Below are 57,671 nucleotides of genomic sequence, written 5' to 3'. Positions count from 1 at the left end.
CAGATCCGCTTTGAATTTGCCTTAATGAATAAACTATCAATATTAATATCAGAACAGATGGAGCTGCTGATAGAATTAGAGACACAATAGATCCAGCTGTACTTTGATTTGAATAAGAAACACTTATATGCACTTTGTTCTCCATCAATCTTTTAATAAGCATGTTGTCCTGATAAGGAACCATTGTAGAGAATTTACTTCCATTTTTATAAGATCCATTTACCTCGAATCCTTTTATTAAGACATGAGATACTTCACCTTTAGATGTATCTTGTACGAAATCTGAAAAGGGGATGTTTTTCCTTTCCTGCTCTCCATTAGAAAGATAGAGATTAACTATACCTAGACTTAGAAAAAATATTATAAAAGTTAGTATTAGATTTTTATTCTTAAACACAAGAATATTCTATTACAACACTTTTCTATAATCAATTAACTCATAATTTATTTTAACTTATAACTGTTATTTTTTATCTTTTTTATCTTATCTCAAGTTAATTTATTCCATGACAGACTAATAGTTTTATATTTTTTATATTAAATCATGTTGGTTTTACTTACATTTTCTATGTTTTATGTATACTTGCTTTTCTGGCCATTGATTTTATTACTATTTTATTGGAGAATTGTGACTAGAGAGAAAAATGACATCTAAAGTAATCAATGTTATTCTAACAAAAGATATAAGAAAATTAGGAAATTCAGGTGCACTTAAGCCTGTAAAAAGAGGTTATGCATTAAATCACCTTATTCCTTCAGGATCAGCTGTTAGAGCCACAGAACAAAGTATAAAAGAAATGGAAATTCGCAAGGCTGAGCTTGAAAAAGCAAATGAAGCCATGAGAAAAGAAGCTCTACTTCTAAAGAGTAGAGTAGAAAAAATTAAGTTCAGCTTAATCAGAAAGACTTCTGATGGATATAAGCTTTATGGAGCTATTACAAATAGAGACATAGAAGAAATCTTGAAGAAAAATTCTATAAATGAAATCAGAAAAGAAGATATAGTAGTGAAAAATGCTAAATCTATAGGGGATTTTCCTGTAACAATTTATATATACGGAGAAATACAGGCGACTGTTACATTAAACGTATTCCCTGAAGAAGAAAATTCCTAAACTCTTACATACATAAGTAAGTTTTAAGAACCAGAACTCTTGGAATTTTTTTTAAGAGCATGAATCAGTTTTTAGAACTTAAAATTCAAAATTCCATATTCAGCATATTTAATTATGCGTTAATTATATGTGTTAAATTTATAAACTTTAATAAATGCATATACCCTAACGAATTTTAGATAAATTATAACTAGTGTAAATAATATTTAATTATTATTAGTATGACTTTTTAGAGCCCTAATAACATCCCAAGAATACTTTCCTGTTTATGTTTTTAAAGTTTCGTAATATAATTTTCTAGGAAAGTTTGGAATAAAAGTGAATCAAGAAATAAAAAGGCCTGAATCCATGCCTAATGCAGTAGAGGCAGAAAGATCTTTGTTAGCTGCATTATTACATGATAATCTTCTTTTTGATAATATATCTGATTTTCTTAAGCCTGAACATTTTTTTGAACCTTTACATAGGAAAATCTTCGAAGCTTTTCTTTTTTGTATTAATAAAGGGCAACTAGCAAACAGTATTACTTTATGGCCATTTTTTGTAGATGATGAACTTATAAAAGAGTATGGTGGAAAAGAATACTTAGATACATTATCTTCTTATATCGTTTCATTGGACTATACAAAAGATTATGCTCAGCAAATATATGATAGATACTTAAGAAGAAAAATTATATTAGTTGGAGAATCCATGGTTTCACAGGCCTATAAAATGGATATAAACAACGGAGCTTTGAGTCAAATAGAGAATGCAGAATCTGGACTATTTAAACTTGCTTCAACCAGCATTACAAAAGAAAATAGGTTCAGTGATGCTGTAGGTTTAGCTATGAAAAATGCAGAGCTAGCTTTCAAAAGATCAGATCACTTAGTGGGAGTTCCTAGTGGGTTTAAATCTATAGATAGGTACTTAGGTGGATTACATAAATCTGACTTATTAATACTTGCTGCAAGACCATCTATGGGTAAAACTGCATTTGTTACAAATATCGCATTTCAATCTGCACAGCTTGGAAACAAAGTTTTATTCTTTTCATTAGAAATGTCTTCAGAGCAGCTGGCTCTAAGAATACTTGGGCATGAATCCATGATACCTTCAGACAAGATAAGAAGAGGAGCAGTAAGCGATAAAGATATAAGTAAACTTTCTACTATTTCTAAGAAAATCTCAAACTTATCTCTGTTTATAGATGATACTCCTGCTCTTTCTATAGCTGGATTGAGAACTAGAGCAAGGCGACTAAAAAGACAAGAAAGCATAAATCTTATAATTATAGATTATTTGCAATTAATGAGCTCTGGAGGAAATCATGAAAATAGAGTCCAAGAACTTTCTACAATAACAAGATCATTGAAAGCTTTAGCAAAAGATTTAGATGTCCCTATAATAGCCTTATCACAGCTTTCAAGAGCAGTAGAGCAAAGAGAGGATAAAAGGCCTCAGTTATCAGATTTAAGAGAATCTGGAACAATTGAACAAGATGCTGATGTAGTAATGTTTGTTTACAGAGAAGCATATTATGAATCCAGAAAGAAACCTGCTGAAGGATCTGAGAAACTTGAAGCTTGGCAAGCAAGAATGGATAAAATATATAATTTAGCAGATATAATAGTTGCTAAACAAAGACATGGTCCTATTAGAAATATACAAATGGGATTCGAGGAATCTTTTACAAAATTCTACGATTTGTCTGTTTAAATAGAAAATATTTGTAAAAACTATATACTTGAAAAAAAACTATTTATGAATCTTTGTATGGTTTTATGATTTATATTTACTAGTATTGATTTTATGCTCAAAGAAATTACTCATAATATAAACCTACTTGTTTAATATATAAAACTTTTCAGCTTCGAATTTCCATAAATCCAAATAAGATTAAAGACTCTAAAAGATATATCTATATATTTAAAATAAATTTCATTACTAACTTTTAGTTAGATGTATAAAGGGTAATCACTTAAGGAAGTAATTTAGATTTTTTCAGAAGGTCTGAATAAGTAAAATATTAAACCCAAAGCAGAAATTAAACTTCCATACAAAACAGCTTCTAAGGAGCACCCAAGAAGCAATATTACGCAAGAAAACATATTAATCAAAAACAATGACAGCCCTCTAGAGTGAATATAATGAGCTAGAACACCTGCTATATAAACTTTAATCAACATAAAAGAAGTTAAATTAATCAACACGTGCATAGAAAGCAATCCATAATAATATGAAAGCACTGTAGCAGTAACCAAAGCACCTGTTAATAAAGAGCTTGGAACAGGAAAATTATTTTTATTAACACTGTTTATTCTTGCAGAAACCCATCCAGAAGATGCTGAAGAAAACATAATGTATGAAGATATAAATACAAGTCCATTCACACCACCTAAAAGTCCTAATACAGCTATAAACAATACTATAAAACTACCAAACTTACCCATAAGAATAGACGCTGTGTCATAAACAGGTTTTGCTGAAGAAATTTGTAAATCTTGTGGAAGTGTAACCATTACAGCAATATGCATACCTATAAACAAAGATGCAGCTATAATTACACCAAGAATAGTAGCTAATGGAACTGTTCTTTCTGGATTCTTAACAGATTCATAAGAAGAAGTCGCTGATTCAAGCCCTAGGAAAGCAAATAAAGCCAAAGGCATAGATTTAAAAACGGACTGCAAAGAAGATACATTCACAGTTGAAGGAATCATTATTTTATCTAAAGAAATATTGGGTATGCTGAATAAAAATATGCTAGAAAAAATTATTACCTTTAGAATTGCTATGGCTGTGATCATACCAACAGAAAATACAGAGCTTCTACAGTTTCCAAGTATAAGCAACCAAAGTAAAGAGATAGCAAGAAAAGCTTGTCCTGCTTTAGAAACATGAAAAGGGAATAATTCTACAAAATGTGTAGCAAATGCTATAGAAACAGCAGAACAACCCATGCATAACCCAGACCAATGATCCCAAGATGTTTGGAAACCTAAATAAGATCCACAAGATTTAAATGCTTTGGATACGTAAACAGGTATTCCCTTTTTACCATCCTCTGATCTACTCATTTGAGAAAAACTGTAACCAAGTAAAACTGCGCAAAAAGCTGAAGATATCCAGCCTAATAGACCCCATCCTCCATAAATAGCAATGGACGAAGATATAATAAGTATACCGCTACTAACCATCGTACCAACCGAAATAGATGTAGCACCTATAATGCCCATCCCGGCTTCTTTGTTAGAATTCATGTGCTACATAATATTACAAAAACCAATAAAAGACAAATTAGAGACTTGTCTAAATAAATTATAAACCCAGTTAGATACCAATATTAACTAAGATTAATATATGATTAACTCAACTAAAACTGAATTATAAAACTGAAATTAGTCAGCATTTATTTGAGCAAGAATTACATATTAAGAAAAAAATCTATATCATCACTTGGGTTAGGGAAATCTTATAAATATGGCAAAACTGTCTCACTTAATACAAGAATATTCTAAATATTTGTTAGATCAAAATGAATCTATTGCCTACATATCTGCAATAACAAATCTAAGCAGAACTGAAATATGGCTTAACAAACATAGAGAATTGGATGAAGTTTTAGGCGAAATAAATCTAGAAAAATGTAAAAAAGCAATAAATTACGTAAAATATGGAGTCCCACTTAGCAGAATTACGAAGACAAGAGGATTCTGGAACCATGACTTCCATGTAAGCCCATATACCTTAGATCCAAGACCAGAAACAGAGAAAATAGTAGAATTAGCTATATCTTTATCTAAGAAAAATAAATCCAAAAACATTTTAGATTTGGGAACTGGAACTGGATGTATAATTTTAAGTATATTACTTGCAAACCCTTTAATAAGTGGAGCAGGGGTAGATATAAGCAAATATGCTCTATTGACTGCAAAACAGAATGCGAAATCTCTTAAGGTAAACAACTGCACATTTATGCATACAAGCGAAATTGAAGAAAATAAAGATCAGTTTGATATCATAGTTTGTAATCCTCCTTATATACACAATCCAAATCCTGCAAATTTAGATAATCCAAAAGAACCAGAAAATTATTGCGTAGATTATGCTACTAAATTTGATCCAACCAAAGCTCTTTTTGATCAGGATGGAATACAAATGCTAAACAACTTACCATTATCTGAAAATGGAATACTCCTTTGCGAAGTTCCAACTTATCAAAAACAATTAATGGAAGAAAAATTCAAGAAAAATTATAAATGGCACAATACATCTCATAGAGAAATAGTGATTTTAGAATATTTAAATTACTAAAGAACCTATTTTTATTAAGTTTTGATTGATTACTAAGTTTTGATTGATTACTAAGTTTAGATTGATTACTAAGTTTAGATTGATTGAATGAATTTTGCTGTATCGTAAATAATTCCAAATAATAAAATACTGAATTCTTAATTCCATGTTAAAGTATTTCTTTTATATATCTTCTCTAACTTTCAAGAATTCTCACACAAAACAGCGGATTAAATAAAATTTCTTTAAATTTAAATGAAAATTATAAAAAAGTATTCAAAATATTACATAAAATATATTGCAAGAAATAAAAAACACTGACATTATTTCTAAAGTAAATGTTTAGAAATTACGCTTTTGGTGAGAGACGTCTTATAAGCTCTGAGGAAAAAAAACTGCTTTATGCAACTAATAATAATAACTATATTATCATGCACTTTCCTGAAGAAGAAAAAAATGATGTATGGAGAAATTATTTATCTGGATTTTCTTGGGAAATACTAGATAATTTTGGAATCAAAACTCACTACATACAAAAATTAAATATAAGAGAGCAGTTAGTAAAATCTACTCATCCTTATCCATTTTCTTTGAAAGTGACTAATATATCTTCTCCAGAAATAAATAAACTGATTGGAGTTCCAGAAGGTACAAAGTTCGACAAACCTTTGGTTGAGTGGTATTTAACACAAGACAGTAGCAAAAACTTAATATCACAAGAGCATATTGTACACTTCGAAGTAACAACAAAAGAAGAGGCAGAACAAATCAAGAATATATCTTTGAGAGTAAATGATGTTATTTCTTCTTACTTTCTTTCATGGAAACTTTACATTTCAGAAATAACTTTGAAATTCGGTAAAAATGAAGAAAACTTGGTTTTGATAGATGAAATATCTCCTGAAACATGTAAATTTTGGAACAAAGAACTTGATACAGAAATTCCAAAAGATGAGGCGTACGAAAAGATGAAGGAAATCTACAAAAAAACAAATAACCATAATAAATCAGATTCATAAAATCAATTCTTTGAGGTTTGTTTAGAAAGTTAATATACTCAAATCGGATTATACAGAATTAAATTTAAGCACCTTTAATGGAGCTTAATAATGCCTTTTGTAACGATTTACGTTTTCCACAAATTTGCTTTATAAAGAAATTCATGGTAATTATGTGTTCTGTTAGTAAAACAATTTTAAGTAGAAATCATAATTATTTCATACTTAATTATCTGTTTACTACTATATTAAAAGTTTCGTTGAATAAAATTTAGCTGAAACTTATTTAGGAGGTTAAGTTCTATGAGTGAGCAAAAAGTCGAAAATTTTGAAAAGTTAAAAGAAATCATCTCTGACTTTGTTAAAAGTGACAAAAAGATAGAAATAAAAGAAGATTCTAACTTAGAAAAAGATTTGGGATTGGATAGTCTAGACAGCGTTGAGCTAGTAATGGCTATAGAAGACTCTTTTGGATTAGAAATTCCACAAGAAGTTTCACAGAAAATAACAAATGTAAAACAAATTCTTGATTACATATCTCAAGCTAAAAAAGCAGGTTAATAACAAGCATGAAAAGAGTTGTAATAACAGGGATAGGAATTGTTTCTCCTTTAGGATCTGGATTAGATTTTGTTTGGGATAGGCTTTTACAAGGCAAATCAGGAATATCTAATTTACCAGAGCAATATAATGACTATGATTCTAGAGTAGCTGGATTAGTTCCTAGGGGAACCGAAAAAGGTGAATTTGACATATCAAAGTTTATGGATTCTAAAGAGCAAAGAAGAAATGGACTTTTCATATCTTATGCAATTGGAGCTGCAAGCGAAGCAGTTCAAGATGGAAAATTAGATGAAATTGAAGATAGAACCAAAATAGGTGTAAACATTTCATCAGGAATAGGTGGATTACCTGAGATAGGTGAAGTAAACACAAAGCTCAATGCAAGAGGAATAAGGTCTGTAAATCCTTTTTTTATTCCTTCTGTTTTAAGCAATCTTGCAGCTGGTTATGTTTCAATGAGATTCAAAGCAAACGGCCCTAATTACAGCTTAACTTCAGCGTGTGCATCAGCATCTCATTCAATTTCTAATGCAGCCATGCTGATAAGATCTGGTCATGCAGATATAATGATAAGTGGAGGAGCTGAAGCATCTATTTGCCCTATAGGGGTTGCAGGATTTTCAGCACTTACAGCTTTATCAACAAAATTCAATGACAACCCTTCAAAAGCATCAAGACCTTTCGATAAAGATAGAGATGGATTTGTAATAGCTGAAGGATCTGCAGTATTGATCATGGAATCTTTAGAGCACGCCTTAAAAAGAGGTGCTAAAATATATGGTGAGTATTTGGATTGTGGAATGACTGGAGATGCTAGTCATGTTACAAAGCCAGAGAAAGAGCATTGCAAAAGAGCTATGTCTATAGCGATTGAAAGATCAGGATTAAAGCCTGAAGATATAAATTACGTTAATGTACATGCCACTTCAACTCCTGTAGGGGATGAGTCTGAAATGGAAGCAATAAAAGGAATATTTGGAGATCATGCTAAAAGCAAAAACTTTGCAGTTTCTGCTACAAAATCTGCAACAGGGCATGCTTTGGGAGCTGCTGGAGCATTAGAATCAGCTTTCACTTTGATGGCTCTAAAAAACCAAGTTCTTCCTCCAACTATTAATGTAGAAAATGCTATGGATTCTATAGAAGGAATTAATTTTGTACCTAAATCTGTTGCTGCTCCTCTTAATTACGCGTTATGCAATTCATTTGGATTCGGTGGAACAAACATCTCATTAATATTCAAAAAATATGAATCTTAATTATTAAGTCATTCTCTAATTTTCATATTTTTCATTATTAATAAAGCTTACTAATCAAGAACTTATTTATCAACAATAAACATCTATTCGTGCTTCTTATAAAAAATATACATAAAAATAATTTGCAAAAACATTCAGATCATTCTTTAAATCAGCTTGTTGAGTTATATGCAAAGACTTATCAGGAATAAAAGCTTATCAGAAAGGTAAGGTTTTAGAATAAAAGCTTATCAAATGCATACTTTTACATAATAATGAGTGTAATGAATGTGGGATCTAAAACTACGTCTTTAGACATAAAAAAAACTCTTAATGAAACAAGCAGGAAGAAATTAGAAGATAGAGCAGAAATTAAACAAAACTGCATATTGAAAGTTAACAAACCAAAGGGAGTATCTTCTTCAGATGTAATAAGGATTATAAAAAGCACATTTAAATCAAAGAAAATAGGACATGGAGGAACGCTAGACCCTATGGCAGAAGGGGTCCTTCCAATACTATTCAATGAAGCAACGAAATTATCAGACATAATGCATTTATTACCTAAAACATATTTTTTTTCAGTAGATTTCGGATATACAACTGACACAATGGATTTAGAAGGAAATGTAACAGATAAAAACAACGAAATTCCTAACGAGAGTGATCTGAAAAATGTACTTAAAGATTTGATCGGAATAAACTTCCAAGTTCCTCAAAAATTCTCAGCATGTAAAGTAAATGGAAAAAGAGCTTATGAGCTTTCTAGGGAAGGGAAGGAAGTAATCCTAAAACCTAAAGAAATAAATATTTTTACAATTGATTTGTTGGAATATTCTTGCGCTAATCATGATCACTCTAGATCTTTAGATTACGATCAGAGCTTAGATTCCGACACTAACTCTGACAAAACAATTCAAACCAGCGAGTGCAAGGCTAAAGCTTGCTTTAGAGTTTCTTGTAGCTCAGGAACTTATGTTAGATCCTTGGCTGCAGAAATCGCTTCTAAGCTTGGCTGTCTTTGTTGCGTAACTAAAATTTACAGAGAAAATCACTCTTTCTTCAATTATGAGGATTGTTTGGATCTATCAGAATATATAACTACTAAAGATTTTTCATCAGAAAATACAAAAGAACATTTAAAAGAAAAAACAAACTCTAGAAATATAAAAAATGGAGGTCAAAAATGGATTAAGAGCTCTAAACGAAAAACTAACCCATATAGAATTGAAGATAAAAAGTTATTTTCTGTAGAAATGCTAAAATTTTGCGTAAACATAGATGACATTGATTTTAATCGCTCAAATACCAAAATAAACACATGTACTGAACAAAATCCAGATCTCTCAAGCCTTGATATAGAGCAAAAGCTAGTAACTTTGGAAATATCTACTGAACATGCTAATAGCCTTAAAAATGGAATACCAATCTATCTATCTGAAGTGGTTTCACTTGAGTTAGAAAGCCCTGAAAAGCAATCTCTTGATAACATTCTTAAGAAGATAACTGAAAATAATATTGACAATAATGATACAAATTACACATTAAAAAATATAATAATAAAATCTAACAATAAAATTATTGGAATAGGTTATATCTCTGGATCTACTCTTTTTTCACAACGTATGTTAGCATTCTGACATAGTTGGAGGCTTTGTTTGAAAAAAACAAAAAAAGAAATAATAGAATTATTCGGAGCAAGTGAAAAAGATACAGGCTCTTCTAGTGTACAAATTGCAATTCTCACTAATGATATACTTCATCTTAGTGATCATATGAAATCAAATAAGCAAGATAAACACAGCATGAGAGGACTGATGAGAAAAGTTTCTCAAAGGAAAAAATTACAAAAATTCCTAAAATCTGATAATCCAGAGGAATATAAAAAAGTAATTGCTAAACTAGGATTAAGATCTTAAAGAATGCACTTTCAAACTGAAAATTTAAATCAAAAACCCAAAACAAATAAAATTATAACATTTAGAAACGAAGAGGAAAATCAAAAAATAACTTTAGATTTTTCTACTTTTGATTCAAGGTCTGATTCTTCTGTTTTGGTTAAAAAAGGCAATACTGCTATACTTTGTAAAGTTTGCATTGGATCTTGGGATGAGGCATTTTCCTCTGTTCCATTACAAATAAACTACCAAGAGCGTTCTTATTCAGCAAATAGAATACCTGGCGGATTTATAAAAAAAGAACCTAGAAAAGAATCTGATATGCTTATTTCTAGAAGCATAGATAGATCTATCAGACCTTGCATAGCGCCTTCCTTTAAGTACGAAATACAGATCTTCTGTACAGTTATGAGTCATGACAAGAACAACTCCAATGAAGAGTTAGCTACAATAGGAGCTTCTGCAGCTCTTTATGAATCTGGAGTTCCTTTTGAACCCATTTCAGCATGCAAAATAACTTTTAAAGATGGAGTATGGAAAAAGTCAGCTAATAATGAAAAAAATGGGCTATTGTTCTGTTCAAATGTAAATGGGCTTACTATGGTAGATTACTATGGAGAACCTGCATCTAGGAAACAAATCCTAAAAGGAATCATAGAGTTTTCTGGAAAAAACAATGAAGTTTTGGAAGCTATCTATTCTGTAAAAAGAAAAGCAGCTCAAGTAGCACCTATGTCTGAGTCTAGAGATTCAGTCGTAGATCATAAAAAGATTTTATCTCTTTTACAAAACGACCAAGACTTATCTGGAGAGAAACTAAAATTCCTATCAAACTGGAACAACAAATCAATAGGAAGTGATGAGTGGAACAAATCTGTAAAACAAATCATTAGAAAATATATTATCTGGTCTAAAAAAAGATTAGATGGAAGATCTTTCCTAGAATCTAGAAAAATGAATGTTATGACAAATGTAATTCCAGTGGATAAGAATGCTTTGTACTCAAAAGGTAAAACTAAGGTGTTCTCAAAAATCACATTTGGGAATCCAGAAGACAATCAAATGGTAGAAAGCCTTGAAGGTAATTACAGGGATAGGTTTATGGTTCAATATATTTTTGAACCACATGCCTGCGGAAGCGTAAAGAGGAACTTATCTGTAACTAGACGAGAAATCGGGCATGGAAACTTAGTAAAGAGATCTTTGAAGCCTTTAATAAGTGATAAAAGAGTTATGAGAGTTGTTTGCGACGTTATTTCTTCAGATGGATCCTCTTCTATGGGAAGTTTATGCTCAGCATATCTTGCAATGACTGATGCTGGAGTGAATATTACAAACCCTGTAGCAGGAATTTCCATAGGAATGGTATCAGATGGTTTTGAAAGCTATATATTGTCTGACATTACTGAGCTTGAGGATTTTGCAGGAGATATGGACTTAAAAGTCTCTGGAACAGTTAATGGATTTACTTCTATACAGTTAGATATAAAACCATCCTCTATATCAGTTTCAAATCTAAACTCAGGACTTATAGCTGGACAAGAGGAAATAATTCAAATAATTAAGAATCTTTATCCACAGAATGAATCTAGTAAAAATGTAAAAACAGATCATGAAATTGACAATAGACAAGTTTCTAGCAAAAACTTTAATTCTAAGTCAAATGAACATAAAAACCCAAAAGATGATGAAAGTGAACCTAACACTAAAAGACCTGAAAGTGAAAATCTAAGAAGAAGTAAAAAATCATACTCTAAAGAAGATAGTGAAAAAAGTTCGGCACAACCTCAATCTGACAATAACAACAAATCCGAATATGTTAAAAAAGACAGAAAAAGTGACAATATATCTTTAACAGAATCAGGTAAGCATAAAAATCCAAAAGATGATGCAGAGGATTTTAGAAATAAAAAGAAAGATAATAACAAAAAAAGAAGCTCTGTTGTTGAAGATTTAGACCAGAAAAAGTCAGTCAATCCTAAGGATAGTCAGTCTAATAAAAAAGCTGATGGCAAAAACCCTAACTTTGTAGAATCACACTTAATTAAACTAAGTTCAGAATTAAAATCTAATGTTCTGCAAAAGCTGAACGCTGTAATAACAGATAATTTCTCTGGATCTGTAGGATTTACATTAAACAAAGAACAAAATGAAATCAAAATACATGGAATTAATAAGCAATTATTATCAGATGCTGTAGATAGAATGATAACTATAATACACTCTAAACCTAGATCAAAAACCAAATTAAAATATGTTTTATTTGTTAGCGAAACAGAAACAAGTATATCTGCTAAAGCTATTGATGGAACATTGATAGAAATAGAGAAAAATGAAGATTTTAGAAATTCAAATATTTCTTTATCTGAAAACTACTCATTTATAGTAAAAGTCGGAAGATTTGGTAAGCTATTTTTCTTTGGTGCAATTTAATAAGAATTAAAACTAACCTTAATAGAATGTAACAGCAATTTCAGCTTGAGTTCTATAAAGACTAAATATATTCCTCTCTTTAGCTTTTATTTAATAAAATTTCTAAACTTTGTTTTATATTTAATACTCTTCTTTATCACAGTTGTATTAAATATACACCTCTGTGGAACCGTATTTCATTTAAAATACTACACGAAATCTTAAAAAAAAATTTAAATCTATATGCCAAATAATAAAGCTTCTAAATTCTTTCCTACAAGAAAAGCAAGCAGGGCCTTAAGTAAGCTCAGAGCAACTAAAGTAGTGTTCATTAACCCAATAGGCAAAAATTAAATAAAGAAGAAATAAAGCAATAATGAAATTAAAAACTAATAAGAAAAAATAAATCAAAACAGTCTATTAACAATCCTTATAAAAAACTTAATGTATCACTATGTATCATTAAGGTTTTTCATCAATTCCAAATGCTTCTAAGAGGTTATGACTTGTTTATGCATGACTCCTATTGATAAGCTTTTATTCTAAAACCTTACCGTTTTATTGATTACAATTCTTTGCATGAAGTAAGCTCAATTATTCCTGCCTAATCGTCTGATTTATAAAAATGTCATTTTATAATATGGTTGAATTTTTATGCTTTTTGAACAAAAAATAAATACATTATATTATGTATGTTTACAAAATCATTTTCTATTAAACTTGTATATAATATTTTTTCTAATTAAAGATTGGTTTCAAACGTTTTATAAAAGAAGGAAATTCATAAAGAAATTATAAAACATAAAAAACATTTTTAGTTTCTAATCACTTAACCAAATACATATTTTCGTTTTTATTAAAATTATAAATAGGAGCAATTAATGTTTAGAATAAAATTCCACTATGCGCTTAAAATAGGATTACAGCTCACTTGCAGCTTCTCTGGCCATAACATCTACTTTGTCATGAATTTCATGTCCACTATGCCCTTTCACCCAAGTAAATTTAATATTTAACTTATCCATAAACGAATCTAACTCAAGCCATAAATCTTTATTTTTAACATCCTGTTTCTGGGAATTTTTCCAACCGTTTTTTTTCCAGTTTTTAATCCAATCTGTAATCCCTTTTAGAACATAATTACTATCTAGAATCACCTCTAAATCAGAGCTTGACGACACTTTCATATATTCTTCTAACCCTCTTATAAGGGCAACTAATTCCATTCTATTATTAGTTGTTTGTTTTTCGTTCCCTGATTTGGATATAACTGTATCACCTAACTTTAATATAAAAGCCCAGCCACCTTTTCCTGGATTACCTAAACAAGATCCATCTGTAATTAACATATTCTGTACATTCTAAATGCTTTGTACCAAAAAATATACTCTATTTTTGGGTTAAGCTTATTTATATATGAATTATTAGATAAACTTTTTCTGTTTTTAGACAAATGATAATAACTTAATTTATTTTCTGCTTCTTTGCTATTTAAGAACCATGACAGCGCTTTTTCTATTCTTTTTTGCTGCACCAAATCTGCTACAACCCATGCACAGCTTTCCATTTCTTTCCTATACTTCACTTCAAAAGCAAATACTGTATTTTTCTTAAATGCTATTATATCTATTTCACCCACGGGAGTTTTATATCTCCATGCTAAAATCTTAAAACCTCTAAGCTTTAAATATATTATTGAGAAAACCTCGTAAAGTATCCCTTTTTTGTAACTATCAAAGAATCTTATTTTCACACTTAAAAATAGTCCAAATTGTATATATTATGCAATAGTAAAAACCCAACTTTTTATTATTTATTTAGATAAATATGCATTTTTTTCAATAAATCATTCAAAAAAAACTTTATACAAGAAAAAATGTTCCGTTTTTCATTGTGGTTTCACAATATTTGTTATAGATTAGTCTTACGGGGCGTAGCGCAGTCTGGCAGCGCATCTGCTTTGGGAGCAGGGGGTCAGAGGTTCAAATCCTCTCGCCCCGATTTGTTAATGGAAGGGTGGCCGAGCGGCTGAAGGCGCACGCCTGGAAAGTGTGTATACGGAATCACCGTATCGAGGGTTCGAATCCCTCTCCTTCCGCCATTAACTTAAAACAAAACCCAGCTTATATTTATTTTCTACAAAATAAATAATAAAAACAAATAAAAATTACACTAAAATTTATACTTTTTTTACAATTAAAAACTATCTTTTGTTCAAATGTTTAAAAGGAATAGAAATGATTAATTTAATAGCTAGATCTTTTCTATTAAAGCACTTCCAAAATTATTATATAGAAGTACTAAAGTTCAAAGAGCAGGCTTTAATAGAACCAGAAAAAATAAATCAAGAAGAAATCAAAAATGTACTAATACGACTATTAAAAGATCAGAAGGAACTTTTTGATAATGAGGGAAGTTTAATGAGCAATGCATATGAAGAATATAGCTACATTTGCTGTGCTTTTGCTGATGAAATTTTTATCAATGTAAATTGGAACCAGAAGAAAGAATGGCAAAAATCTCTTATGGAACAAAAATTCTTCTCCACATATTATGCTGGGTCAAAGATATTTGAAAATATAAATAGCTTTCTAAAACGAAACTCACACAACAAATACGAGTTAGGATCAATTTATATAACTCTTCTTGGATCAGGTTTTAGAGGTCAGTACAGAAGCATAAATGATAATGGAACAATACATAAGCTAAAGCAGGATCTATTTGATTTCGTAAATAAAACAAGCTATGACTATCTGTCTGATGAACATTTGTTCCCTCAAGCTGAGAAACACAATATGATTGGAAGACCTAGAAACACTTATAAAAACACAAGAAGAATTATATCTATAATGACTATGGGAATTCTTATATATATAGGGTCGACTTATATTCTCTGGAATTATTTCACACATGATATAAATAGTGCAATTTCAAAAACGTCTGAAATGCATTTAATGAAAAAAAAGATAATGAACGCACGAATAAACAAAGAAGAAAGCAGTGACCAAAATTCATGCTCTGCAAATAACCGAAAACTTAACCTTATAAACAACACATTCAACTGGAGCAAGTCATGATTTTAAACGAAATAAGCAAAATTGATCTACAGTACGTAACATATGCTTTGTACGCATTAATAGCAATTCTTATAATCTTAATATTAAAATTCCTTCCTGGTATTACAAATATAAAAAAGATGGCAGAAAAAGCTAAGAACTACTTATTAGATTCTTTCAATATAACCCTCGAAAGAAGCTGCCTAAAAAGCAACAAGGATGAAGAGGCATTTGAAGAGGCGATGCAAACCTTAAAATCATTTATAGGTGGCAGAAACTTTAAATACAAACTTCCTCTAACAATTTTAATAGGAAAGCAAAGCTCTGGAAAAACCTCATTAATACAGAGCTTGGAGACAGAGAAGCCATTTGAAGATATAATTGGAGAAACTTGTACATGGTCATTCTTCAATCAAGGAATAATATTAGATACTAGCTCAGAAATATTCTCATCCTCATCAGAAAACACAGATTTGAAATGGCATAATACGTTAAACCTACTTAACTACTACAGGCCTGATTCTCCAATAGATTCAGCTGTACTCACTGTCTCTCTGAAAGATATATTAACCTCTGACGAGAATATATATAAAGCAGCCGAAGAATACTACATAAAAATATGGCAAATGCAAAAGAACTTATCAATAAGCTTTCCTATATACATAGTATTTACAAATGCAGATTGCATACCTGGATTTGGTAACTTTTGCAATTCTATCCCTGAAAAAGATAAAAATGAAATATTTGGATGGTCGAATTCTTCCTCCAACAATACAATATTTGTTGATGAAATGTTTGATGAAATTATTTCTAGGATACATTATATTAGTCAGAAACTAACTGTTGGAAGCGTAGATTACCAAAATCACAGTGGACTGTATGTTTTTCCATTTCAGTTCATGAAAATAAAGAGAAAAATAGAAACTTTCTTAAATTACATCATAAAATCCAATTCATATCATGACAATTTAAATATTAGAGGGATTTACTTTACTGGATCTGCCACTTCATTTTCAAAAGCGCAGAGCCAAATAAATGAGTCACTTAGAGAATCTAAGTTTGGGAAACTAAAAAATGTTTGCATGAGACATGCTGTTAACAAAATATTCTTCTCTACCAACCTATTTACAAACAAGATATTCCAAGAGAAATATCTGACAAATAGTATTAAAAAAATTGCTTTCTCTAAGAAACGTAAAATTATGTTTATACAAGCATCTTTAATAGCGTTAAGTATTTTATCAATATTTAACTTTATTCACTTTATTCACAACATAAAAAAAATACAGGTAGATTTCTTGGCAAATATAGATTCAGCAAACGAAATACTAAAGAAATCTAAGTCATTGAGAAGCCTTACTTATGCAGAATCTGAAGATGAGAATTTCTCCAAGCAAGTCGACTCATTAATAGTTACTATGAGCAAGTTAAATGCAAAAAATCTAAAATTTGTATCAATCCCTGCATCATGGAATTCTAAGTTAGGTAAGAATCTAGAAAAATTCCTTGGCCAATTGTTCGAAAAAGTATTGTTTGATCCGCTACAAAGCAAATTTTCTTATAAGCTAAAATCACTTTCTAATGGACCACTAAAGAAAGTAAACAAATCAAACCCAGATTATTACGATCCAACAAATTCAGTCGATCTAATTAGGTTATATAGCTATGTAAAAGAAATTTCTGAAATAGAAAATATTTATTACAGAATTGAAAGACTTCCATATTTGAAAAATATAGATGATCTAACATATGTAATGGAAAAATTATTCAACATAAAATTACAAAAAATATTTTTCGACAACAAGAAAGTTTTCATAAAAGCAATAAATCATATAAATATAAAAATAGAATCTGTGTTTAAATTTGAGAATAAAATAAACTTAATATTCAACAAATTACTTGAAAGATTTTTGAAAAATACATTCGAATATGAAAATGTGAACCCTCACTTAACTAAGTTAGAAAACACACTATGGAGCATTGAACATAATAAAAATAAATTCCATAACATACATGTTCTAAAAGAGATTGTAGAGAACTTTATAAGCCACTTTAATAGGCAAGAGTTAAAATGGATTTTACAAGATAATATAAACTTCGGATCTAAATTCACTTCCATGTTATTTAGATTAAAGAATAGCTCTATACTTGGAGAAAAAGCTCATAGGAAAACTACAGAAAGCCTTAAAGATTCATCTGTAAAACTGAAAAAGATCTTAGAGAATCACAAAGTTCCTGTGGTAGGAAAGATAATCCAGACAAAATCAGGAAAAGTAGAACTTTCCAAAGAATTCGAAGAATTTCAGGGTTATCTAAACATACTTTCTGCAAAACAGTTTATGCAAAAAGAAACCCAAACACTGAATACAAATATTCCTGCTCATAAAACATTAACCTGGGATTCTGTAATTATAAGATCTACAGTAGATGCTATATCTTCGTTCGAAAGCTTCATGTCTTCTGGACTGCTTCAGAAGAAACCTAAACTAAAACCTACATTAGAATCTATGGCGTTAGAACATTTGATAAAATTCATAGAAACAGAGCTAGAAGATGCTAAGATTCTTACAGATACTATTTCTAGCGTTCCGAACCAATCAGAGCAAATAGTTAAGAAAAATCTAGAATCGAATACTCATTCTCTGATCAAGATACTGTCTACACTTAAGGAAAATGATAATAATATGTACCAAATCCTTAAAACAATGCTGATGGATCAATGCTACAAATCACTGTTTAGAATTGATAAAATGTTGGAAAATGCTAATTTGTATATAGATTTTAAAAACAAGAAGTTTTTCTTTATGAACAAAGATAAAATTATTTCTAAATTAGAAAGAGAGCAAGCTGAACTAATTAAAATTTGCAACTTTGCTAAGCCAGTTATAGAAATGATAAAGAAAATACATGAAATAGATTATGAACCTCAAATAGAAATAGTAGAAAAGTGGAGCAAAATACTATTAGAAGTTGATAAGCATAAAAAAGGAGATGACTCGGTTATAAAACAAATAGAAGAGATAATCATAAATGGAATGAATTATTTTGAGAATCCAAACTGTGATTCAGATGCTACAAGCAAAGTAAATCAAAGCAAAATATTCGAACTAATTGGAGGAAAAGTATTTTCAAATATAAAGACACAGTGTAAAGATAAGAACAAACAAAACTTCGAACTAGAGTATAGCAAATTCAAGAAATATATGGAGAAAGAAGCAAGTACTTTTCCTTACATAAATAATAAAGCCAGTGCAGAAAAATTGCACAATAAATGGAATGAATTTAAGAATAATACTAAATATGAGCAAAATGCAGAGAAATTAAATTTAAGCAAAAATACTCTAGATTTTCTAGAAAACATGGAAAGATCTATAAAATTCGTAGCAGCTTATTTTGATCCAAAAGGTAAGGCTACAAATATTAAAATCACCATGAGGAGTAGAAACTGTGAATCAATGATTGAAAATATATCTAACTCTAAATTTATATTCGGCACCCAGGAATATTCATTGCAGAGTGATCCATTTACAATCCCGTTAAGCTCAACAACTTTGAAAACGCTATTATCCTTATCTAAGGAGAACAACTTGCTGTTTAAGAACGGGAATAAGCACAATAAAGAAATACTAAATGGAAGCATTCCTTTGCTAAAATGGATAAATAAATATATTTCACAAACTAAAGGAAATATAAAGGAAATAAAATATGAAGCGCTACTAAAAAATGGTGAGAAAGTTTCCACTTGGATAAAAATGGAGATTGATGGATATTTGAAATCATGGCCTAATTTTAAACTTAAAGCTCCAGCAGTATTTTTTAAAAGAAAAACAATTACTCCTAAATCATGTAAGAATACTAAATCTAAACCTACCAAGAAATCACTTGCTAAAAAATAATTTACATTTAGCATATTTGCACTAAAACTTGTTTCTATAAAACCTGTTTCTGTAAATACTATTTCTAGACTACATAAACTCTTATATTTACTGTAAATATCTTTTTAATAGCCTAATGCAGCCGTATATAATTTAAGTTATAATCCTCGAGAGCAGCATGTTTGAGAAAACAGCTCTTAATGCAGAATTAAAGAGTATCTATTAAATCAATATACTTGTATCATTTCTCAATTTCATTAATACAAAGCCATTCATATTTGCTAGGAATATATCTTTAATAATGATTAATATTTTCTATATTTGAAAGAAATTTAATAAGAACGCATTTAGAATACATATCTAGAATACATACAAAACATGCAATTAGAGAAGCTAGAATACTATTTAAAAAAAACAGCAATTGCCTTAAAAGATGCTTCGAAAGCTTTTTTATCACCAACTAAACCATATCCAGAAAAAGTATAAACTGTAGTAATTTTTCCATCTTTATTAGACAACATTTTTTCATTAACTTTACGAACTGACATATTCACCAGATCTCCTGGAACAACTGCAACTCTGAATTTAGCAGAATCTACTGTCATCAAAGCAACACTCTCAAATTGCATTTGCTTAAAGTACTTCAAAGAATAAGACACACAGCAAACTGCAAGCTGTGCCAAGCTCTCTACTAATAATACTCCAGGAACAACTGGAGATTCTGGAAAATGACCCTGGAAAAAATATTCATTATAACTAAATGCTTTTATTCCTTTTGCAGATTCAAGTTCCGCAATCTCGGAAACTTTGTCAACTAATAAAAATGGAAATCTATGTGGAATAAGCTCAAATATGTCTTTAACCCCTAAACTTACTTTTTTTACTTCAACATTACACATTTCTTAAAATACCTTAAACCTAACACTTAACAAAAAAATTAGAAACGATAAACATCAATTAAAATAAGGAATTCCTTAAAAACTTTCCTAACGTTATTGTGATTCATATTGGATCCGTATGTGATTTGAATTGAATTTATTTTAATAGCACGCTTTATAAACACAAAAATAAAAACTAACGAAATATAAGCATAGATGAAATCTATGCAAATAAACAAAAGCCTCTATAATAATTCACCAAATCAAATTAAAGAATTAACCAATCAACTTAGATGTTTCTTCAGTTAAATCTTTTAGCAAACCTTTTCCAGATAATATAACGCTGCTATCAATTATAACAACTCCATGTTTCTTAGAAATTGCAGCAGATGCATTTTCAATAGATTTAGTGATCTCAGTTAAATCTGCATATTGCTGTTTCTTAAATGTTTCTTGAGCTTTACTGTACTCTTCTGCTAAAGCTTGTCTCTTCTTTTCAATGGATTTAGCAAGAACTTCTGCTTTAGATGGGTCAGACTTCTTGAAAGAATTGTATTTTTCCATTTCGTCTTGTAAGGTTTTTAATTTTCCTTTAAATTCTTTCTCGATGGATTTTTTCATTTCATTTGTTTTTTCGATTTTGTTTTTGATTTTATTACTTTTAGAAGCAATTTGCACGGTATCAATAAAAGCAAACTTAGCTTTATCAGCCTCAGCATTCATTTCAAAACCAAGCATACATAATGCCATTAAAAAAACAGACAATATTCTAGATGTAAACATATATTACCTTCCTATCTAGAAATATTAAATCAAATAACCTCCGAATAAAAGGTCTCTTACAATAATAAAGAAAAATACTTCAAAATAGAAATATCATAAAAAAGAAACTATAGATTCAAACTAAAACTCTCTATTGCATTAAAAGAAGAATCACGTCCTAATACTGGATAATTAATACTGAACCTAACTTTAGATCTACCGAATTTCACAATAAGACCAGTACCAACAGAAGAAACTAAAGATCTCTTATTGTTCACTATATCTGCAACATTTCCCCATCTCCTTTTCTTAGCAAGGTCATTAGGAATTAACTTTTCTTTTATAGAAGATTCACATAAAGAGCCAATACTAAAGAATGAAAACCAGCTTATTTCAAATATCTTTTTAGCTAACAAAGGACCAAACACCTCTCCTTTAAAAGAAAACATTTCAGTTCCACCTAAAGTACTATAAGAGATTAATTCTCTAGGCCCGAATTCCTTAAAACCTGAAACTCCTGACTCAGAGGCTTTAAAATTATCAATCCAGCTATATTTAGATCCATGAAATATTTTTCCACATCTTGCTGACAAAACTACTCCATAATCATTATATTCAGCAAATAATTTTCCAGATAGAATACTCTTCAAGAATATAGAGCTCCCCAAAGAAAGCTCATTAGCCGAATGTATTTTCAATCCAAAATTATCATTAGAGATTCCATAAGTAAAATCTGCATGTCCAGATACAGAATATTTAATTTTATCAAACTTTCTATGATCTTTATCGTAAAATCTAGGAATACCAACTCCTCTTTTAGTGTTTGTTAAATCACCTGTATCTTTTAGTGTAAAATAATCCAATGTACCTCCAACACCTAAGTCAGTAGTCAAATTGTTCAAAGAAACAGAGTAATTCCTCTTAAATTCCGCTCCAGGCTTGTTAAATGTAATTCCTTCCTCTGATTCTGACCAATCTTTATCTAAACCTATGTCTTTAGATTTCTCTAAATCATCATTTTTATCTGAATATCCAGATTCTGAAAGTTCTTTTGATAATGTAGAGAAATTTAAGGACCCTTTATCAGCTTTAGTACCAAAATCAAAAACTATAGGAAAAGAAGATCTACTCCTAGCTAGTAGATAGTTTGAGTGATTTCTATCCATAAGACCAAACATAAGTTGATAAGATTTAGTAAATGGACCTGAGTTATAATAAGATTCTGCAAGATCTAAATTCAACGATGCTTTATTTTTCTTCATAACAAATGATCCATTAAACTTCTTTCCGAGCCCAAACATATTTAAATCCTGGTAACCAAAACCAACATTCCAACTAAAATAAGAACCTAAATCAAGGCCTAAAGATGCCATTATCTTACCAGTATCAGCTTCTTTAAAAGAAACCTTTACATCGCTCAAATTTTCTTCTGATTCCATTACATCAATATCTGCTAATTCAGAAAAACCAGAAGAAGCTATTTTAGCCTTACTAATAGCAAAACTTCTTTCTGAAACCTTATCACCTGGCTCTAATCTCATTCTTCTTAAAATGACTTCTGAATAAGTTCTTTCATTCCCATATATGTTTATCAAACCTACATTTCTACTGGATTCTTCCGTCAAAAAGAACCTTATTTCTACTTCTCCATTACTTTGACTTGTTTTAACATCTATATCCTTACTAAACTCTTGTTTTTCGTACAAATGACATTTAGCCTTTTTCTTTCTGTCGAAAATATCTGATTCTTCATAGTATTGACCTATTTTTATATCAAAATATTTTTTCAAGTTATTTGGCATATTTAACTCGACACTTTTGATTTTGTATCTTTTTCCTTCTTCTAGGTTGATAGTCATTTGTCTAGATTTATTTATATCTACACAAACAATAGACTTAACTCTAAAATCGAAATACCCCTTTGATTTTGCATACCTTTCTAAGGACTCTTTCTGTTTTTCTTCCGATTCCATTACATGAGCTCTAGGAAAGACATACAAAAATAGAGATGAAGATTTCTCTAGATTCGCATATAAATCTCCAGATGGAATATTTTTATTTCCTACAAACAGTATTGAATCTATCGTTTTCTTAGGCCTGGTTTTTATATCAAATATAAGATCAATGCTGTTCTTATCAGTTTTTTGCATTATCTTTATTTCTTCTAATTCTGAATCTGGCAAAGCTTCTAGCTCTCTAATGATTCTAGCTTTTGCAATTAATATATCTTTTAGAGAAACAATTCTTTTTGGCCTTAATCCTGTAATAACTTCCCACATAGAATCTTCAACAGATATGGACCCTTTATACTTTATAGATTTTAAAATAGGATTTTCTACAACTCTTATTTGAATAACATTTTTATTCTTTTTTGTAACAATAACATCAGAAAAATAACCACTTTCCAAAAGCTTATTTTTTATTTTACTTGTTTCTGTAAAATCCATACTCTTTATAAAAGATTTAGCTATTCCTACTATAAAATCTCTCTCAGTCCTACCATTTCCTATTACTTCTATCTTAGGGCTAGATTTAACTGCATTACTTTTCTCAGAACTTAGGTTAGGTTTATCTTGTGCACTTAACTGACTATTCTTATTTTTTGTGTTTTGTACTTTTCCAGGGATCTTCAAAGACTGGTCAACTTTCTTATCAGAATCAGTTTTACTTACATTCTCTGTACTTGATAAATCTTTACTTATCTCCTGTATAGATCGAGTTATTTTAGAATCTATTCCTTGATCTGGGTTGAAATTACTATCAACAGATTTAGCTGCTGAGAATGCATTACATATCAAAAATAAAAATAATATCATTTTAACAATCCGACTTTCTTATGAGATATAATTTTGCTTGAAACAATCTTATTTATGTCTTTTGAAAACACATAAATAATCATTGCATAAAATAATACAAGGCAAGCTCGTTCATATAAAGCAGCAGCTTTCTTCCCTAAATATCTAGACAACAAGTCGTGAACAATTCTACCCCCATCAAGTGGTACAAAAGGCATAAGGTTAAATATAGCTAATCCTATGGAAACCATAGCTATCCATTCTAAAGCTCCAGAAAATGATTTAGCTATCCCTTTAGAAGCATGCAATATGCCTATAGGCCCTGAAACATTAACTTTCTTTCCTGAAAACAAATCAAAAATAGAAGTTAGATTCAACCGTATACTATCAGCAAGATACTTCCAGGAAGCTCGAATTATATTTATAAAACTACCCCTAAAATAATATATGTTTGAAATCAAATTATTTTTCAAATCCCCAATATCTATTACTAAGTTACCTTGACTAGTTTGTAACCCTACTTTTCTATTTTCCAGAGACTCATATTCTGAAGAATTTCTCATTATTTTCATTATAGATACTTTGGGTAATTCATTATTAATACTTATAATTTCTGTGTTTTTGTAAGTGAACCTTATTTTAGGTATTCCTCTTATAACAAACATTAAATTGAAAGCTAGGAAAGCTACAATCAAATTTGCTGCTGGACCTGCTAAGTATACTGTAATTCTCCTAATTAAACTTATGTTATCTATTGTTTTTCCGTTTATATCTGTCTCATAAAAAGAGACATATCCACCAAACGGTATAGATCTAAAAGTCCATATTGTGCCATTTTTATCTCTAGTAGAAAACAGCTTCCATCCCATTCCTACTGAAAATTCTTTAGCCCTAACTCCGTGCTTTAAAGCAACATAAAAATGACCAAATTCGTGTGCAATCACTAGTATGCTTATAAATAAAATTGCGTACAAATAAGAAGATAAGAATATACAAAAAGAGATCATAGATACATAAAAATTGCTTAAGAAAACCGATATATTAGTATAAAAAGCATGAAAAATGGAAATTAACATACACAAATTGTATATTAAACATAAATCTCATTCAATCCTGAAAAAACAACTGATAACAATAAATCATTTAACCAATCAAGTGTATAGATTCCATAGTCATACAGCTAAAATTCAATAAGCATTTTTAAGGAATCTTAGCTGTGAATTGACCAGGGCTAGTTATACTAATCATCCCACCGTAAGCACACATTAACTTACAATCCTTAGAAACAGCAGGCTTTCCACCGACAAGCACTGTTGGTGATCCTGGCATCCATGGGGACATAGTCATTGGAATACATGGTGCTTGTGTAACACTTCCTAAGCTAGCAATTATAACTGCAGCAACTGCAGGGTTAGTAGGAGTTTTACACATACCAAAAGACATAACATTTACCAAAGGCATATGGTCCATAATATTAGATTGAATTTTAGAGTCAGTCATAACCCTATTTATTGGCAAAACGCCCAACATAGAAGGAATAAGTCCCATTGTACAACTCATACACCCTGAACTAGTAACAGATATCATTTTCATCTCCTGCTTAAATACAAACTTAAATACAAACTTAAATGGAAAATAACAAAATCACAACCAATACATACAACTTAGTTATTTAGCTTATTAATTCACATTCATTCAAATTTCTCACATGAAATACGGGAATTATAAGATATTAAAAAAGCAAATACACAGAAAGAATTTCAGTGTAAATATTTGTACCCAAAGAATGATACTAAGCTCATTATCAAGAATTTAATGTAAGGGTTGACTGGAATAAAGTAGAACAATCCATGGCCTACGAACATTGCTATCACAAACACAATAGATGAAGAAAAGAATACGTTACTTGTACTTGAGCAAGTTTTTTCTACAAACATCTTATAATATATTTTTTTCATATTCTTATGAAATAAAGCAATTACAGGAATTGTAACTAGCAAAGAATAGGGATTAGCATATGTTATTTTAAACAAAAAGGTAAATAACGTAGCGCCGACGAAAATAGGCAAAACCTTTGGCTTAAATAAAGAAATTACAAACAACCCAGCAAGAGCAAAGAAAACAAATAAATTAGCATTAGTTAGAAATGGTAAGAACCAAAACACGCAAAATATACACATGCTTATTATTCTAATTCATAATCAATGAAGTTTCCAGGAAAACTTTTCTAAACTCAATTTGTAATTCATTAAATTAAGAAGTCAATTTCGATTGATAAAGAAGAAAATTTTCAATAGAATAAATCTTATGTTATATATTTCATGGTTTTTTAGCCTTTTGGCAGTAATTTTAATGTCTTTAGTTATTTTTCTGCAAAACCCAGAAGAAAGAATAGGGCAAAACATAGGACCAAAAAAAAGATACAAATTAAACCCAGCAGAAAAAGCTACTTATTTCTTTGCTACAATGTTTGTTTTTTTCTGTTTATACACAGGAATTCTTGTAAAAAGAGAAAGCAAGCAGAATATATCTGAGCTTAGAAATCTATCTAATGTACAAAATGCACAAAAGAATACAGATAGCTCATCTAATCCAATCCATAATGATCAGAAATCTATTAATGGAGCTTATGATGGAAATACTCCTAATAATCAAGGCACATTAATTGATGATGGTATTAATAAAAATAGAAACACTATTAACAATGAACAAAAAACTATCAAATTAAATAATCCTACAGAAACAGAAAATTCAAAAAACCTAAGAAACCAAAATAATATAAGCTATAAACTTCCTAACTCTAAGTCAATTAGAACAAACCCTGTAAAAAGGAATAATTTAGCAAAATCTACAAGAAATGTAAGCTTAAAGCCCTTAGGCCCAAACAAGAAATATAATTCTAATATAACCAGGAAATCTAATATAAATAAGAAGGCGTAAACATGACAGAACTAAATAAGAATAATAAAAAGAATCAATCCAAAGTAAGCACAATATTTATAACAGGAGGTGTGATGTCCTCATTAGGAAAAGGAATCACAGCTTCTTCAATAGCACTATTGTTAAAATCCAGAGGATATAATGTTTGTCTTAGAAAATTAGAACCTTACTTAAATGTAGATGCAGGAACTTTAAGTCCTGAACAGCATGGAGAAGTTTTTGTAACAGAAGATGGAACAGAAACTGATATGGATATAGGTAATTATGAAAGATTTGCAAACGTAAAGTGCAACAAGCATGATTACATAACATCTGGAAGAATTTTCTCTGAAGTCATAACCGCTGAAAGAAGAGGGGACTATTTAGGAAAGACAGTACAAATAATTCCTCATATAACTGAAAAAATATCTGAAATAATAAATTCAAACATTCCTGAAGGTACAGATTTTCTGATTTGTGAAATAGGAGGAACAGTAGGGGACATAGAAGGCCTTCCGTTTCTAGAGGCAATAAAAAAACAAGCAGGATTACAAAACCAAAAAGGGCAAAAAAATGATAGAAATTCACTTTTTATACACCTAGCGCTAATGCCTTATATAGAAAGCGCAAATGAACTAAAGACAAAGCCTGTACAACACTCTGTTAGAGAGCTGCAAAGATCAGGAATACAACCTGACATGATTATTTGTAGATCAGAAAGAAATACGAACAGTGATTGGAAAAAGAAGATTTCCATGTTTGCTAACGTAGATGAATCTAATATTTTCGGAGCTTGGACTCAGAAATCTCTGTATGAAGTAGTAAATCAATATCATGAAGATGGTTTAGATGCTCAGATATGTGACTTTTTCCAAAAGAATCAAAATGCATCTTCTATAGGTGAAATTTTAGAAGTAGTTAGGAAAGAACCAATTAGAGAAAAAGAATTAAAAATTGCCATAATTACTAAATATCAAAATATAAAAGATTCTTATTTCTCTGTTACTGAAGCTGTAAAGCATGCTGCGCTATTCCATAGAACAAAATTCACACTAGAGGCAATAGATACATCTGAAGTTTCAAACTACTCTGGATTGAAAGATTTTGATGCTTGTATAGTGCCAGGAGGATTTGGAGCAAGAGGAACTAAAGAAAAAATATCAGCACTTAAATTTGCCAGAGAAAACAATATTCCTTGCTTGGGAATATGTTTAGGAATGCAACTTATGATAGTAGAAGCTTTACAGAATATTTGTAATATAGATACAAATTCTTCTGAGTTCGTAAAATCTAAAAACCCTGCAGTAGGTCTGATTGATGAATGGACTGAATCACAAAAAGGTGGAACCATGAGGTTAGGTTCATATCCATGCACACTTACAGGAGTGCTAAAAGATATTTATGATCAAGGACTAATTTCAGAAAGACATAGGCATAGATACGAAGTGAATCACTCCTTTTATAAAAAGAACTTAGAAGCTATTTTTGAGCTAGGAGCTTGGTCACCTGACAAATCTCTATTAGAAGGTGTTGCTATTAAAGAACATCCATTCTTTGTAGGAGTACAATTCCATCCTGAATTCCAAAGCAGTATGACAAACCCTCATCCTTTATTTAGAAAGCTTGTAGAAGCTGGGCTAAAGAGATCTGACTCTAATAAATAAATATATAAAATAAATTATATATAAAATAAATTCGAAACCCAGAATAACCCGATTCTAAAATCATGATCTAAATTAGGCAAGATGGTTTAATAAAAAATATCATTAACTTTCAAAGATATAACGAAAATATTTCTATATATAAAAAACTTTCAAGGAATTGTAAGGTGGTTTGTACATTTAATATATAAATTTCTGATCGTATATCTCTATGTGAAATTCATTTAGTAGATTTTAGTAGAACCTTTTAGCGTACAGATATGTACAGTAGATTCTCACATTTATATCTTTATATCTAATATCTTAATTTATATAGAATCTGAGTCTTTACCTTTTACACCTATAGTGTGATATCCACTATCCACATAGATTACTTGCCCAGTAACTCCAGAAGACAAATCACTAGCTAGGAATACAACATTATTACCTACTTCTGTAATTGTGGTATTTCTTCGTATAGGGGAGTTATTCTCATGCCAATCAAGTAATTTCTTAAAATCACTTATAGCAGATGCAGCTAAAGTTCTAATAGGTCCAGCTGAAATACAGTTAACTTTGATTGACTTTTCTACACCTAGGTCATTAGCTAAATACCTAACACTTGTTTCTAGAGCACCTTTTGCAACACCCATAACATTGTAATTTGGAATATATTTTTCAGCTCCGTAATAAGACATAGTAACCATAGAACCATTTTCATTCATTATTTTTGAAGCATATTTAGCTGCGCTAGTAAATGAAAAGCAAGATATATTCATGGCTTTCAGAAAACCGTCCTTAGGGACGTCATAATAGTTTCCATTAATATCTTCTGTATTTGCAAAAGCTATTGAATGAACCAAAAAATCTATTTTTCCAAATTGAGCTTCAACTTGCTGGAAAAATCTTTCTATATTTTTAGGATCTTCCACATCACACTCTATAGCAAATGAAGATCCAGATTCACTTTGTATTTTTTCTGCTCTTTTTGCTGCCAAAGGATGATAACTAAAACCAACTTCAGCTCCCTGATCAAGCAAACAATTCAAAGCTCCGTAAGCTATAGACATTTTGTTTGCAACTCCCATAACAACACCTTTTTTACCTTTTAGAATTCCTTCGAAAGTTTTTTGTTGTGTTTCAGATTGTAAATCATCTTTAGTAGAACCATCATATAATTTTTTGTTCACTTCGTTCACCACCTTACGTTCATTTCATTAACAATTTGTTTATACATTTTATTTATCACTAGACTAGAAATTTATCATAAAAGTATTATTTCTTCAATTATTTCTGATCAAAGTCATTCTAAACCAAAAGACAAATCATAATATATGTGTTACATGTAAATTATAGCGAAAGTGAAAAAATCAAATTATGAGAAAATATTTTACAAAAACTTTGGGGTCTAGTTTAGCAAAAGTTTTGGATCCTATGTATGGAAATGATCCTGTAATATCCAGTTTAAGGAAAAATTGGAGCAATATATCTAAAGAGCAAGATTTGCTTCCATATCATTATTGCTTAAAAACCAAAACTTTATTCCTTAGAGTTGAGAAAAACCAAAATCTAATCTCATTCCAGTATAAATCCCAAGAGCTTATAGAGCCAATAAATTTCTATCTAGGATTTGTAGCTGTTAAATATATAAAAATAAACCAAAAAACGTAAATTCAAAACATATTCAAAATAAATAAAATTCTAAATCTTCGTATGATAATTTAGTGTGTACATGCATATAATGAGATTTTATTCATAATTCTGAATTCTGCTTATTTAAGACATACTTTATCAAAAGCCTAGAAGAAATAGCGCTAGTGTATAAAGTAATAAAAAATAGAAAAATATTTAATTTGTAAAAAGCAAAGAACCAAAAAACAAACCAACATAATCCTGATATATGAACCAGAAATGTATATTTTTGATATTTAAAAACGAATATAAAAAATGTAGATAAAATAAAAACTGAAAACAGTAAAAATATGACACTGTGTGCATTCTTAAGAAATACTTGATACATGACACAAAATTATACTATGTTTTTTCATAAAGCGCCCAAACTTACTAAAAGAATGTGGTTAAAGAATGTGAACCTGATATAAAAAGACTTTATCTGAAACAGTATGTAATCAAAAATCATATTAAATAAAGTGTTTTGAAGAATTAAAAACAATACTTTAAATAAAAAATAAGCATTCTTTGTAAATTATTTGTAAATTTATTAAAAAGGGTATAGACAAAATAATTTTTGTAATATACAATTCCTTTGTTGGTGACTATAGCAAAGAAAGAACACCCGATCCCATTCCGAACTCGGCCGTTAAAGTCTTTTGCGCCGATGGTAGTTTACGCGAGAGTAGGACATCGCCAACACTTTGAAAAACTCTTCTAAACATATTATCAAAATCAATTACAATTCAAAATGCTTTATTACTTCTTTTGTAGAAATAAATATTTTCTAAACAAAAACATTCATTTTTGAGAAATCTAAGCACTCAAAAGGACAAAACATAAAGAACAAAGCATATTTATGTGAAGAAATTTACTAAACACAATTACAGCTTAAAAAAGCAAATCATTGGCAAGATAAAAATCACAAATTATCTTTTCAAAATATTTTATAAAAATACTTAAAAACAAAGAAAACTTTAAACACAATTTATAACCCAAAACTAATATTGTGAAATAAATTTCATGTCAGGAAAGGAAATTTTAACAAAATCTTAAACACAGTCATTTCAATAACAATCTCAGCAGATCCCTGTATTTGCAGCTTATCTATATTTTCATTGTACATTTTTTAAATTTGTTATCAGGTTACTTCTATACTTCCAAATCATTTCAAACAAAATAATTAGATTATTTCATGATTAAGAATTAGACAAGATTTAGATACGGTTTAAAATTTCTTTAATATATTTTATTAATGCATTTCAAATAACTTAGGAAATCATTCAAACAAGCGTTTAAATAAATTTGTGAGGCCGAGACCGGAATCGAACCGATATAAAAGGATTTGCAGTCCTCTGCATAAGCCATTCTGCCACTCGGCCACAAGATATATGATATCAGCATGATCCTAAAAGTCAATTTAGAGAACATATGCTAAAAAATAGAAACCATGCAAGATATAAAAAACAAACAGAATAGTCAAATAGGTGAGAGAATCGAATCAAAGAGATGAGAGAATCGAAACCATTTTATCTATATCTTCATGAGTATTATACAAGGCAAGAGATGCTCTCACTGTTCCAGAGAATCCAAGCGAATTCATAGCTGGCTGCGCGCAATGATGTCCAGTTCTTACAGCCACACCTTTTTTGTCTAGCATTTTTCCTACATAGTCATTTTCTAATCCATTCATTACAAATGGTATGATTCCAATCCTGCTGTCAGGATCACCTACAAGTCTGATTTTTTGCACTTGTAATATTTTCTGCATTGCATACTCCATCAACCCATGCTCGTAATCATAGACATTTTCCATACCAATTCCCTCTAAATAATTTATTGCTGCTTTTAGACCTTCTATATCTGCTAAATTAGGAGTGCCAGCTTCGTATCTAAACGGAGAATTAGCATATTCCACTTCATTGTATGTAACATTTCTTATCATACCTCCTCCAACTTGGTATGGATTTCCTAGCAAACCATGCTTAGCAAAAACCACTCCAGTTCCAGTAGGAGCGAACATTTTATGTCCAGAGAAAACAAAAAAATCACACCCTAAATCCTGCATATCAACAGGCATATGAGAAATAGATTGAGCTCCATCAACAACCACTTTAGCACCAACTCTGTGAGCCATCTCCACAACATCTCTAATAGGCACAGAAGTCCCTACTGCATTAGAGACTTGAGTAACAGAAACTAACTTAGTACGACTGCTCAACAATCTTTCGTAATCTTCAATCAAGAAATTAGCACTTTGATCCATCTTAACTACTTTCAAAACAGCTCCAGTTTTTTCTGCGACAACTTTCCAAGGAAGTATATTAGAGTGATGCTCTAAATTACTTATAATAATTTCATCTCCAGGATTCAAGCTAGGCAAAAGGTATGCATTCGATATTAAATTAAACCCTTCTGTAGCTCCTTTAGTAAAAATTATGTCATCAGATTTCTCTGCGTTTATGAAATTCCTAACTACTTCCCTGGATTCATCAAAAAGTTGCGATGCTTCTTGAGAAAGAGTATGAACACCTCTATGAACATTAGAGTTATGAACAGAATAATAATGCACTAAAGATTCTATTACTTTTGCAGGCTTCTGAGTTGTAGCAGCATTATCTAACCAAACTATTTTGTTCCCATTTACTACTCTAGAAAGTATCGGAAAATCATTTCTTACGCTTCTACCAAAGAAATCGTAATGAGTTTTTTTTGATACTGAGCTTTTACCATGATTAATACTTCTATAGCCATGCTGATCACTTTCGTGACCATGCTGATCACTCCTATCAAAAGAATTATGAAGGTTATTATTGTTTATAAAATTAGAACCATAAGCATATGAGTTACAAAACTCCACACAACTGTCAGACTGAATTTTATTCTTCATTAAACTAGATTTTGTAGATATGTAATTAGATTCGTTCAATTTGCTATTTTTAGTATTCTTCATAATATCTGTATTAGACTCATTGACTGCACTTTCTACATCAGATTCATTATTTAAATTATTATTTAGATTTCTAAAATCAGCTCTAATATCAAAATTCTCTCTAGCAGTCTCTTTCACAGAGACTTTTACAACTTTCGCATTTTCTTTTTCTGACTCTACAATAGATTTTACTTTACTAAACTTAAAGCTTAGTTCAGTCATGGTAATGACCTATTTCTATATTTGTAAGCATTGCCATTGAATCATCAACCAAAGCTACGACATTGTAATATTTGCTTACCAAATAATTCATCACTGAGTTTTCATCTATGCCCATTTTCTTTACACTTAAACTAGGCACCCCACCATAAGAAACTTCTTTCTTATGCAATCCTACTACTCCCTGCTTTTCATAACCAAGCCTTATGGCCATCATGCTTGTAGTTTTGTAACCTAATCCGTTTGTTTTTATAGGCATCTTATCACATGGAATTATTGGAACACCTCTCCATGTTATAACTTTAGAACCAAAAACTTCTTCTACTACAGGAGGAACTCCTCGTTTCGTACATTCCCTTCCAAAAGAAGCGATTGCTTTAGGATGAGCAACTATAACAGAAGGCTCTTTCCATAATAAAGCTAACAAATCATCTAGATCTTCTGGTGTAGCTGGACCTGTCCTTGTAGTCATTATCCTATCCATAGAAACTTGATTTATTAAACCATGATTAGAGTTATTAAAAATCTCCCATTCTTCTCTTTCCAATATGTTCGCAATTACAATCCTTAACTGAGATTCCAATTGAGGATTAGGATTATTGTACAGCTCGTGAACTCTGGTATGTAATCCTGTCACTGCCTGTATAACATCTAACTCTATTTCCTTAGGATTCTCTGAGTATTTTGTGAATCCTCTAGGAATTTCAGGCTCCCCTTCGTATGAAGAAATCAAAGAACAAACTTGCTCTCCAGTCTCATAATCGTACTTACAAGATATAGGCTTCTCCAAATAATTATCTTTATGAGATGCATCAAAGATTTTATTAACAACTTCTTCAGGAACAATCATTAATTTCCCAGGCATAAAAGTTTTTAACATCACAGAATGAGAACAAGAATTTTTCTTTTTGAAGAACTTACCAGAAGCCAAATTAGCAACTACAACTTTTCTATTATTTTGATTAAGTGTGTTTAGTTGATATTCTCCACTTAGAATTACATAAAGTGATTTCTTGTCATCAATAATTTCATCTCCCAATGAACAATCTTTTACTACACAATTCTCTTTCAAAAAGTTGATTTTTTCTTGAGCTAAACCATTAAAAATAGGAATTTTAGAAATAGATTCCAAATCCATATCAGAAGCATAAGATTTGTTTTTATAAACTCTGTTTATCCTAAAAATACCTGTTTCTAGATCAATCCAAGGTAACATTCTCATAAATAATTTTGGAGTTATAAATTCTGCAAAAATGTTACTACTTTGCACTCCAGATAAGATTTTTGAATTACTTATGCTATTACTTTTTCTATTTTCCATTTTTTCCATTTCTTATTCCTTAATTTTCATTTCTTCGAATTCAAACAAATTACGAAATAAATCTTAATAAAATATTAAATATACAAAACCAAGCATTAAATTATAAACAAACTACATGACTGCATAACAAAACAATACGAATGATTTTATTTTCAGTCTTCTATAAGCTTTATTCTCATAAAAGCATTATGATAAATACATGAATACAGAACTTAACAACAAAACAGTGATCAATAGTAATTCTAAAAATAATCTACAAAAAGAAATATCTGAAATTCTAAATCAATTTGAATCAGGGGAAAGAAAAGCTGTACATAAAGATCATAAATCAGCTAAGAACAGCTGGTTTGTTGATAAAAAAGCGATGCTAGAATTAAACAAGCTTTTCAAGCTAGAAAAAAGCATGTTCGAAATACAAAATGTAATTAAATGGTCTGATAAAATACCTTTCCTAACAGAAACCATGAATAATGAAACTTTGCTTAATAAGACATATAGATTGGTTGCTGGATGCTGGATCAGGAGAGGTGTAAACATATCTGATGATGTTGTTGTCATGTCGAATTCATTTATAAATATTGGAGCCCAGATAGGACAAAAAACAATGATAGATAGCGGAGTTACAGTTGGTTCTTGTGCATACATAGGATCAAAGTGCCATATATCTTCCAACACAGTAATTGCTGGTGTTTTAGAGCCTTCAAACTCAAATCCAGTCATAATAGATGATAATGTGTTTGTAGGTGCTCAATGCTTAATTTCAGAGGGAGCCAAAGTACCATACGGATGTATAATCGCTTCTGGTGTAAAAATAACCAATTCCACTAAACTTCTAAACAGAGAAGGGGAGATTTTAGATAAAATTCCAGAATTAAGCCTTATAGTCCCAGGATTTTATAAATCTGGCCAAGTATACATAAGCTGTAATATTGTTGCGAAAACATTTGATTCTGTACAAGATAAATCAAAGATAAATGATATTTTAAGAAATGAGTAATATATCAAGTCATTAAATAAATAGGGTTATTAATAATATAAGCAGATATAACTCTGATGTATCAGGCAAAAGCAATATATAAATATACTAAAAGCATACTACAGAAACTAAACTATATGATTTTAATTACCGCGTACAATCAAATCATAAAACAAACAAAACAAACAAAAATTAACTAACCAAATCTCGATTTGTAAAAAATTTACAAGGTAGAGTCACCTTTTTTCCAATTGACAGGACATAAGTTACCATTTTGCAAAGCATCCAAAACTCTAATAGTTTCATCTACATTTCTGCCCACATTTCTATCGTAAACAACTACATTTCTTATAATCATATCTCTGTCTACTATGTAAGTTGCTCTTTCTGGAGCTCCATCTACATTTAATATTCCCAGATCAGAACTTAATGTCTTATTGAAATCTGAAAGCATTGGGAAGGTTATCTTTCCCATATTCGGATCTATATTCTTCCAGGTAGAATGAGACCAAGCAGAATCAGCACTTACTCCAAGAACTTTAGTATTTCTTTTTGTGAACTCTCCTTCTTTGTCAGAAAATTCTGAAATTTCAGTAGGACATACGAAAGTAAAATCAAATGGCCAAAAGAAAACCACTAACCAATGATCTGGATAGGACTTTGAGTTTATCTTTTTGACTTCTCCCTTTGAACCCGTTACAGCATCTAAAATAAAATCAGGAAACCTTTCTCCCAAGCCTTTCATATAAAATTCCTCCATCTAAGTGATAATGTACTCAAAGATTTCAAAAGTCAATTATTTTTTCTTATACTCATCTACCATATAAAAAGAAATAAATATAATGAATAAATTCTATAAGAAAATCTGATTTATGGCACTTTGATATGCTTTAGTTTAAATAAATTGTAAGCATTATATCAATTGTTAGGAGTGAGTTATTTAGCAAGATTTAGACAACATATATTATATTATCTTAGTTAATTTTTAATAAATATTTGACTATTAAGTTCTATATAGTAAATTCAAAATGAGGGTTAGAAATAAAATGTATACAAAAATAAGACATGCAATTACCGTAGCTTACAACTCTAGCTTGAGGAATCTCATGCCTAGTTCATTTACAGCAAACAATCTAATAATAGCTAGCACAACCATGCTGTCTAGGGTGCTTGGACTTTTAAGAGATATTCTTATAACTCATTGGGCAGGAATAGGGCATATAACTGATGCATACTATATAGCTTCAAAAATACCATCTTTTTTTAGGAAAGTAATATCTGAAGGAGCTATGAACAATATATTAATACCTGTTCTTTCACAAATGCCTGAAGAGAAGCAAAGTAAATTCTTGCAACAGTTCTGCTACAAAATTCTATTCACAATGACATTCATAAGCATAATTGTAATTATATTTTCTAAAAATATAATTTCTTGTATAGCTCCTGGGCTAACATATGAAACAAAAGAATGGGCATCTAAATTTATGAAAATAATTTTCCCAGCCATAACATTGATATCTATTAATAGCTCTTGGTCTAGCTATCTAAATTACAAAAAGAAATTTGCAGCCTCTTCTATTTCATCCTCTTTCATAAACATAGGAGCAATGTCTCTAATTCTGATTGGAATGAAATTTAACAAGTTAATATTCCTAGGGTTTGGAATTTTATTTGGAGTTTCTCTGCAAACAATTTGGATATACTTCAACATTCCGAAAGATGTAAGGAAAATAAAAAACAATCATCAATTCTCTTTAGATAACAAGATCTTAATGAAGAAATTTTCCCATATATTGCTATCCTCTAGTAGCATGCAGATAACTACACTAATCTCTATTTTTGTGTCTAGTTTCTTAGCTCCGAAAATCATAACGCAAATGTCTAACGCTGAAAAAATGTCACAAGTCCCAATAAGCTTAATAGGCAGCTCTATAGGAACAACACTTATATCTTACTTATCTGCTCATATAAAAAGCTCAGAATATAAAAAGGCAAGAAAAATACTTAAACAATCTATTATTTTTTCACTAATAATTTCTACACTAGTGATTGTATTTGTAACAAATTTTAGCTATCAGATCTCATATTCTATTTATTCTAGCAACAAAAATAACCTGGATTCTATAATACAAATTTCTCAATACCTGAAATTGTATATTCTTATGGTTCCAGCTTATTCTTTAGTGAAAATATTTGCAGCAGTGTTTTTCTCTTTGCAAATGAATAAAGTACCTATGTATACATCAATAGTTCAATGCTTTTCTTACCTAGCTCTATTGATGTTTTTCCATAGCTCTGGATCTCAAATAATTTTATGCAGTCTCATTAGTGCGTACGTACATATCTTTTTTCTATTAATTACATTTATAAAAAAGAAAATATACTCAATACATTTTTCTGGAAATTAGTAATTAAAACAAACTAAAAAATATAAACTACAACATAACAAAAACAAAACAAGCTCCGATAGAAACATTAATCGAATCTATTTACAAGAAATTAACAGACAGCTGAAATCAGCGCTTAAAATAAATTAGAATTATTTAAAATATTGCAACTAAATAAAATCTTAAATAATTCTTCTTTTCTCACTATCTGCAGACTCACACTTACTAAGAGCAGGTGTGTTTGCATTATTTATGTGCATATTCACCATATTTTCTAAATCTAAATCAGCATAATTAAAAATTCTAGGAACCAATGTATTCCCTGGTATACTATTTACTTCCAAAAAATATACACAATCATATTCTATCTTAAAATCTATTCTACAAATTCCAGACATATTTAGCTCAATATAGATTTTAGAGCAATAATCCTTTACTTTCTCCAGAACATCATCCTTGAGAACCTCAGTAGCATCTCTAAAGCTAACACCATTTCCAGTTTGTTTACATTCTTTTGAATATATAGGTTTTTCATGCTTAATTTCTATTCCACCTATAACACTCCCACTCAAAACTGCAAAAGCATATTCTAATCCAGGAAGAACATTTTCGACAACGAAATCTGCAGACCAGCCATCGACAACTTCTTGTTTTGCACTTTCACTATCAACGTAATAAACTTGATTCGATGATCCAGATTTAGGATTTTTAACTATATGTGGGTATAAATCTACTTTTTTATATTCTTCCAGGTTCATCATATGACTTTCTGGACATTTCACTCCTAGCTTCTTAACTATTTGTATAGTTTTATATTTGTCAAATGTAATATAAGCATCACAAGCAGAAGGGCCTGTATATTGTACTCCTATGTTATTTAGCAACATTTGTGCTCTACCATCTTCTCCCCATAATCCTGGCATCAGATTAACAACCAAAACTGGGTTTATTTTTAATATCTCTGAACGTATGCAATTTTCCGCTTCAGAGAATATTCTACCATTTTCATCAAATCTCTTTATTTCGAAACATCTGTTTGCTTCTTCTTCAGATATATAATCAGCTGGATCTATAACGAATACGGAGTATTTATCTTTCAAAGCAGGGTAAAAAAGATTTTTCAACCCTATGGATGCTTCTTTTTCTTCCCAACCTCCGCTAAGTATGACTAAATTGTGCATAAATACTTATACAATAAAAATAAGAAAATATAAATAAGGTTAAAGTAAAACTATCTCTCTATCCAGTAAAATTCCTGTTTTACTAAACACAAAACTCTGCACAGAATTGATTAATTTTACTATATCACCAGAAGTCGCACCTCCTGTGTTGACTATAAAATTACAGTGTTTTTCTGACATCTTAGCTCCTCCTATCGCAAAACCCCTACACCCCGCTTGGTCTATCAATTCCCAAGCTTTCTTGCCTTCTGGGTTTTTAAAAGTACTACCTAAAGTAAGGAACCTAGGCTGAGTTAAATTTCTACTCACCACATATCCATCCACTTTCTCTTTGATTTTTTCATCCTTAAACACTTTAAAACAAGCCCGCAAAAATATAAAAGTCTTAGGGACATGACATTTTCTATAAGAGAATTTAATTTCTTTTTTGTATAACTTAGAGACAGATCCAAAAATATCCATGACTTCTACCCATTCCAAATTATCTGAAAAACAAGATCCATAAGCCCCTGCATTCATGAAAACTCCACCACCTATAGATCCTGGTATGGTATGTAAGAATTCCAGACCACCTAAGAAGTTCTGTATGCAAAACCTAGAAACAGTAAAATTTGGAACACCAGATCCAACAATAATATAAGGATATTCTAATTCTATTTCTTTATATAAATTGTCTAGTTTTAAGATTACTTTATCTAAGTTTGTGTCTTTTATAATAGTATTAGACCCCATTCCTAAAGGGAAATAATCTACACCTGACTTTACAAAGCTTTTTAGCTCTAAAATTGAATCAGGTCTAAAAACTTCTACTTCCCCACCAGTTCTAATCCAAGTAAGATTAGAACCCATTTCTTTTGTGGTTTTATAACTTAGGTCCACTGCATAAATAATAAGCCTCGAATGGCTTTTTTGTAAAGGTGGGCACCGTATAAAAAGTTCCACGGAACTTTCTAGTGACAGCTCCCGTTCTGTCTATTGTCCTTAGAGATTGATTACCTATATAGCGAACCCTATTAAAAAATATTACATAAATACTTTTGTATCAACTGTTTTTAAATAATTAAAGCAAATTTAATACGTATAAAAATTAGTGCACGATTTGCACTACAGATAACATAATCAATGAATGAAGATCATATAACAAATAAAAATTTGCATAAAGCATTAAAACTATTAAGCAAAATTAAATCCATAAAATCAATTTACAAGAAAATATTTAGACATGCCTATGATTAGCTTACTAAATTAATAAATCACTAAAATAAACTAAAGTTTGGAAATCTATAAGCCGGATTCTGTATTAACTGTCATTTATCTACATGCGATATCACTAACGCACTGAAGCACTCAACCCGAAAATTAAATGAAGGTATTTTCTGTTCGAGTTTGCTCCGAGTAGGGTTTACCTTTTCCTGCCTTGTTGCCAAAATCAGAGGTGCGCTCTTACCGCACCTTTTCACCCTTACCAAAAAACAAATCATTCAAGAAACTTAAATAACTCTAATTATTGGCGGTAATTTTCTGTGGCACTTTCCCTAAGCTTACGCTCGCCTGTTGTTAACAGGTACTCTTCCTTCATGGAGCCCGGACTTTCCTCTGCTATTTTCTTAGATTCACAATACAAGCAATAAATACAAATATGTAAACAAGAAAAATCACAGCGACAGATTGATTTCCACTTGAATTTTATTTGTTAATTCATAATTCCACAATACCTAAATCACAAATCACTAAACAACCTAAACACATCTTGATATCAGAATGATAGATGTCAAACAGGCAGATATCAGAATGATGACTATCAGAGTGATAGATGTCAAAGCTCTCAAAGAAAATAAGAAAATATGTAAATTAAACATACAGATCTCTGATCTATTCTAAAATAATAGTATAATTAGGGATTATGAAATTCGATCATTTAATTTTTGCTTCAGTCAATTTGTTTTTAGCCTTTTACACTTTCTTATTATTCAAGAAAAACCATTCTTATAAATCTGACAACAAGAACAAACAGCTTGTACAAAGAAATCTAGAAAAAGAATTTAACTTCATAGCATCTAATCAAGATTCTTGGTCTAAGTTTGCAATAAAACAAGATAGATCAATAAGCAAATGGTTCATGCAAAATGACATAGAAGTAAAAAGAATTCAGAAAGAATCGTACGAAAATATACTAATATACACAATTTTCTTAGAAATTGACGAAGGAAAAATAAATAGGATAAAAGAAATTCCATTCGGCTGCGTAAAGATAGTTGAAATGCAAAAATTGAATAAAAAAGTAGAATTAAAAATAGATCTAATATTAAGCAAAATAATCAAAACTAATGAAGAAGAAGCACAAACTGAAACCACTCTAAACCTAAGCTGCATACTTGATAACGAAGATGATTGGTTAATTTGCATAAATGGAATTTGGTACGCTAAAAACGATAAAATACCTGACATAAAAGTCATAAAAACATCTTACGATCATGTTGTAATACAATATCAAACTATGAATGGACAAAAAACTGACAAACTCTTTGTAGGCAAGCCAAAGTCTATATAATGCATCTATACAATGTGGAATCAATAAACAAACATGACAAATAAAATAGATATTATAAAAAGCATGAATACAGTTGATGTTCTTTTGACCTATTCCTGGAGCGCAGATAATCTGTACACATATAAAACAGAAGGAAATATAGAGCCTGGCACTTTAGTAAAGGTAGAGGCAGGAAGCAAGGAATCTATTGGTGTTGTTTGGAATTCACCATCCAGAAACACACAAACATCACTTAAAAATATAGAGATAAAGAATATCAAAACTGTTCTTCCTTATAAAATAACTGAAAGTTCAATGGAGTGGATTGATCTAGTATCAAATTATACTCTTATATCTAAATCACTTGTATTAAAAATGGTATTAGGATCTTTTTCGGAAAAGCCAGGATATTTCTGCTCGAGTCATGATTTAGAAAATATAAATGAGATCTTAAATACACAAACTTCAAAAACTTCAAGTCAAAATTCAAACAAAGCAACTATTGATATAGAAACTAATATGGAAAATATAAACCCAAAACAAACTTACAAATTCACAATATCAGACACTGAATTAAATCTTATAAAAATAAAAAAATTACTAAAAGAAAATCATATCTCATCTATAAAATTCCCAATCTTACAGAAAAAACAAAACCCTTTCGAGTTCTCAGAGGATCAAAAGAGCTGTGTAGCAGAGCTTTCTAAGTTAAATGGATTTAATCCTGTGCTCTTAGAAGGCCAAACAGGTTCTGGAAAGACAGATGTATATTTCGAATTAGTAAAAAAAGTTTTGAAACAAAATAAGCAAGTTCTGATTATACTTCCAGAGATTGCCCTTGCAAAGCAGATCAAGCAAAGATTCATTAACTCATTTGGATATTCTCCTTATGTTTGGCACAACAAATCCAAAGATTCTGTATGGAAATGGGCCTGTGAAGAAGAGTATGGAGTTTTAATAGGAGTAAGATCTGCAATATGGATACCTTTCAAAAATCTAGGATTAATTATAGTAGATGAAGAGCATTCTAATACCTATAAACAAGAAAATGGACCTCGCTACAATGCAAAAGATTTAGCCATTCTAAAAGCAAAGAAAGAAAACTGTCCAATAGTATTAGTTTCAGCAACACCATCACTAGAAACAGTTTGGAATGTACAAAACAAAATTTATAAGCATATAAAATTAACCAGACAAATAAAACATGAATTAGATATAGAAATAGTAAAAACTAAAACTTGGATGTCTCAAAAGCTGAAAACTAATATCGAGAAAACTTTAGAAAAGAAAGAGCAAGTAATGCTTTTCCTGAACAAAAGAGGGTTCGCTCCTTTTGTAATATGTGAATACTGCAATTACAGATTGTTATGCTCAGAATGCAGCACAGGAGTCGTTTGTCACAAAAACTTTTACACACATTGCACTTATTGCGCTAAGAAAGAAAAACTACAGAAAATATGCCCATCTTGCAAAGAAGAGGCTAATTGGAAAATGTATGGAATAGCTATACAGAAAATACATCAAGAAATGCAAAATATGTTCCCAGACAAAAATATACAAATGCTCAGCAGTGATGAATCAAACGAAGTAGATGTAGCTATTAAAAATATACTTAGCGGGAAGATAGATATAATAATAGGAACACAAATACTTGCCCAAGGATGCCATTTTCCTAACTTAACTTTAGTTGGAATAGTCCAAGGAGATGTAGGAATGCACACTGGAGACATACGACATACAGAAAGAATGTATCAGACAATCACTCAGGTAAAAGGCAGGTGTGGGAGAGCAGATAAAAAAGGGAAAGTCATCATACAAACACAAGATGATGAAAGCATTTTACTTAAATCTATAGCTGAAAATAAAACAGATATTTGGGTAAAAGAAGAAATGGAAATGAGACAAAATCATGATCTTCCTCCATTTTCTAGAATGATTAGAATCGTTTTTGGATCTTCGTCAGAGGCAAGTATAGAAAAGTTTGTACATTCTATAAAAAAACCTAAAATATCTGCAGAAATACTAGGGCCAGCTCCAACACAGCTAACAAAATATAAAAATCAATACAGATGGTCTTTCTTGATCAAGTACAAAAAAGGGCAATTCGTACAAAAACAAGTCAAATTATGGATTGATTCTATAAAATCGAAACTGCCTAGAAATATACAAATTATAATTGACGTAGACCCACAAAGCTTTTACTAGGAATCCTTATAATCAACACTATCAGTAGATATTCTAACTTTATTGAATTTTATTATTTTTTGTCGGATCATGAAGTTATGTGTAGCTTGCCAAATAAAATGAGACCCAGAAAATTTTCAGAAGTAGTTGGTCAGGAGATGGCAGTTAAACTTCTACATGAAGGGTTAAAGAAAAATATAATAGGATCTGTTTGTCTATTAAATGGCCCAGCAGGAACAGGTAAAACAACACTGGCAAGACTCATAGCGCAATGGAATTGTTGTGAAAATATAAAAGACAAAATCACAAAATCAAATTCAGAAAATGAAGCAAGTCCAAATACAATAAATGTGGAAGAAAATGATCTCTGTGGTCAATGCACAGGATGCAAAGATCTAATAAATGGATCACATCCTGATGTATTAGAGTTAGATGGAGCTAGCAAAACAAGCGTAGATGACATAAGACAATTACTAGAAGGTTATATATATAGACCAGTAAAAGCGAAAAAAAGGACATATATCATAGATGAAGTTCACATGCTTTCTAGAAGCGCTATAAGTGCGTTACTTAAAACATTGGAAGAGCCTAAAGAATATGCACAATTTGTTCTTGCAACTACAGAAATAGAAAAATTACCAAAAACTTTAGTTTCTAGATGCTTCAAAATAAATTTAGAAAGCATAAACAAAAATAAAATCTCAGAGCATATTAAAAATGTAAGTGACAAACAAGGATATTATATAGAAGATGATGCTGTAAACAAAATCGTATTTTCGTCCAAAGGATCAATGAGGCAAGCTTTATCTATACTTGAGCAAGCTGCTATAGTTTTTGAAAACAAAATCAAATCAGAAAACCTAGATCAAATGCTTGGACTTGCATCCTCTGATCAGGTAGAGAATATGGTTCAAATGATACTAGACTATAATCTAGAAGGAATAAAAAACACTATAGATAAGATTTTAGAGAATGGAGCTGATCCATTAAATTTTATATCCCAAATTCTTACCTTTATAAGAAAAAAAAAGGCAGACAAAAAGTCCATAACAATAGGATTCATGTTAGCCCAAAGCTGTGTAGACTTAAATAAAAGTCCTTACCCAGCAGAGTTATTAGATATGTATATATTAAAAGCAGCACTTTGCTTAAAAGTATTTCCAGAAGATAGCACTACTCAAAATGATTGTCAGAATAACCTTAGTTCTAGTAAGAATGAACAAAATTTTAGCGAGAACGATCAGCCTGTAAACTCTCATGATTTTGGTAACAGCAAGAAGACCCAAACTAAGACAAAAGATTCACAGGCTTTCGTGAATAACTCGAATAGATCTGAAAAATCTGAAAAACAATCGCTAAGCCAATTGAAAGATGAAAAACACACCACAAATAACAAGGCATACCAAATAGATCAAGAAAGCAAAGTAGTAAGTAATAACACGCAAAATAACTCACAAGCAAACGATACTAGCAACACTGATTTAAGAAACAAAGCTCTAGATATGTTTAATAAAGAAAATAAGTAATATAATCTCGAATCATGCCTAAAAGTAAAAATATACACGAAGTATCTAAATTAATAGAAAAGGGTGAGGCTGTTATATTGCCCACTGAAACTGTATATGGAATAGGGTGTAGATATGACTGCCAAGATTCTATAGATCGTATTTTCTACTTAAAAGAAAGAAATATAAACAAACCAATCACATTACATATAACTAAAGCAATGCTAAGTATTTTTGACATAGATAAGAAAATTTTAGAATTAGCCTATAGAATTTTCCCAGGACCCTTTACTTTAATAGTGAAGTCTAACAAAAAAGCAGGTTTCCACTCAAAAAGCGAATATACAGGAAAGATAGGGATAAGAATTCCTGAAAATAAAATTTTCCAAAATGTAATAGAGAAAGTTGGCGTGCCTTTTTGTATGAGCAGTGCAAATATATCAAACCAAGAAACTCCAATATTGTTTGAAAATATACCCTTTGATATAGAAGGAATAAATGATGATCGAAATATTAGAGGAAGCTCATCTCTGATAATAGATGCGTCTCAAGAATCAGCTTCATGCAAGAGGATCTAAAGAATTAAAAAGTAAATCTGCATTTAAACATGAAACGCTATTAGTGTAAAAGCATATGAGAAAGGGGAACAATTATGATTAGATTATATATAGAGGGATGCAAGCCAGGAAAGGTTCATCTAAAGCTAGATCAAATACATTATCTGAAAAATGTAATGAGAAAGAAAAACACAGACAAATTGGAAGTTTTTTATAATGGAAAATCTTGGGTTGCTGAAATAGAATTTCCGAATATTAATGTAACTGAAGAACTGAACAATGCAAATAAAACCACAAAGCCAATTTTAGGAATAGCATCTATAAGAAAAAATAAAATAGAAATGGCAATAGAAAAAGCTACAGAGCTTGGAGCTAGGGAAGTATTTATTCTCAAAACTGATAGAACAAATCATTATTTCGATGATCTACCCAGACTAAACAAAATAGCAATAGAAGCATGTGAACAAAGTAGAAATAATTTAGTACCTAAAATAAACAAACTAACAACTTTGCAATCATTTTTAGAATTACACACAAATCCCAATGTCTGTCATGCTTTTGATAGATGTTTCTTAGAAAATAATAACTATATAAACAATGTAGTTAAAAATGAATTCAATATTAATCCTATTCTAATAGGCCCTGAAGGAGGATGGTCTGATAAAGAAATAGACCTCTTTATGCAATATAATGTGAATTTTGTAAAAATACATGAAAATGTTTTAAGAGCAGAAACTGCTGCAATCTCTGCTCTGACGCTTTGGAATGAACATAATAATAAAAATTAGATACAAACAGTACTTGCGGCATCTTTCTACTTATCTTGTCACTATAACAGTAAAAAATATTTCTGCTATGAAATTAAACATAATACAAATAAAAGCTTTACAAGAAAAAATTAAGATAGCATTCTATTCATTAATATGTGCCGTGAGAATGAAGACAAAAAATTACAAAATAAATCAAGATTTATAAAAGCTCACGGATTAGGAAATGATTTCGTCATTTTCTTCTCAGGAATCGGAAAAGAAATGTTTTCAGGAAGGGAACATTGCTTTGCAATGTTTGCACAGGAGAACATAATACATATTGCAGATAGAAAACTAGGCATAGGATGTGATCAAGTTATATATGCAGAGTCTATTCATGAAAGAAGTATAGGAAACAAACATGGTAATAATATTTCAGAATTATGTAACCCACAAACTAATTACATAGTAAAATTCTGGAATTCTGATGGATCACACGCAGCATTCTGTGGAAATGGAATCAGAGCTGTAGCTTTGTATATTTTCGACAACATTTTGTCCAATAATCTAATCTGCAAAGACAATAAAACTTATAACACAAACAAACTCGTAAATAATGACATAAGTAATGCCAATTTAGAGTTAAGTTTATATACAGATTCTGGATTAGTAAAAGCAATATATACAGGAGGAGAAATAACATATTCAATGCCATGTGAATTTTTTGCAGAAGAAATCTCTGAGATTGATAACTCTAAACAGAAAAATCCATGCATTCCACAAAATAAAAACATTGCTCTGAAAAAGAAAATAAACACAAAGGATACAAGCAAATCTGAATTCTTTAATACATGCGAAATAGGTTTAGAGGAAATTTCTGCATTAGATGCTTTTCATGTTTTTACTGTAAATACTGGAAATAATCATATAGTAGTAATAAATAATCGAGAGGCAAAATGGGATCACGATATCAATATATTCAAACACCTAACCAGTATGTTCAACATAATCTGGATCTGGCCTAATGATAAATCAGTAGATAAAAAACAGAAAACAAAAAATAAAGAAACCTCAACGACTGAATCGAATATTATTACAAAAGATAATAAATTAGACATAAACTCAGACAATTGGAACATAATGCCATATGAAAGGGGGGTAGGCCCAACTATGGCATGTGGCTCTGGAACTGCAGCTGCAGCCTTTGTTTTATGGACTTTACAAAACCCAGTACAACTAACAGAAAAAGCGTCGGATCTTAAATGTAAAGTGGAAAGAAATACGAATACAGAATGTAGTAGGACAAACACAAAAGATGAATATAAAAAATTAATCTTTCATACTAAGCTGGGCAAGATAGAAATGAGCAGAGATTCTAACAAAATATGGCAAAAAGGACCTGCAGAAATATCATTCGAAGGAGAAATAATTATCTGATGCCATAATAGCACAATATTTTCTAGGCATAGTTAATATAAAACTAATTTCTTATCTAATAAAACTTTCATAATCTAACTCCCCCTCAGCATAAGTCGTTTATTTAACGCTTATTGCCTTACTTTAAAACCTCTCTTTTACCTGTTCTATCAGGTGTACTAACTATTCCTTGCTTTTCCATTTCTTCCACTATTTTCGCTGATTTATTATATCCTATACTCAACCTACGCTGTAGATAGCTTATAGAAACTTTTTTCTCTTCTAGCACTATTCGTAGAGCCATCTTATATGTCAAATCCTCACTATTTCCGTTATCTAGATTAGAAAGATCTTCTATTACATGCAATTTTATATACTCAGGTTTACCGCTTGCTTTCAAATGCCCAATAATTTTCTGTACCTCATCATCAGACACAAATGGGCCTTGCATTCTTATAGTAGGCTGACCAGGAGAAAGATAAAGCATATCTCCCTTTCCTAAAAGTTGTTCTGCACCACTATTGTATCCCATAATAGTTCTGCTATCAGTAGAAGAAGCTAACTGGAATGTTATTCTTGTAGGGAAGTTAGATTTCATAGTTCCAGTAACCACATCAACAGAAGGCCTCTGGGTTGCCATTATTATGTGTATACCAGATGCTCTAGCCATTTGAGCTAATCTTTGTACAGAAATCTCTACTTCTTTACCTGCAGTAAGCATTAAGTCAGCAAACTCATCTACTACTACTACTAAAAATGGAATCTCAGTTTCTTTGTTTTGTTTTGCTTTCTGGTTATACGAATGTACATTTCTTACCTCAGCCTTGGACAGCAATTTGTATCTTCTTTCCATTTCCTGAACAACCCATTTCAAAACCTGTATAGCTTCCTTAGGATCTGTAACTACCGGGCTCAACAAATGAGGAATATCATTATAAATAGAAAGCTCAAGCATCTTTGGGTCTATAAGTATAAACTTACATTCATCTGGCGTTTTAGAATATAAAAGTGAAAGCATCATGCTATGCATAGAAACAGATTTACCAGATCCAGTAGTTCCAGAAACCAAAAGATGTGGCATTTGAACCAGATCAACTACAACTGCTCTTCCAGCTATATCACAACCTAATGCCAAAGGAAGACTCGCAGAAGTATTCATAAAATTATTAGAAGCTAAAACTTCTTTCAAAGTAACCATATTTCTAACTTTATTCGCCAGCTCAATACCTAACAAATTTTTTCCAGGAATAGGGGCTATCCTTGCAGACAGAGATTCTGTAGATCTAGCAATATCATATGCTAAATTAATTATCCTAGAGGCTTTTACTCCCGGCGCTGGCTCAAACTCAAAAACTGTAACTACCGGCCCAGTATGTTTATCTAATAAACGACCTTCAACTTTAAATTCTTTCAAAACCCTAGCAAGCACATCTTTAGAAATAGTTTCAGCAGTTTTATTTCTTATAGAAGACAAAAATGATATTGATGGCATATTAAATTTATTAGACTTTTCGTTACCAGATACTTTTTCATGAACATTTAATTTTTTAGCAGGGATGTCCTGATTATTAGAGCTATTAGCAGGCTTCTTGTTTTTTGGTTTGTTAGATAAAGTTTTTAGATTCCTCTGTTTAATCTTCTTATACAATAAAAACACAATCAGAATTCCATATGGTATAAAGGCAGCATAAGTAGGGATGTATCTAGAGTTTATTTCTCCAAACATACCTTTCCCAATTCCGAAATTATTTAGCAAAACACTATTAGAGAAAAATAAAACTATAGAAAGGGCATTTCTAAATGCAAAAGGAATAAAAATGAATTGTATATGGAAAAAGCTTTTAAAGAAACTAAATAAACTTACAAGCCAATAATCATTATTAAGATTACTAGAAAACAAAAAAGCAATAATAATAGACAAAGCAAATCTCAAGGATAAAGAAATCATTTCTGATAGAATATCATATTTCGAAGTTTAAAATAGCATATTTAAAGGTCTTAACATAAATTAAGATCTCTTGAATAATAGCTATATTTTATAGTTTGCTGTAATTCCTATCATACCAAATTTAGATTTAAGCTTAAAATTCTTTTTATTAAAATCATCATTAGATTTGAATGCAGGTATATCTTCATTAGCTATAGTTCTAACCCTTATTTCTTTTTCCAGTGATGTAGAGAAAATGTAAAACAGATCCATGGTAACTCTTTTGTGAACCATTAGCCTAATACCAGATCTAAACACTAAGTGAGGTAGCAACAAATTTTTCCCTGAAAATTCGTACTCTTTCCCATTCAACCAAGCCTTATTTGAAAATCTACATAAATTTAATCCTGTAGAAAGATACATTTCCATTTTATCTACCACACTTAATCCTGCAGAAATTAAAAATGATCCAAAGAAGTTTTTGTGTTTTATCTCTATTTTGTCACCTTCTAATGCTAAAATCATTCTGTTTTTCATTAATCCTATTTCGAAACAGTTAGATAAAGAAAAAATATTCCTATAAACCTTAACTATATTCAACGACAATGCACCATAAAATGGATTATTTCTCTCAGTATATTTTTCTAAATCACTGTATCCCATGTCTTTGGTTTTAAATCCATATTTAGGATTAGAAGTTCCTGCGAATGTAAGTCCAATTAAAGTATGACTGCCTTTTAGATCTTCATATAATTCAGCTTTAGAAACAGATGAACAAAAAACCATGCAACATAAAATTAAACTACTAAAAGAGGCAGCTGTTCTTTTGACAATACTTTTATCATTATTTATAGAATCAATAGAGTTCTTAAAATAAAAATCTGCTATATTCTTACTTAACAATCTAGATAAAAAGTAAAACTTATTTAACAAGTTATTTAATAATTTCATAATCTAACGTTAATAATATAATAAAATGAACTTTTTTTACATACAAAGTCAAAAAAATGACTAAGAATTGCACTTTTCTGCATTAAAATACAACCAATCATCAACGACATATGAGTCATAAAGTGAAGATTTATTACCATTTGTATATTATTATTTTGTGGTTAGTGCATTTTTGTAGTATAAATCTTTTGTGAAACCTTACAAAAGAAATATTAGAGCATCAGAACATTTTCTTGACGCAATACGAGAGATTATCTGGAAAATGTTTGGCAGTATTTGCACAGTTACCAGAGTAAAAATGAGCAAAGATTTAAAATATGCAGATATTTATTGTAATTTTATAAATGAAGAATCAAAAGACATTATAGAAACTAGCAACAAACAGATTATGAACAAAATAAAACAAAGCTGGAATTCTAAATACATACCAATCCTAAGGATACACGAAGAAGATAAATCATAATGAATATGGTTAATAAGGAGAGTAAGTAAATGAATGGAAAATGGACTGATTCGCACTGTCACTTAGATTATGAGCCAATGTTTGGAAACGTAAAAGAAAAAATAAATAACATGCATCTGAATGAAGTAGGTTGCGCTATGACAATCAGCACTTCTTCAAATACATTAGACAAGATATACGACTACACAGACTACAACTCTAAAATATTCGCCTCTGTAGGGGTGCATCCACTTGATAAAGAAGTAAAGCAAATAGATGTTATTGAAAACTATTTGCAAACTTGGATAGAAAAACCAAATGTCGTAGCTATAGGAGAAACAGGCATAGATTATTTCAAAGATTTTCAGAACACACCTAAAGAACAGAAAAAATCTTTTGAAATGCATTTAGAGTTCGCCAAAAAATATAATAAGCCTATAGTTCTTCATATGAGAGATGCAGAGCAAGATACATTAGACATAATCAAGAAATATCCAGATGTAGTGGGAATAGCTCACTGCTTCACGGGAACAATGGAATTCGCAAAGAAAATATTAGATCTTGGTTGGTATGTATCATTTTCTGGGATAATTACATTTAAAAATGTATCTAAAAATATTTTAGATGTAGCAAAATTCATTCCAAATGAAAGAATTCTTATAGAAACTGATGCTCCTTTTCTTGCTCCAGAACCTCATAGAGGAAAGAAAAACGAACCTGCGTTTGTAAGGCACGTTGGAGAATTCCTAGCAGAATTAAGAAATGTAGATAAAGATTTTTTTGCAGACATAACTACTAGGAATTTTCTGGATTTGATTCAGTATAAAGATAAATAATAAAATATAATAAACTTAACAAAAATACTTAAAATGTATTTAAGTTTAAAACATATCATTATTCTAAAATAGGAATCTTAGAGTAAATGAGAATCTAATAAAAATATAAAGCTAAAAAATAGGAAAATTGTATAATGTTATCAATGAATGGAAAAGAAGATATTTCAAAAGAAAGCGACTTATTCGAAAATTACAAAATAGCGTCAAAAAGTAGTGCCTTATGGTTACAAGAGCACAACTTGCAAAATCTACTTTCTGCGCTAGAGCCAGCTATGGTTGTGGGTGGAGCTGTAAGAAACCACTTGCTTGGAATACAAATTGGAGATATAGATATAGCGACAGAACTAACCCCTGAAGAAGTAATTAAAAAAGCAAGAGAAAATAAGTTCCAAGTCATTCCAACTGGATTACAACATGGCACTGTAACATGCGTGAAAAATGGATTTTCTTATGAAGTAACCACACTAAGAGTGGATGTGAAATCATATGGAAGATATGCTGATGTAAGATTTTCCAAATCATGGAAAGAAGATGCTGAAAGAAGAGATCTTACAATAAATGCACTGTACTTAGATAAAAACGGAAACATATTTGACTTTGTAAATGGGTTAAAAGATATAAAATCCAGAACTATAAAGTTCATTGGCAATCCTGCCCAAAGAATCCAAGAGGATTATCTTCGTATATTGAGATTTTTCAGGTTTTCGTCATTTTATGGAGAGCAATATGATAACTTATCATTTAGTGAATGTAAAAAACAAATAGAAAACCTAATCAAAATATCTAGAGAAAGATGCACTAGTGAACTTTTGAAGATACTGAGCTCTAATAAATTTTTAGAAACTGTAAAATTAATAGATGAAATTAGAATTTGGGATTATTGTGATTTCCCAAAACCAAATCTAGAAATATTAAATAAATTAAATATTAGTGAAAAACAGAAAAATAGGAAAACCAGTGAAATATGTAGATTATCCTGTTTTTACGGAGATTTCACAAAAATGAAACTTTCCAACAAGCAGTATAAAAATGTAATTACATTAAAAGATCTAGTTCTAGAAAATAAATATAACCACATACGATGGCTACATGAATCTACAGATGAATTATTTTGGGATGGTATAATATTAAAAAGCAATTTAAATAATTTTGATTTCCTAGAAAAATGGCGTAAGTATCCATTTCCTTTATCTGGTAAGCAAATCATGGATATAACAAAAATTAATCCAGGACCTAAATTAGGGGAGTTAATAGAAAATCTAAAATCATTTTACTATTCTCAAGAAGAACCTAGCAAAGATGCTTTGCTGGAATATCTATCTAAAGTATATCTGGCCTATAAATCATGGAACATATAAACAACAGATTTTTACAATAAAATTGCTAAGTAACTCATTATACACCGCCTCCATACAATAATTATTTTATTATATGCTGTATTCTCAAATCTAAGCATGTCCATGGTACATAGATGTATAATGTATATATTATAGTATTTATGTGCATTTATAACTTTTTTAACTTCAGAAAGAAACATTCTTATCAGATAACTTGTTATGTTTCTGTGTGAAACTAAATACATTACTTTTAAAAGACATTAATTGCTTAATATGATTAACATTAGGAATATTAGAAAGCTTATTATTCAAATCTAATATCTGTTTTTGATTAATTAATATGTCCTTCTTTAATATCTTGTTATTAATGGATATATAGCTACTAAACAAAATCAACAAACTCAAAGCTATACTATTAGTTACATAGCAGTAGAAATCCATTTTAAAACTTTTTAAGTAAGAAAAAGCTAACATTCCTATAGAAAGCTTAGTTTTTACTTCCACTTCAGAATTAGAATAAGAGTAATCACTATTTATTTCTACATCATCACCAAAGGTTCTTATATATGGCTTAAAGCTATATTTATCGGACATGTAATCAGATATCTCAGCGACTTCTGCACCAACATTTGAGTCCATGACTTTAAAAAATACAATTTTCCCTTTTAATAAGCTAACGCAAACGTTCCTATCTCCTTCACGTATTACCCAAACTTCGCTTATATTTACATTTCTACATAATTTCTTTAGCAATTCGACTTTTTCTACTACTGACCATTTGATTTTCTTATTAACCTTAATATTGGAATAGATCCATACACATAATTCTTTATTATAAAATATTCTTTTAAAGCTCTTGTTTAGAAATAACTTCTTCTCTAGGTTTAGTATCCACTTAATTCTATCTAGAAAATTAAAACCTTGAGGAATTCTTTCTATTTTCATGTAACTTAATGTTTCATCTATTAGACATATATCATATTTAGAGTCACTAATTTTCTCTAAGTTACTATTATAAAAATTATTTCCAACTTGTGTTTTTAAACACATAACTTTACTGCTTAAGATCATAAAACTCCCATAAATTTCAGACAAAATAAAAATCCAAATAAACTAAAATATAAAATATTTCTATAAACCTTAAACATAAAAACAAATATTATATAAAATCACATCATAGCTGAGATTAGCTCTCTAAATATAAAATCATTTCAAATCAGAAATTATATATTGTATTGGAGAAAGAACTACATAAGCTATTAGGCCAAGCAAAACACCAGTGAAGATAAGAACTAAAGGTTGTGCATAATCTTTAATCAAATCTATAATTTCAATCATATTATCCTCATTCGCCTTAGCTAAAAACTCAAAACCTAACTTTATATCTCCAGATTTTTCATAAAGATCTATCATTATTACATCCATGTAATCTAAGTCAGCTCTCTCGAAAGATTTATGTAAACTATACCCACTTAGCAAACTGCTTGTTATGCTGTTTATTTTTTCAACCATTTTCTTATTACTAAAAACATTCCCAGTATTTTTGATAGCATCAGTTAAGTGAACTCCATTGTTAATAAACAAGCTTATAGATTTGTAAAAGAAAGAAAAATCTCTATATCTCCTATAAGCGCCAACTATAGGAAGTCGGTCAATTATGTAATCCAATTTGTAATTAAAATAATATAACAAGGTCATAATCACTAAGAGAACTAAACCAATAGACCCTAAATTATTCCCTATACAATGAATACAATTTAGAAACATAGGGATTTCCAGACTCATGTCATTAAATATATCCACTATGCTAGGAATAAAAAATTTAACCAAAAATACAAAAATAAATACAAAGAAGCTTAATAAGCCCAATGGATATCTCATAGCTTTATTTATTTTTTCTTTCTTTTCTGAAATATTTTTATAATAGTCAGATAAATTTTGACAGTATAAATCTAGGTCACCTACTTTATCTATTAAAAGCAGTGGATATAATGCATTTCTGGGAAAATGTTCTGATTTACTTTTAAAACAATGAGAAAATGACTTTCCATTCTTTATAATTTCATATACATCTAAACAAAAGCTACTCATTTTTATTTTGCATTCAGATATACATTTTAGTGACTTATCAAGACTAAGTCCTTTCGATAAAAATTTATGCAAAAATCCAAACATTATGTACATATCCTTGTACTTAAACATCTTCCTAAATAAAAATTTATTTATAAAAGCAATATAACTTCTTTTTACACATACCAAGTCTATATTATTTCCATTTGTTTGTTTTGAACTTAAAAAATCGAAAACTTCTGCTTTATTTTTAGCATCAATATAACCAAGTGTTTTCTGGTTATTAAAAATATATACATACTTAAACATCATACTTTGCAGATCTCCCAAAAATTTAATCTTAAAACTAAACTAAAACATAATCTCGATAAAAATATACCAATATGCCAAGAAATATTCCCTAATCATTAAGGCTCTGATCTTCTTTATAAAACTGGCAAGCAAAGAAACTAACAATGAAAATAGAGTAGTGTTTATTAATTCTGTGATTTATCTTCAAATCATTTCAACACAACTATTTATTCAATAAAACCAGTTCACATAGTATTTTTCACTTGTACTTTATTCATATTCGCTCATATCTATGCATCTCTTCAGCTCTTCATAACTTGTAATTCCGTTTTTCACCTTATGAATGCCATCCACACACATACTTTCAAAAATCTCTTTCTTCAAAGTTTTATTATTCACAAATTCTTGCATATCATTTGGTTTCAAAAAAACACTCTCAGCAACTACAGTTCTTCCACTAAATCCAATACCTTCACATTTTTCACATCCATTAGATTTAAAAAAGTAATCACAATCAATATGCTTTCTAAGCTGCCCAGAATAACAGTTCTTAACCTCTGTTTTACATGAACACAACTTCCTAACTAGCCTTTGTGCAACAATCCCTTTTAAATATTGGAATATCAAAGTTTTATCTATGTTGAACTCCATTAACCTATCTACAACCCCAGCTATGTTTGTAGTGTGCAATGTTGTAAAAACTTTATGCCCTGTCATTGCTGCTCTTATTGCCATATTGGCTGTTTTCTCATCTCTAATCTCACCTATCAATATCACATCTGGATCTTGTCTTAGAATTGATTTTATCCCATTTATATAATCCATTTTGGGGTATTTGTTGATATCTGTTTGTCTAGCAAAAGGTATTTTAAATTCTATAGGATCTTCTAAAGTTATTATATTATTTGATTCATGATTTATTGATGAAAGAATACTGTACAAAGAAGTGGTTTTCCCAGAACCAGTTGGACCAGTGAATATTATTAATCCATCTGGTATATCTATAAATTTCTCCATATTTTGTTTATTTTTCTCTGAATAATCTATAGATCCCAAAAAGAACTGCTCACTACCATTTAGAATTCGTATAACTATGCTCTCTCCAAACATAACAGGATGACAAGAAACCCTAAAATCTAATTTTTTATTACAAAACTCTCTTTCAAAACTTCCATCTTGTGAAATCCTTGTTTCAGATATATCCAACTCAGACATAACTTTAATTCTTATGCAAACTGTATTCCATTTTTCCTTAGAGAAACTATATCTACTATAAAGAACCCCATCTATTCTGTACTTTATATAAAAGAACCCTTCCTTGGGTATTATATGTATGTCTGATGCATTACTTTTTATAGCTTCTACGATAACAGAATCAACCAAAATCTCTCCATCAACCTCTTTTGAAGAAAAAAGTCTTTCTATGGATTCTAATTTCTGTGGGTAAATCATTTCCATGTAATGATCCATATCAACTTCACTTACATTTACTTTTTTTACCTGATTGAAATCTATATATTGTTTTATCTCTTCGAAAACATGAAGATCACTTTCTTTGTTACAAATTAATTTTAAATTTTTATCTTCTATGCTAACTGGCAAAACTCTATTTTTCTTGCAGAAATCAATCGGTACTTCTTTTAGCAATGAAAAATCTATTAAAAATTCATCAATTTTGTTTGTAGATATCACTTTGTTATCCTTTTTTGTCTAACATAATAATTAACATTCAAGATTATTTATAAATAAAACTTATTTATG

At 30.1% G+C, this 57,671-nt stretch carries 46 protein-coding genes, 3 tRNA genes, 1 rRNA gene and 1 other RNA gene (1 of these 51 running past the window's edge); 28 read left to right on the top strand and 23 right to left on the bottom strand.

Annotated elements, in window-relative coordinates; all coding sequences use genetic code 11:
- Positions 1–397: the 5' portion of an ATP-dependent zinc metalloprotease FtsH gene (gene ftsH, locus FZC36_RS00255; RefSeq protein WP_148971997.1), read on the bottom strand. Its footprint begins 1,397 nt before the window's first position; 397 of the gene's 1,794 nt are visible here — the first part of the coding sequence; the start codon lies at positions 395–397; its stop codon lies beyond the left edge, outside the window.
- Positions 398–644: 247 nt separating this feature from the next.
- Between ftsH and rplI the strand changes: the two genes are divergently transcribed.
- Positions 645–1,115 carry a 50S ribosomal protein L9 gene (gene rplI, locus FZC36_RS00250; RefSeq protein WP_148971996.1) on the top strand — a complete coding sequence of 157 codons (471 nt, stop codon included), beginning with the start codon at positions 645–647 and terminating at the stop codon, positions 1,113–1,115.
- 318 nt (positions 1,116–1,433) lie between these two features.
- Complete coding sequence (locus tag FZC36_RS00245) at positions 1,434–2,816, top strand: replicative DNA helicase (RefSeq protein ID WP_246119867.1); 1,383 nt, start codon at positions 1,434–1,436, stop codon at positions 2,814–2,816.
- A 275-nt stretch (positions 2,817–3,091) separates the two neighbouring features.
- Here the strand turns inward: FZC36_RS00245 and FZC36_RS00240 are convergent, their stop codons facing one another.
- On the bottom strand, positions 3,092–4,360 hold the full coding sequence (locus FZC36_RS00240; RefSeq protein ID WP_148971995.1) for an APC family permease: 1,269 nt from the start codon (positions 4,358–4,360) through the stop codon (positions 3,092–3,094).
- Between the two features lie 220 nt (positions 4,361–4,580).
- On the opposite strand from FZC36_RS00240, the gene FZC36_RS00235 reads away from it, so the two are divergent.
- The 7 genes from FZC36_RS00235 to FZC36_RS00205 all read left to right on the top strand — a co-directional run bounded on the left by FZC36_RS00235 (position 4,581) and on the right by FZC36_RS00205 (position 12,524).
- On the top strand, positions 4,581–5,414 hold the full coding sequence (locus FZC36_RS00235; protein ID WP_148971994.1) for a HemK family protein methyltransferase: 834 nt from the start codon (positions 4,581–4,583) through the stop codon (positions 5,412–5,414).
- 317 nt (positions 5,415–5,731) lie between these two features.
- Positions 5,732–6,412 carry a phosphoribosylaminoimidazolesuccinocarboxamide synthase gene (locus tag FZC36_RS00230; protein ID WP_148971993.1) on the top strand — a complete coding sequence of 227 codons (681 nt, stop codon included), beginning with the start codon at positions 5,732–5,734 and terminating at the stop codon, positions 6,410–6,412.
- Between the two features lie 282 nt (positions 6,413–6,694).
- Positions 6,695–6,952, top strand: coding sequence for an acyl carrier protein (gene acpP / locus FZC36_RS00225; protein WP_148971992.1), 258 nt, complete (start codon positions 6,695–6,697; stop codon positions 6,950–6,952).
- Between the two features lie 8 nt (positions 6,953–6,960).
- Complete coding sequence (fabF, locus tag FZC36_RS00220) at positions 6,961–8,214, top strand: beta-ketoacyl-ACP synthase II (protein ID WP_148971991.1); 1,254 nt, start codon at positions 6,961–6,963, stop codon at positions 8,212–8,214.
- A gap of 254 nt (positions 8,215–8,468) precedes the next feature.
- Entirely contained in the window at positions 8,469–9,833 is a 1,365-nt protein-coding gene (gene truB / locus FZC36_RS00215; RefSeq protein ID WP_148971990.1) for a tRNA pseudouridine(55) synthase TruB, read from the top strand.
- An 18-nt stretch (positions 9,834–9,851) separates the two neighbouring features.
- A complete protein-coding gene (gene rpsO / locus FZC36_RS00210) occupies positions 9,852–10,112 on the top strand; it encodes a 30S ribosomal protein S15 (RefSeq protein ID WP_148971989.1) in 261 nt (86 codons plus the stop codon).
- A 3-nt stretch (positions 10,113–10,115) separates the two neighbouring features.
- Positions 10,116–12,524 carry a hypothetical protein gene (locus tag FZC36_RS00205; protein ID WP_148971988.1) on the top strand — a complete coding sequence of 803 codons (2,409 nt, stop codon included), beginning with the start codon at positions 10,116–10,118 and terminating at the stop codon, positions 12,522–12,524.
- 899 nt (positions 12,525–13,423) lie between these two features.
- On the opposite strand, the gene rnhA is transcribed toward FZC36_RS00205, so the two are convergent.
- Positions 13,424–13,852, bottom strand: a complete 429-nt coding sequence (rnhA, locus tag FZC36_RS00200) for a ribonuclease HI (protein ID WP_148971987.1) — start codon at positions 13,850–13,852, stop codon at positions 13,424–13,426.
- Positions 13,846–14,256 carry a YraN family protein gene (locus FZC36_RS00195; protein ID WP_187440116.1) on the bottom strand — a complete coding sequence of 137 codons (411 nt, stop codon included), beginning with the start codon at positions 14,254–14,256 and terminating at the stop codon, positions 13,846–13,848. Before FZC36_RS00195 ends, rnhA begins: the two co-directional genes overlap by 7 nt.
- A gap of 174 nt (positions 14,257–14,430) precedes the next feature.
- Between FZC36_RS00195 and FZC36_RS00190 the strand changes: the two genes are divergently transcribed.
- The 4 genes from FZC36_RS00190 to FZC36_RS00175 all read left to right on the top strand — a co-directional run bounded on the left by FZC36_RS00190 (position 14,431) and on the right by FZC36_RS00175 (position 19,455).
- Positions 14,431–14,504 (top strand) — tRNA-Pro (locus tag FZC36_RS00190).
- Between the two features lie 9 nt (positions 14,505–14,513).
- Positions 14,514–14,604, top strand: a tRNA-Ser gene (locus FZC36_RS00185).
- 136 nt (positions 14,605–14,740) lie between these two features.
- On the top strand, positions 14,741–15,580 hold the full coding sequence (locus FZC36_RS00180; RefSeq protein WP_148971985.1) for a DotU family type IV/VI secretion system protein: 840 nt from the start codon (positions 14,741–14,743) through the stop codon (positions 15,578–15,580).
- Positions 15,577–19,455, top strand: a complete 3,879-nt coding sequence (locus FZC36_RS00175; protein WP_148971984.1) for a type VI secretion protein IcmF/TssM N-terminal domain-containing protein — start codon at positions 15,577–15,579, stop codon at positions 19,453–19,455. The genes FZC36_RS00180 and FZC36_RS00175 overlap by 4 nt, the downstream gene beginning before the upstream one ends.
- 380 nt (positions 19,456–19,835) lie before the next feature.
- Here FZC36_RS00175 and fabZ read toward each other — a convergent pair whose 3' ends face one another.
- The 6 genes from fabZ to FZC36_RS00145 form a co-directional block, all read right to left on the bottom strand.
- Entirely contained in the window at positions 19,836–20,333 is a 498-nt protein-coding gene (gene fabZ, locus FZC36_RS00170; protein WP_148971983.1) for a 3-hydroxyacyl-ACP dehydratase FabZ, read from the bottom strand.
- A gap of 255 nt (positions 20,334–20,588) precedes the next feature.
- Positions 20,589–21,095, bottom strand: a complete 507-nt coding sequence (locus FZC36_RS00165) for an OmpH/Skp family outer membrane protein (protein ID WP_148971982.1) — start codon at positions 21,093–21,095, stop codon at positions 20,589–20,591.
- A 107-nt stretch (positions 21,096–21,202) separates the two neighbouring features.
- Entirely contained in the window at positions 21,203–23,890 is a 2,688-nt protein-coding gene (locus FZC36_RS00160; RefSeq protein WP_148971981.1) for a BamA/TamA family outer membrane protein, read from the bottom strand.
- Positions 23,887–24,876 (bottom strand): M50 family metallopeptidase, encoded by a 990-nt coding sequence (locus tag FZC36_RS00155; RefSeq protein WP_187440115.1) that lies wholly within the window; start codon positions 24,874–24,876, stop codon positions 23,887–23,889. The genes FZC36_RS00160 and FZC36_RS00155 overlap by 4 nt, the downstream gene beginning before the upstream one ends.
- Before the next feature lie 193 nt (positions 24,877–25,069).
- Complete coding sequence (locus FZC36_RS00150; RefSeq protein ID WP_222912611.1) at positions 25,070–25,456, bottom strand: DUF4280 domain-containing protein; 387 nt, start codon at positions 25,454–25,456, stop codon at positions 25,070–25,072.
- Between the two features lie 173 nt (positions 25,457–25,629).
- Positions 25,630–26,049, bottom strand: coding sequence for a hypothetical protein (locus tag FZC36_RS00145; protein ID WP_148971978.1), 420 nt, complete (start codon positions 26,047–26,049; stop codon positions 25,630–25,632).
- A gap of 172 nt (positions 26,050–26,221) precedes the next feature.
- Here FZC36_RS00145 and FZC36_RS00140 point away from each other — a divergent pair, with 172 nt between their 5' ends.
- Both FZC36_RS00140 and FZC36_RS00135 read left to right on the top strand, forming a co-directional pair.
- Positions 26,222–26,809 carry a hypothetical protein gene (locus FZC36_RS00140; protein WP_148971977.1) on the top strand — a complete coding sequence of 196 codons (588 nt, stop codon included), beginning with the start codon at positions 26,222–26,224 and terminating at the stop codon, positions 26,807–26,809.
- Positions 26,810–26,811: 2 nt separating this feature from the next.
- Positions 26,812–28,452, top strand: coding sequence for a CTP synthase (locus FZC36_RS00135; RefSeq protein ID WP_148971976.1), 1,641 nt, complete (start codon positions 26,812–26,814; stop codon positions 28,450–28,452).
- Positions 28,453–28,757: 305 nt separating this feature from the next.
- Here the strand turns inward: FZC36_RS00135 and FZC36_RS00130 are convergent, their stop codons facing one another.
- Positions 28,758–29,516: an enoyl-ACP reductase FabI gene (locus tag FZC36_RS00130; RefSeq protein WP_148972443.1), complete on the bottom strand. Its 759-nt coding sequence runs from the start codon at positions 29,514–29,516 to the stop codon at positions 28,758–28,760.
- Positions 29,517–29,805: 289 nt separating this feature from the next.
- Here FZC36_RS00130 and FZC36_RS00125 point away from each other — a divergent pair, with 289 nt between their 5' ends.
- Entirely contained in the window at positions 29,806–30,099 is a 294-nt protein-coding gene (locus tag FZC36_RS00125; RefSeq protein ID WP_148971975.1) for a hypothetical protein, read from the top strand.
- A 597-nt stretch (positions 30,100–30,696) separates the two neighbouring features.
- Positions 30,697–30,801 (top strand): 5S ribosomal RNA (rrf, locus tag FZC36_RS00120).
- Positions 30,802–31,409: 608 nt separating this feature from the next.
- On the opposite strand, the gene FZC36_RS00115 is transcribed toward rrf, so the two are convergent.
- The 3 genes from FZC36_RS00115 to FZC36_RS00105 form a co-directional block, all read right to left on the bottom strand.
- Positions 31,410–31,481 (bottom strand) — tRNA-Cys (locus FZC36_RS00115).
- A 119-nt stretch (positions 31,482–31,600) separates the two neighbouring features.
- Positions 31,601–33,253, bottom strand: coding sequence for a cysteine desulfurase (locus tag FZC36_RS00110; RefSeq protein WP_148971974.1), 1,653 nt, complete (start codon positions 33,251–33,253; stop codon positions 31,601–31,603).
- Positions 33,246–34,580 carry a hypothetical protein gene (locus FZC36_RS00105; RefSeq protein ID WP_148971973.1) on the bottom strand — a complete coding sequence of 445 codons (1,335 nt, stop codon included), beginning with the start codon at positions 34,578–34,580 and terminating at the stop codon, positions 33,246–33,248. The genes FZC36_RS00110 and FZC36_RS00105 overlap by 8 nt, the downstream gene beginning before the upstream one ends.
- Before the next feature lie 190 nt (positions 34,581–34,770).
- On the opposite strand from FZC36_RS00105, the gene FZC36_RS00100 reads away from it, so the two are divergent.
- Complete coding sequence (locus FZC36_RS00100) at positions 34,771–35,568, top strand: DapH/DapD/GlmU-related protein (protein WP_148971972.1); 798 nt, start codon at positions 34,771–34,773, stop codon at positions 35,566–35,568.
- Positions 35,569–35,770: 202 nt separating this feature from the next.
- Here the strand turns inward: FZC36_RS00100 and FZC36_RS00095 are convergent, their stop codons facing one another.
- On the bottom strand, positions 35,771–36,292 hold the full coding sequence (locus tag FZC36_RS00095) for a peroxiredoxin (RefSeq protein ID WP_148971971.1): 522 nt from the start codon (positions 36,290–36,292) through the stop codon (positions 35,771–35,773).
- A gap of 301 nt (positions 36,293–36,593) precedes the next feature.
- On the opposite strand from FZC36_RS00095, the gene murJ reads away from it, so the two are divergent.
- Positions 36,594–37,955 (top strand): murein biosynthesis integral membrane protein MurJ, encoded by a 1,362-nt coding sequence (murJ, locus tag FZC36_RS00090; RefSeq protein ID WP_187440114.1) that lies wholly within the window; start codon positions 36,594–36,596, stop codon positions 37,953–37,955.
- Positions 37,956–38,116: 161 nt separating this feature from the next.
- Here the strand turns inward: murJ and FZC36_RS00085 are convergent, their stop codons facing one another.
- From FZC36_RS00085 to rnpB, 3 genes are all read right to left on the bottom strand, one after another.
- A complete protein-coding gene (locus FZC36_RS00085) occupies positions 38,117–39,115 on the bottom strand; it encodes an ATP-grasp domain-containing protein (protein ID WP_148971969.1) in 999 nt (332 codons plus the stop codon).
- A 39-nt stretch (positions 39,116–39,154) separates the two neighbouring features.
- Positions 39,155–39,994: a UDP-N-acetylmuramate dehydrogenase gene (gene murB / locus FZC36_RS00080; protein ID WP_148971968.1), complete on the bottom strand. Its 840-nt coding sequence runs from the start codon at positions 39,992–39,994 to the stop codon at positions 39,155–39,157.
- Between the two features lie 389 nt (positions 39,995–40,383).
- Positions 40,384–40,795: RNase P RNA component class A (rnpB, locus tag FZC36_RS00075), an RNA gene on the bottom strand.
- 223 nt (positions 40,796–41,018) lie between these two features.
- Between rnpB and FZC36_RS00070 the strand changes: the two genes are divergently transcribed.
- The 6 genes from FZC36_RS00070 (at position 41,019) to FZC36_RS00045 (ending at position 48,077) form a co-directional block, all read left to right on the top strand.
- Complete coding sequence (locus FZC36_RS00070) at positions 41,019–41,666, top strand: hypothetical protein (RefSeq protein WP_148971967.1); 648 nt, start codon at positions 41,019–41,021, stop codon at positions 41,664–41,666.
- 33 nt (positions 41,667–41,699) lie between these two features.
- Entirely contained in the window at positions 41,700–43,850 is a 2,151-nt protein-coding gene (priA, locus tag FZC36_RS00065; protein ID WP_148971966.1) for a replication restart helicase PriA, read from the top strand.
- Positions 43,851–43,936: 86 nt separating this feature from the next.
- Entirely contained in the window at positions 43,937–45,355 is a 1,419-nt protein-coding gene (dnaX, locus tag FZC36_RS00060; protein WP_187440113.1) for a DNA polymerase III subunit gamma/tau, read from the top strand.
- A gap of 14 nt (positions 45,356–45,369) precedes the next feature.
- Positions 45,370–45,912 carry an L-threonylcarbamoyladenylate synthase gene (locus FZC36_RS00055; protein ID WP_148971964.1) on the top strand — a complete coding sequence of 181 codons (543 nt, stop codon included), beginning with the start codon at positions 45,370–45,372 and terminating at the stop codon, positions 45,910–45,912.
- Positions 45,913–45,986: 74 nt separating this feature from the next.
- Positions 45,987–46,679: a 16S rRNA (uracil(1498)-N(3))-methyltransferase gene (locus tag FZC36_RS00050; protein ID WP_148971963.1), complete on the top strand. Its 693-nt coding sequence runs from the start codon at positions 45,987–45,989 to the stop codon at positions 46,677–46,679.
- A gap of 135 nt (positions 46,680–46,814) precedes the next feature.
- The gene (locus FZC36_RS00045) at positions 46,815–48,077 is read left to right on the top strand and encodes a diaminopimelate epimerase (RefSeq protein WP_148971962.1); all 1,263 of its coding nucleotides are present in this window, start codon (positions 46,815–46,817) and stop codon (positions 48,075–48,077) included.
- Positions 48,078–48,195: 118 nt separating this feature from the next.
- Here FZC36_RS00045 and FZC36_RS00040 read toward each other — a convergent pair whose 3' ends face one another.
- Both FZC36_RS00040 and FZC36_RS00035 read right to left on the bottom strand, forming a co-directional pair.
- Positions 48,196–50,004, bottom strand: a complete 1,809-nt coding sequence (locus FZC36_RS00040) for a DNA translocase FtsK (protein WP_148971961.1) — start codon at positions 50,002–50,004, stop codon at positions 48,196–48,198.
- 81 nt (positions 50,005–50,085) lie between these two features.
- Complete coding sequence (locus FZC36_RS00035) at positions 50,086–50,934, bottom strand: hypothetical protein (RefSeq protein WP_148971960.1); 849 nt, start codon at positions 50,932–50,934, stop codon at positions 50,086–50,088.
- 190 nt (positions 50,935–51,124) lie between these two features.
- Here FZC36_RS00035 and FZC36_RS00030 point away from each other — a divergent pair, with 190 nt between their 5' ends.
- From FZC36_RS00030 to FZC36_RS00020, 3 genes are all read left to right on the top strand, one after another.
- Complete coding sequence (locus tag FZC36_RS00030; RefSeq protein ID WP_148971959.1) at positions 51,125–51,397, top strand: ribosome-binding factor A; 273 nt, start codon at positions 51,125–51,127, stop codon at positions 51,395–51,397.
- A gap of 29 nt (positions 51,398–51,426) precedes the next feature.
- On the top strand, positions 51,427–52,212 hold the full coding sequence (locus FZC36_RS00025; RefSeq protein WP_148971958.1) for a TatD family hydrolase: 786 nt from the start codon (positions 51,427–51,429) through the stop codon (positions 52,210–52,212).
- Positions 52,213–52,346: 134 nt separating this feature from the next.
- Complete coding sequence (locus FZC36_RS00020) at positions 52,347–53,570, top strand: CCA tRNA nucleotidyltransferase (RefSeq protein WP_148971957.1); 1,224 nt, start codon at positions 52,347–52,349, stop codon at positions 53,568–53,570.
- Between the two features lie 165 nt (positions 53,571–53,735).
- Here the strand turns inward: FZC36_RS00020 and FZC36_RS00015 are convergent, their stop codons facing one another.
- The 3 genes from FZC36_RS00015 to FZC36_RS00005 form a co-directional block, all read right to left on the bottom strand.
- Positions 53,736–54,620, bottom strand: a complete 885-nt coding sequence (locus tag FZC36_RS00015) for a hypothetical protein (RefSeq protein WP_148971956.1) — start codon at positions 54,618–54,620, stop codon at positions 53,736–53,738.
- 135 nt (positions 54,621–54,755) lie between these two features.
- Positions 54,756–55,928, bottom strand: a complete 1,173-nt coding sequence (locus FZC36_RS00010) for a type II secretion system F family protein (RefSeq protein ID WP_187440112.1) — start codon at positions 55,926–55,928, stop codon at positions 54,756–54,758.
- A gap of 252 nt (positions 55,929–56,180) precedes the next feature.
- On the bottom strand, positions 56,181–57,602 hold the full coding sequence (locus FZC36_RS00005) for a GspE/PulE family protein (protein WP_148971954.1): 1,422 nt from the start codon (positions 57,600–57,602) through the stop codon (positions 56,181–56,183).
- Between the last annotated feature and the right edge of the window lie 69 nt (positions 57,603–57,671).

Source organism: Candidatus Nesciobacter abundans, assembly GCF_008189525.1.
GTDB lineage: Bacteria > Pseudomonadota > Alphaproteobacteria > CAJXXZ01 > 1604HC > Nesciobacter > Nesciobacter abundans.
This window is presented reverse-complemented; position numbering and strand designations above follow the sequence as displayed.

What these genes read in the sequence shown, in the direction of transcription:
- rplI (WP_148971996.1), top strand. Translation starts at nt 645, where the DNA reads ATGACATCTAAAGTAATCAATGTTATTCTAACAAAAGATATAAGAAAA.
- FZC36_RS00240 (WP_148971995.1), bottom strand. Translation starts at nt 4,360, where the DNA reads ATGAATTCTAACAAAGAAGCCGGGATGGGCATTATAGGTGCTACATCT.
- FZC36_RS00235 (WP_148971994.1), top strand. Translation starts at nt 4,581, where the DNA reads ATGGCAAAACTGTCTCACTTAATACAAGAATATTCTAAATATTTGTTA.
- FZC36_RS00230 (WP_148971993.1), top strand. Translation starts at nt 5,732, where the DNA reads ATGTTTAGAAATTACGCTTTTGGTGAGAGACGTCTTATAAGCTCTGAG.
- acpP (WP_148971992.1), top strand. Translation starts at nt 6,695, where the DNA reads ATGAGTGAGCAAAAAGTCGAAAATTTTGAAAAGTTAAAAGAAATCATC.
- fabF (WP_148971991.1), top strand. Translation starts at nt 6,961, where the DNA reads ATGAAAAGAGTTGTAATAACAGGGATAGGAATTGTTTCTCCTTTAGGA.
- truB (WP_148971990.1), top strand. Translation starts at nt 8,469, where the DNA reads ATGAGTGTAATGAATGTGGGATCTAAAACTACGTCTTTAGACATAAAA.
- FZC36_RS00205 (WP_148971988.1), top strand. Translation starts at nt 10,116, where the DNA reads ATGCACTTTCAAACTGAAAATTTAAATCAAAAACCCAAAACAAATAAA.
- rnhA (WP_148971987.1), bottom strand. Translation starts at nt 13,852, where the DNA reads ATGTTAATTACAGATGGATCTTGTTTAGGTAATCCAGGAAAAGGTGGC.
- FZC36_RS00180 (WP_148971985.1), top strand. Translation starts at nt 14,741, where the DNA reads ATGATTAATTTAATAGCTAGATCTTTTCTATTAAAGCACTTCCAAAAT.
- FZC36_RS00175 (WP_148971984.1), top strand. Translation starts at nt 15,577, where the DNA reads ATGATTTTAAACGAAATAAGCAAAATTGATCTACAGTACGTAACATAT.
- fabZ (WP_148971983.1), bottom strand. Translation starts at nt 20,333, where the DNA reads ATGTGTAATGTTGAAGTAAAAAAAGTAAGTTTAGGGGTTAAAGACATA.
- FZC36_RS00165 (WP_148971982.1), bottom strand. Translation starts at nt 21,095, where the DNA reads ATGTTTACATCTAGAATATTGTCTGTTTTTTTAATGGCATTATGTATG.
- FZC36_RS00160 (WP_148971981.1), bottom strand. Translation starts at nt 23,890, where the DNA reads ATGATATTATTTTTATTTTTGATATGTAATGCATTCTCAGCAGCTAAA.
- FZC36_RS00155 (WP_187440115.1), bottom strand. Translation starts at nt 24,876, where the DNA reads ATGATCTCTTTTTGTATATTCTTATCTTCTTATTTGTACGCAATTTTA.
- FZC36_RS00150 (WP_222912611.1), bottom strand. Translation starts at nt 25,456, where the DNA reads ATGATATCTGTTACTAGTTCAGGGTGTATGAGTTGTACAATGGGACTT.
- FZC36_RS00145 (WP_148971978.1), bottom strand. Translation starts at nt 26,049, where the DNA reads ATGTGTATATTTTGCGTGTTTTGGTTCTTACCATTTCTAACTAATGCT.
- FZC36_RS00140 (WP_148971977.1), top strand. Translation starts at nt 26,222, where the DNA reads ATGTCTTTAGTTATTTTTCTGCAAAACCCAGAAGAAAGAATAGGGCAA.
- FZC36_RS00135 (WP_148971976.1), top strand. Translation starts at nt 26,812, where the DNA reads ATGACAGAACTAAATAAGAATAATAAAAAGAATCAATCCAAAGTAAGC.
- FZC36_RS00130 (WP_148972443.1), bottom strand. Translation starts at nt 29,516, where the DNA reads ATGGGAGTTGCAAACAAAATGTCTATAGCTTACGGAGCTTTGAATTGT.
- FZC36_RS00125 (WP_148971975.1), top strand. Translation starts at nt 29,806, where the DNA reads ATGAGAAAATATTTTACAAAAACTTTGGGGTCTAGTTTAGCAAAAGTT.
- FZC36_RS00110 (WP_148971974.1), bottom strand. Translation starts at nt 33,253, where the DNA reads ATGACTGAACTAAGCTTTAAGTTTAGTAAAGTAAAATCTATTGTAGAG.
- FZC36_RS00105 (WP_148971973.1), bottom strand. Translation starts at nt 34,580, where the DNA reads ATGGAAAAAATGGAAAATAGAAAAAGTAATAGCATAAGTAATTCAAAA.
- FZC36_RS00100 (WP_148971972.1), top strand. Translation starts at nt 34,771, where the DNA reads ATGAATACAGAACTTAACAACAAAACAGTGATCAATAGTAATTCTAAA.
- FZC36_RS00095 (WP_148971971.1), bottom strand. Translation starts at nt 36,292, where the DNA reads ATGAAAGGCTTGGGAGAAAGGTTTCCTGATTTTATTTTAGATGCTGTA.
- murJ (WP_187440114.1), top strand. Translation starts at nt 36,594, where the DNA reads ATGTATACAAAAATAAGACATGCAATTACCGTAGCTTACAACTCTAGC.
- FZC36_RS00085 (WP_148971969.1), bottom strand. Translation starts at nt 39,115, where the DNA reads ATGCACAATTTAGTCATACTTAGCGGAGGTTGGGAAGAAAAAGAAGCA.
- FZC36_RS00070 (WP_148971967.1), top strand. Translation starts at nt 41,019, where the DNA reads ATGAAATTCGATCATTTAATTTTTGCTTCAGTCAATTTGTTTTTAGCC.
- priA (WP_148971966.1), top strand. Translation starts at nt 41,700, where the DNA reads ATGACAAATAAAATAGATATTATAAAAAGCATGAATACAGTTGATGTT.
- FZC36_RS00055 (WP_148971964.1), top strand. Translation starts at nt 45,370, where the DNA reads ATGCCTAAAAGTAAAAATATACACGAAGTATCTAAATTAATAGAAAAG.
- FZC36_RS00050 (WP_148971963.1), top strand. Translation starts at nt 45,987, where the DNA reads ATGATTAGATTATATATAGAGGGATGCAAGCCAGGAAAGGTTCATCTA.
- FZC36_RS00045 (WP_148971962.1), top strand. Translation starts at nt 46,815, where the DNA reads ATGTGCCGTGAGAATGAAGACAAAAAATTACAAAATAAATCAAGATTT.
- FZC36_RS00040 (WP_148971961.1), bottom strand. Translation starts at nt 50,004, where the DNA reads ATGATTTCTTTATCCTTGAGATTTGCTTTGTCTATTATTATTGCTTTT.
- FZC36_RS00035 (WP_148971960.1), bottom strand. Translation starts at nt 50,934, where the DNA reads ATGAAATTATTAAATAACTTGTTAAATAAGTTTTACTTTTTATCTAGA.
- FZC36_RS00025 (WP_148971958.1), top strand. Translation starts at nt 51,427, where the DNA reads ATGAATGGAAAATGGACTGATTCGCACTGTCACTTAGATTATGAGCCA.
- FZC36_RS00020 (WP_148971957.1), top strand. Translation starts at nt 52,347, where the DNA reads ATGTTATCAATGAATGGAAAAGAAGATATTTCAAAAGAAAGCGACTTA.
- FZC36_RS00015 (WP_148971956.1), bottom strand. Translation starts at nt 54,620, where the DNA reads ATGATCTTAAGCAGTAAAGTTATGTGTTTAAAAACACAAGTTGGAAAT.
- FZC36_RS00010 (WP_187440112.1), bottom strand. Translation starts at nt 55,928, where the DNA reads ATGTTTAAGTATGTATATATTTTTAATAACCAGAAAACACTTGGTTAT.